This window comes from Psychromonas sp. SP041 (assembly GCF_000470315.2).
GTDB lineage: Bacteria > Pseudomonadota > Gammaproteobacteria > Enterobacterales > Psychromonadaceae > Psychromonas.
In genome coordinates this window covers 1-46,968 of sequence record NZ_CBRF02000039.1, presented here as the reverse complement: position 1 = coordinate 46,968, position 46,968 = coordinate 1, and the positions used below count along the sequence as shown (strand labels likewise).

The window sequence follows — 46,968 nt, the reverse complement described above, 5'->3', positions numbered from 1 at the left end:
GGTCTTATGCGGTTGATAATAGCCTGGTTCAATATATCGATGCAGGAGAGCGTGTAGTCGAAAATTTTGTCATCACCGTGAATGGTACTGAACAAGAAATCAGTGTATTTATTTTTGGAGCAGAAGATCCTACAGAAATTACAATAAATTCACTAGTTGGAGACAGTGCTGAAGGTAGCGTTAAAGAAGGAGATTCTGTTACAAATGGTAAAGTAACAGATTCCGGAAAAGTCACTTTTACTGATGTTGATTCTACTGATAGTGAAAATTTTGCACCAGAAGTTACGTTTGCAGGAGTGACTGCAACTGATACTGCTTTAGGTGAGTTAATCATTGATTCAGATGGTAATTGGTCATATGAAGTTGATAATAGTGCGATTGCTTATTTAGATACTGATGAAACACTTATTGAAACTTTTACTGTCAGTTTAAATGGAGAAACTCAGGATATCGCTGTTACCATTAATGGTACTGACACTCTTTTTGCTGTTGATGATGCAGATACTCCTATTACTGGACTATCAGGTCAATATTGGGGCTATGACGAATCTCTTGAAGGACAGAATACAAGTAGTTTATCTGTGGTTAAAGCATACATAGCTGAAAATCCAGCAGCCGATATCTCATTTGTGTCTACTCAACTTGATTATACTAGAAATGGCGATGCTGATTTAGCACGTGGTGTTGTTGGCGGGGTACCTGATCGCTTAATAGGTTTCTTAAATAACGATTCAGATTCAATTGAAACAATTAATGGAGGATCATCGAATACTGCTACTGATGCCATTATAAGTTTAGCTGGTAATTTATATGTCCCAGAAACTGGGCTCTATACCATAGATGTGAGTCATGATGATGGTTTTGAATTAATCATTGATGGCCAAGAAGTTATTACTTTCTCTACTATTACACCTAGCATTCAAACAAGTGTTTCAATAGAAATTACCGAAGGTCTACATTCAATTGAAATTGTTTATTGGGATCAAGGTGGTGATTACGGTCTTGAATTAGAAATGTCATTACCGCTAGGTGAAAATATTTGGATTTCTGAAAATTTATCTTTTGCTGAAGGTAGCTCTAATACTGAAATAGATACGGCCGTGGTCGTTGATTTGTTAAGTAATGACACCGGAGAAGATATTTCAGTTAATACCTTTAGTGATCCAGAAAATGGTACTGTTAATTTAATTGATGGGGTGGTTACTTATTTACCAGATACAGGTTATACAGGTATCGATTCATTTACTTACAATCTGATTGATGGAAATGGAAATATTTCTAATACTGCAACAGCATACGTAACCGTAGTACACAGTGGAGATGCAGTTGCTATTGTAAATACAGATGGCGGTGAGCCTTCAGTTGACCCTACAGCGGTTGATCCGACAACCATTACAGAAGATCAAACAATCGAAGGTTCTGGTAATGCAGATACCATTCAAGGTGGTGATGGTGATGATACAATAAATGGTTACTCTGGCGATGATATTATTTCTGGTAATGGTGGTGCGGATACGATTTCTGGTGGTGATAACAACGATACAATATACGGAGGTACTGGAAACGATCTTTTATATGGTGATGGCGGCTCTGATACTATCTTAGGCGAAGATGGAGATGATATTATCTCTGGTGGGGAAGGTTCAGATACCCTTCACGGAAACGCAGGTAACGATACATTAACTGGCGGTAATTATGCTTCTGATACATTGTTTGGTGGCGAAGGAAACGATTCTTTAACAGGCGGTATTGGCGGAGGAGATATTCTTACTGGTGGCGATGGAGCAGATACGTTTATTTGGTCTAGCCTTGATACTTATGGTTCTGATACCATTACCGATTTTGATGTGGCAGAGGGCGATAAGCTAGATTTAAGTGATCTTTTACAAGGAGAGGTTGAAGGTGATCTAGGTAAATACTTCGATATTAGTTTCAATGGTACGGATACCACACTAAGTATTAGTGGGGATGCTAGCCCCGATTATAAAGGAACTGTAATTGTTCTAGAAGATACAAAATTAGATGGGGTGGATCATGATGGACCATTAAATGCTTCAGAAGTAGATAATGTTATCAACACTTTATATGATGCAGGAGCGTTAATCATTACTGAGACAGTTACTCCAGAATTGCCAGCGGCAACATCAGCTTTAGATGATCCAATTGTTTAATTAAAGTATGATATAAAAATATTCGCACGAATGGTCATATAAACATGATGAAAAAGTCATGGTGAAACTACTAATATAGTAGTATTATCATGGCTCTTACTATAAAGGGGCTACTTTGAATCAAAAAAATCCTCAACAAGAAAAATGGGAAATTAATGCATCCACTCGCATCGGACACGATCCATTATTAGATTGTTTGGTGCTATTGAGTGAATATTTTGCCACTCCTTGTTCTGCAGAGGCATTAGCCGCTGGTTTACCATTAACTAATCAATACCTTTCTCCTGAGCTTTTACCTCAAGCAGCAAGTAGGGCTGGTTTAAGTGCAAAACTAGATCGAAGAAGTTTAAATACACTACCTGATATGTTATTGCCTTGTATTTTGATGCTTAAAAATAAACGAGCATGTATTTTACATGAGCTGGATTTAACAAAAAATCAAGTTCGAGTTTCATTCCCTGAAACTGGTGGGGAAGAAGTGCTTTCCGTTGAGGAACTTGAGACTGAATATGTTGGCTATTTATTTTTAATTAAACAAAAATATCATGGCGATCGTCATTTTGATGTCCATATTCAAGAAACGACTATTCATTGGTTGTGGAACAGCATTCGTGAGTCTGCACCGATATATCGCGATGTTATTATTGCTTCTATTTTAATTAATATATTTGCCTTGTTATCACCTTTATTTATTATGAATGTGTATGACAAAGTAGTGCCTAACCTTGCTTTTGAAACATTATGGGTTTTAGCAATAGGTGCGTCAGTTGCCTATATTTTCGATTTTATTTTAAAGCAGATTCGCGGTTACTTAATTGATGTTGCAGGTAAAAAAGTAGATGTAGAAATATCATCAAAGTTATTTGCAAAAGCAGTCGGCATACCGCTTGAAAAAAGGTCATCTAGTATTGGTGGTATGGCTCGTCAACTTGGCGAGTTTGATAGTATTCGTGAATTCTTATCTTCAGCAACTATTACCGCATTGGTTGATTTACCATTTTCAATCCTATTCATTTTCATCATATGGTTAGTCGCAGGTGATTTAGCCTACTTCTCTGTCATCGCAACAGTGCTTATTCTCGGTTATAGCTTAACGGTACAACCTCGATTAAAAGTAGCTATTGAAGAAAGTAATAAGTTTTCAGGCTTAAAACATGGTCATTTAATTGAAAGTCTATCCTCTTTAGAATCAATTAAAGCAAATGGGGCAGAAGGGCTTATTCAACATACTTGGCAACAGATGGTTGGTCACACCTCAAAGTGGCAACTTAAAGTTAAAATGATAACCAATTCAGTTTCTAATGTTTCTGGTTTTATCATACAAATGACGGTAATCGCAGTTATTGTGTTAGGTGTTTATCGTGTATCTGAAGGGTTAATTTCAATGGGGGCGATTATTGCAGCTGTTATGCTATCAAGTCGTGCTATTGCTCCAATGGGAAGAATAGCAGGGCTAATGACACGCTATAACCAAACAATGAGTTCATTACGTCAAATAGACGGCATTATGAAACAAGAAAGTGAATTTGAGAATAAAGGACATCTTGTTAGTCGTAATAAACTCGAAGGTAATATTGAATGTGAACAAGTTTCATTTAAATATCCTAATGTTGAAAAAACGGCGTTATATCCATTTTCTTTACAAATTAAACCTGGTGAAAAAATTGCTATTATCGGACGTAATGGTTCGGGTAAAACAACATTAGCAAAGTTGATTCTTGGGTTATATAAACCGTCGCTAGGTAGTATACGTTACGATGGTTTACATCAAGAGCAAATTCATCCAAGTGATTTACGTAGTAACATCGGGTATTTACCACAGGATATCACTTTATTTCACGGTTCCATTAAAGATAATATTCTGTTTGGTACTCGACAAGTCACTGAATACCAATTATTACGTGCGGCACAATTATCTGGCGTTTGTTTATTTACAGATTTAGCTTCAGAAGGGCTAGATTTACAAGTTGGTGAAGGTGGTGTCTCTCTTTCTAGGGGGCAACGTCAGGCCGTCGCATTAGCTCGTGCTATTTTAAATGATCCACAAGTTTTATTACTTGATGAGCCAACAGCAAGTTTAGATGCTCGTTCAGAAAAACAATTTATCTTATCAATGAAACAAACGGTTAAAAATCGTAGTTTATTACTTATCACTCATAAAATGCATTTATTACAATTAGTAGATAGAATCATCATCGTTGATCACGGTAAAATTGTTGCAAATGGGCCTAAAGATATTGTGTTAGAACAACTTTCAGCTGGGAAATTTACTGCAACTAAAGGAGCTGAATCATGAAAATATCTAAGAAAGATTTAGAAATGGCTGATGATGTTTATGGTGCAATGCTCACTGAAACTCCCACTGTACAGCGTTTAACAATATGGGCATTAACTGCTTTATTTATTTGTTTTTTTGTCTGGTCTTATTTTGCGGAATTAGACAGAGTTGTACGAGGTGAAGGTAAAGTTGTGCCTTCTTCTCAAGTACAAATCATTCAAAGCTTAGATGGCGGTATTTTACAAGAGTTGTACGTTAAAGAAGGGATGGTTGTTACTAAAGGCCAATCTTTGGCACGTATTGATGATACGCGTTTCCGTTCTGATATGGCACAGCAAACCCAAGAGGTTGATGCATTAAGAGCGGATATTATTCGTTTAAGAGCCGAGTTGAGTAGTATTTTAATTGCCAATGCAAAAGATTGGAAATTACAAATTAAAATAGAGCAAAAAAAATTAGAGTTTCCTGAAGACTTAAAAACGACAGCGGCTACTTTAGTTGAACGTCAACAAGATGAATATATTGGGCGTTTAAATAGTTTAGACAACCAAGTTGCGATTCAAGCTCAACAAATTCTCCAGCGCGAGCAAGAAATAAAGGAATTAGAATCAAAAATAAGAACCTTACGTAGTAGTTTGAGTTATGCCAATAGAGAACTTAAACTGACGCGTCCATTGGCGAAGAAAAATATCGTCCCTGAAGTTGAGCTATTAAAATTACAACGTACTGTGAATCAATTAAATGGTGAATTAAATGCACTACGAGCTCAGATACCAAGGAACGAATCTGCTTTAGAAGAGTCTGTCCTAAAACGACGAGAACTTGTATTTAACTTTCGTACCGATGCACGTGCACAATTAAATGAAAAACAAGCTGCATTATCAAGCATTACCGAAGCACAAGTAGGGGTTAAAGACAAAGTAAGTAAAGCTTTGATCACTTCCCCAGTAGTTGGAACTATAAAAACTTTGCATATCAATACATTGGGTGGTGTAGTTAAGCCTGGTCAGGTATTATTAGAAATTGTACCAACTGAAGATAAATTATTAGTTGAAGCAAAAGTTATTCCAAAAGATATTGCGTTCATTCATGTTGGTTTACCAGCTAGAGTGAAAATCACGGCTTATGACTTTACTCGTTATGGCGGCCTAGATGGTGTAGTTGAGTTAATTAGTGCAGATACTACACAAGATGAAGAAGGCAATAGCTTTTACATAGTAAGGATTCGTACAACTGAATCCAATATGAATAGAGATAATAAAATTGATATGCCTATTATTCCAGGAATGTTAACGAGTGTTGATGTAATGGTGAGTAAAAGGACTGTACTTGAATATATACTTAACCCGATATTAAGAGCCAAAGAAATGGCGTTACGTGAATATTAAATTTAGATATGGATATGGAGATAGAATGAAACCATTCAAACGTGGAATAGCTAAGAAAGTTGGCTTAGTTGCTTTTAGTTCCCTAGCATTGCTGCCTTTACAAGCAAATAGCCAATCACTAGAGCAAGCTGTGGCACATACTTTAGACAGTAACCCTGAAATTCACGAAGCATTTACACGTTTTAAAGTAAGTGAAAAAAAAGTAGAGCAAGCTGAAGCTGGCTATTACCCAACACTCGATTTAACGGGTGGAATTGGTCGTGAATACACAGATAGTGTAACAACAAGAGGTTATAGTGATTCTGGTAATAATACAGAAACCTTAACGAGAAGAGAATTAGGTTTAAGTTTTAAACAAAATCTATTCAGTGGTTTTGAAACAAGTAATGAAGTAAATCGTACAAGTTACGCAACAAGTGCAGAACAATGGCGATTGCATTCAGTTGCTGAAGATCTTAGCTTAGAAGTGGCTAGAGTTTATGTTGCGCTTATGGAAGCAAAGGAGTTAGTGGCTTTATCTGAAAGAAATTTAAAGTCTCATGTCGATATTTATGATCAAATTAAAGAGCGTACAGACTCAGGTTTTAGTAGCAAAGCGGACTTATCACAAATTAGTGGACGTTTAGCACAGGCAGAATCTAGTCTAATAGCAGCTAAAAATAACTATTTAGATGCTAAAACAATGTTCTATAGTGTTGTTGATCAAGATCCTGAAAACCTTGTTATCCCTTATCCTGATAGTAGTATGTTACCCGCTACACAAGCCGAAGGTCTTACAGTTGCACTTAAAAATCATCCTTCTGTTTGGGCTGCAAGTAACGATATTCAATCCGCTACTGCTCAATATAAGTCTGCTCAATCTAAGTATTATCCAGATGTGACTTTTGAAGTTGATGCTAATTTTAATGACAATTTAGATGGTGTCGATGGCTCTAATACTGGAAATGGCGTTGGTGGTGAAAGCAATGAAGTCGTTGCTATGCTTCGCTTTAGATATAATCTATTCGCGGGTGGGAAAGACACTGCTTACGCTAAAGAAACTGCTTATAAGATTAATCAGGCAAAAGCATTAAATATGACCGCTCACAGAGAAGTTAAAGAAGGCTTTATTTTATCTTGGGATGCTTTTGAACTGTTAAATATGCAAAAGAAATATATCAAAATACATGTTATTGCAGCAAAAAGTACTCAAGATGATTATAAAGAACAGTTTAAAATTGGACAGCGTAGCCTACTAGACTTACTTGACACTGAAAATGAGCTTTTTGAGTCACGCCGTGACTTCTTAGAAGCTGATTTTGCAGAAATAACTGCTCAATATCGTATATTACATGCTATGGGAATATTATTAGATTCCTTACGTGTAACTCGTCCTGAAGCATGGAAGGGTGAAGAGCAATTTGAAGGGGGAGTTTACAATGAAAAAGGTTAGTCTATTAGCAAGTGTTTTCTTATTAAGTGCTTGTTCGCATCAAGTTATTGATGTATCTGAAACACCAACAACACAGTTATATGATTTATCAGACTCTGAAGGGGACGGCATTATTAATGCTCGAGATAATTGCCTAGAGACTCTTGCTGGTGCAGCGGTAAACAATAATGGTTGTGGAACGGATCTTATTGAAAAGGTTCGCGTTAAATTATTAGTTAACTTTGAAAATAACTCATCTGTAGTTGATAATAAATATTATCCTGAAATTGAAAAACTAGCGGTTTTAATGAAAGAATATAAATCAGTTAGTGTCTCAATAGAGGGGCATACTAGTGTCGTCGGTTCTGCTCAGCATAATAAAGCGTTATCTTTAAGTCGAGCTGAGGCAGTTAAGTCAATCTTAGTAAGACAATATGGAATTGAAAATAGTCGAGTTAATGCAATCGGTTTTGGTTTTGACCAGTTATTATTTGAAGGTAATGATGATTATGTGAATGCACAAAATCGACGTATTGTTGCTGAAATCGTTGGTGGCCAAGAAATCGTTGATATGAAATGGAATATTTATAGTGTTGATCAGCGTGAACAGTAATTAATCATTTAATGCAATGGAAACGAGCTTCATTAATTAAAGCATTGATCATTGGTTTACTTGCATATACGAGTAGTTACTACCTATATGCAAGTGTTTCATTAAATTTCAATAGCAAAGCGCTTATTTCTACACTGCAAAAAAATTATGGTGACCGTGCTGCTAAACGGGGAGCAGCTTGGTTAAAAATGCTTAATAAACAATATAAAAATGAGCAAGAAAAGCTAGTGAGTACTAATCGTTTTTTTAATCAATTACGATTTACTACTGATAAGAAGCTTTGGGGACAGAGTAATTATTGGGCTACACCCGTTGAGTTCATTGGAGTAAATGCAGGTGATTGTGAAGATTTTGCTTTAGCGAAATACTTTAGTTTATTAGCCATCGGTATTGCAGATAATAAATTACGAATAGTGATGGTTAAATCGCTTACGTTAAATCAGTACCATATGGTTGTTGCTTATTATGCAACCCCTACATCAGAACCATTGATTTTAGATAATATCGATGGTCGAATAAAAAAAGCGAATGATCGCAAAGATTTAATCCCTGTGTATAGCTTTAACGGTAAACAGTTATGGTTAAACAATGAAAAAAGACAAGGCCGTGTCGCAGGAAAACCAAGTAGACTCAAACGATGGAATGATTTAAACCTTCGTATGGGCCTTAATCAATTAAAGCAACCTGTTACATCAATGGAGTAACTTATTTATGACACTGTTTAATCAGATCAATTCATTATTACTAGGATTATTTTTATTGGTAGTAGCGAGTTTGGCGTATTTTCAGTTTACCGAAACAAAAGGGTTTATGGAAAGCCAGATCTCGTCTGACTTAAATAACACCACCAATGCATTAACTCTGATGTTGAAGCCTCACCTTGAAACAGGCGATGTTGCTTCTGCTGAAACGGTAATTAACGTTATTTTTGAAGGTGGCTTCTACAAAACAGTGAGCCTTACGTGGCTAGATAATGATAAAACTCAAGTCTGGGATAATCCGATTAAAGTTGAAGGTGTACCTCAATGGTTTTTAAACTTGGAGCTATTTGGACCACAAAGCACTGAAAGTACTATTACTAATGGCTGGATACAATTAGCGACGTTAAAATTAGAAGCTAATCCTGCAATTGGTTATAGCCAGCTTTGGAAAGTCATGCGTGATACATTAATTACGTTAACGTTATTATTCATTTTATCTTTAATTATTTTACGTTTCCGTTTGAAAAAAATATTAGCACCATTACATCGAGTAGCTGGACAAGCTAAGTTAATCGCCAAACGTGAATTTCAACCTGATTTAGAAACGCCTGATACAATAGAACTTAAAGAAGTAGTATTGGCTATTAATAGTATGTCTAGTCAATTACAAACAATGTTCTCTCAACTCGATACAGAAGTTGTTTCTTTAAAAAATGAAAAACTAACAGATAAAGTGTCACAGCTTCCTAATCGTTTATATTTAAATGCACAACTTGGTAGTTGGATAAAAGATCCTGGTTACGGTGGTGTATTAATTGCACGACTAGATTGGTTAGAACAAATAGATGAGCAGTTTGGCTATCAAGTGCGAGATAACACTATTCGAATTTTAGCGAAGGAAATGCAACAATCATTACCTACTATTGCACCTTGTGTCATTGCACGTATTTCTAGCCGAGAGTTTGTTTTCTTAGTCACAAAAGCTTCGCCTTCACAGTTAAAAGTATACGTACAAAATGTTATTCGTTTGATTAATCAAGCAATGATCAGTGCAAACTATAAAGATCAAGAGCAGTTTTCTATTGGTGTTGCGGTGAGAACTCAAGGTGTTAGTGCTTCTAAATTATTAGGAAGTGCGGATGATGCACTACAATCAGCATTAAATAACAATGAAGTTTGTCACTGGTTTGAAAATAACGAAGAGCAAGACTTAGAATTAGCACAATGGAGAGATTTGTTACAAGAAGCCATTGTTCAACGTGACTTCTTATTACAATGGCACCCTGCAATGTCGTTTGAAAACGATAATGTACTTCAGCGTGAAATATACAGTGGTTTAAAAATTGAAGAGAATGTAATACGAGCAGCCCAATTCATGCCTTATATTGAACAGTTAGAGTTAGGCAGTGAATTTGACCAATCTTTACTTAAAAATATCGCTGAACATCCAACGTTGTTAGCTAACCAAGAAAAAGTAGCCATTAATATTACACAAGATAGTGTACTGGATATTAATTTTCATAATTGGCTGGGTATATTTATTAGTAGACAAAAAAATCCTGACCGTTTCCATTTCGAAATACAGGAAAGCACTGTTTTAACGTATCCAAAACAGAGTCAATTATTTACTAATGTTATAAAACAAAATGGCGGTTTAGTTGGTATTGACCATTACGGAAGAGAGATGGGTTCAGTTGCTTATTTACAAACTATTAAACCAGACTATGTGAAACTAGATCAATCACTATCATGTAACTCAAGTAATGATATGGAAGTTGATGAAATTACAGAGCGTCTTGCCTTAAGTCGAGCGGTTATAAATACGGCACGTGGTGTCGGTATTGAAGTTATTATTACGGCAGTAGAAGATACCGAGCAATTAGATAGATTAAGAGGTCTACATGCGAACGGCTATCAAGGTTTCATTACGCCACCGAGTTATATTTATTAAGCCTTAATAAATCATAAAAAAGCCGCTAAATAGTGTATCGCTATTTAGCGGCTTTTTTGTGTGCTTCAGTTTATTTTTTAAGATCAAAATAATTCCTATAGCATTAATATCTTAGGGTATAAAAATTAAAATAAGGTACTACTTTTTGTTTAATTACTCGTGATAAAATCCCATTTAAGACTAAAATTATGTTAAATTATCAGGTTATTACAACCCCTATATTTAGTTTGTAATTAGCTTAGAAAGTCATATATAACAAGCTAATACGCTATTCCGTCGTTTATTACACAGAGAAATACACTATGTTTTGTCCTTTTTGTAATGCACAAGATACAAAAGTTATCGATTCTCGCCTTGTTTCTGAAGGCTCTCAAGTTCGTCGTCGCCGTTTATGTAACGAATGCAATGAACGTTTTACGACTTTTGAATTGGCTGAATTAATTATGCCTCGTCTGATAAAGTCAGATGGTAGTCGTGAACCTTTTAACGAAGAAAAGTTATTAGTTGGTATTAATATCGCTTTAGAAAAGCGTCCCGTCAGTATTGAAGCAGTAGAGAATGCAGTTAACAAACTTAAATCGACCCTACGTGCAACAGGTGAGAGAGAAGTCCCTACAAAAATGGTCGGCGAATTGGTCATGGATTTATTAAAAGGTTTAGACAAAATTGCCTACATTCGTTTTGCTTCTGTTTACCGTGCATTTGAAGATGTGAAAGAGTTTGGTGAAGAAATTGCCAAACTTGATACAGCGAATAAATAGCCCTATAAAAATTCAAACTCGATTAACACTTTAAATTAAAAAGTAATCATCAGATGTCATTTACTGAACTAGATAAAGAATACATGTTTATAGCGATAGAACTTGCTAAGCATGGACGTTTTACAACATCACCTAACCCTAATGTTGGCTGTGTCATTGTCAACAATGGTATGATTGTTGGTAAAGGTTTTCATAAAAAAGCAGGTACTGGGCATGCCGAAGTTCATGCTCTAGCCGCTGCTAAAGAACAAGCCATAGGAGCAACCTGCTATGTGACTTTAGAACCTTGCTCTCATTATGGTAGAACACCACCTTGTGCCTTAGCCTTAGTTAAAGCGGGCGTAAAGCGAGTCGTTGTGGCAATGGTTGACCCTAACCCTAAAGTGGCTGGTCGTGGACTTTCTCTTTTAGAAGACGCTGGGATTATTGTTGAAGTAGGGTTGTTGACTGAACAAGCTGAGGCATTGAATCCTGGTTTTATTACGCGCATGACATTAAAGCGACCTCGTGTGACCGTTAAAATGGCATCAAGCTTAGATGGTAAAACGGCGTTGAAAAATGGAGTAAGCCAATGGATAACAGGCCCTCAAGCAAGAGCAGATGTTCAATATTATCGAGCACAACAAAGTGCCATTTTAACCGGTAATAAAACGGTTTTTGCTGATGATCCTAGTTTGAATGTACGTTATCAAGAATTAGTTAATAGTCCAGCGTTTGATAGTACCTTATTAGATGAAGCAGATCTTCGTCAACCGATTCGTATCATTTTAGATTCTCACAATAAGCTGACACTACAAGAAAAATTATTTGATTTACCGGGTAAAGTTTTATTAGTGTCCTTGAGCGCACGAGACACAGCTTCATTTTCAGGTTGTAAGGCCGAGGTAGAACAAATTATTTGTACTCAAAATGAAAATAATAAAATTGATCTTCATGCGTTAATGAGCCTACTTAATCAACATGAAATTAATGACTTATGGGTAGAAGCTGGTGCTACATTAGCGGGTGAATTTTTTAAAAATAATTTGGTTGATGAATTTATTCTCTACCAAGCAACAAAATTAATGGGCGATCAAGCTAGAAACTTAGTAAACTTACCCAACTTTTCAACGATGAACGATATTATCACCCTCAAATTACAATCTGTAGTTCAGATTGGTGATGATATTCGTCTTATTAACCATCGAGAATAATATGTTTACAGGTATTGTTGCAGCAGTGGGCAAAATCACTGCAATCAAAAATAACGAAAAAGATATGACCATCACAGTTGATGCTGGCGGTTTAGATATGCATGATGTCAAGCTTGGCGATAGTATTGCTAATAATGGCGTTTGCTTAACTGTAACGCGTCTAAGTGAACATGGTTTTGATGCAGACTTATCATACGAAACAATTAAACTAAGTGCTTTCTCAAGTATTCAAACAGGGTTTATGATTAACCTAGAAAAAGCAATGCAAATGAATGACCGCTTTGGTGGTCATATCGTGAGTGGCCATGTTGATGGTGTTGGAAAAATCACGTCTATTTCACCTTTAGGCAATGCCATTGAATATTGGATTAAAGCGCCTGATGATTTAGCAAAATATATCGCTAAAAAAGGCTCAATCACAGTTGATGGTATTAGTTTAACCACTAATGATGTTGATGGCGCTAGTTTTAAATTGACTATTATCCCACATACGATCAGCGAAACAACAATGCAGCAATATGTTGTAGGCAGTCAAGTGAATTTAGAAGTTGATGTTATTTCTCGTTATCTAGAGCGTTTAATGTTAGGTGAACATGCAGCTAAAACAACGACAAAACAACAATCTACAATGGATCTATTAGCAAAAAGTGGTTTCATGGGCTAGTACTCATGCTTCAGTCACAATAACTTAGTGCTAACTAATAGAACGGTACAAATTTTAGTACACTTTTCAGTACAAGAGATTTAAGGAATCAAAATGAAGTTAAATACAACAGCAGAAATCATCGAAGATATTCGCCTAGGTAAAATGGTTATTTTGATGGACGATGAAGATCGTGAGAATGAAGGTGACCTGATAATGGCTGCTGATTTAGTAACACCGGAAGCTGTTAACTTTATGGCTAAATATGGTCGTGGCTTAATCTGTTTAACACTGACGGCAGATCGTTGTGAACAACTAAAACTACCCTTAATGGTTGAAGATAATACCGCTGCCTTTTCAACTAACTTTACTGTTTCTATTGAAGCGGCTAAAGGTGTTACAACGGGGATTTCAGCTGCAGACCGTGCAGTAACCGTATTAGCAGCGATTGCAAAAGATGCTAAACCAACTGATATCGTGATGCCAGGGCATATTTTCCCACTTAAAGCACAAGAAGGTGGTGTATTAACTCGTGCAGGGCATACTGAAGCAGGGTGTGATTTAGCGCGTTTAGCAGGTCGCGAGCCGGCAGGGATGATTGTTGAAATCTTAAATGAAGATGGCAGCATGGCACGTCGTAGCGATTTAGAAGTATTTGCAAAACTACACGATATTAAATTAGGTACCGTTGCTGATTTAATTGAATACCGTAATAACAATGAAACGACTATTGAGCGTGTGAGCGAATGTAAATTGCCAACAGAATTTGGTGAGTTTGATTTAGTTGCTTACCAAGACACTATTGATAAACAAGTTCATTTTGCGTTAGTGAATGGTGAAGTAAAATCAGCTGAAACAACCAACGTTCGTGTTCATTTACAAAATACGTTCTCTGATAACTTCTTTTCTGATCGTTTAAGTCCGCGTACTTGGCCAATGAGTACAGCATTAGCACGTTTAGCGAAGGACGGTGGTGTGCTAGTGATGTTAGGTCACCAAGAAACAGCTGAATCACTAATAGAACAAATAAAATATATCAAACAAGAAGATGCTGGAGAACGTGTTGCTGCTAAAGCACAAGGTGCGAGTAGACGTGTCGGTGTTGGCTCTCAAATTTTACGCGATTTAGGCGTACAAAAAATGGCGTTATTTAGTTCACAGAAAAAGTACCATGCTTTATCTGGTTTCGGATTAGAAGTCGTTGAATACATCACTGAATAAACCCATATATTCACTGAATAAACAATGTCGTTATAGAAATAAACTGTGCTAGAATGCACAAAAATTTTGTAATAAGGGTAGAAAATGAAAATAATTGAAGGTGGCTTAGCCGCTCCACACGCTAAAATCGCAATCGTGATCTCTCGTTTTAACAGCTTTATTAACGAGCAGTTATTAGCGGGTGCAGTTGATACCCTTAAACGTACTGGTCAAATTTCAGATGATAATATCACTGTTGTTCGTGTACCTGGTGCCGTTGAATTACCGTTGATTACTAAACGTGTTGCAGCGTCTAATAAGTTTGATGCAATTGTTGCATTAGGCTGTGTTATTCGTGGTGGTACACCGCATTTTGAATTAGTTATCAATGAATGTAACAAAGGTTTAGCGCAAGTTTCGTTAGACTACAGTATTCCTGTTGCATTTGGTGTTTTATCTACTGACTCAATCGATCAAGCTATTGAACGTGCGGGTACTAAAATGGGTAACAAAGGTAGCGAAGCTGCTTTAAGTGCACTAGAAATGGTTAACGTGATGGCGGAATTAGGATAATGGCTATGAAACCTGCTGAACGTCGTCGTGCTCGTCAATTTGCTGTACAAGCTGTTTACCAATGGCAAATTACTCAAACGGGTGTAACGCAAATTATTGAACAATTCTCTGTTGACCAAGATATGTCTAAAACTGATGTACCTTACTTTAAAGAATTGTTAATTGGCGTTATACAAAACGTTGAATCATTAGACACAAAATTATCACCTTACCTTTCTCGTAAAATTGAAGATGTTGATATGGTTGACATTGCAGTACTACGTTTAGCGATGTTTGAATTAACATACCGTACTGATGTACCACATAAAGTGGTATTGAACGAAGCAATTGAATTAGCAAAAGACTTTGCAACAGATGAGTCATACAAATTTGTTAATGGTGTATTAGATAAAGCATTACGTAGCTTAAAGTTACGTGAAGACGTTTCAAAATAACTACGGGTTTTTATCTGTAGTAATTTTTGACTCATCAAAATCCAGTTATTTTATAACTGGATTTTTTTTCGATAAAAAATAGAAAATGCATTACTAATGTTTAATAAATGATCACAAAACAAGGAATAAACATGAATAAGAGTTTAGTTACCAACCTGATTGCAACATTAATATTAGGGGCTGGGCTTTTTTTAGGAGAAACTGAGCTAGCCGCAATATTAACCATGGTAGGGTTATTTGCGTTATCAGGCGCTTTAACTAATTGGCTTGCTATCTTCATGTTATTTGAAAAAATACCCTTCTTATATGGCTCAGGTGTTGTACCTGCTCATTTTGAAGAGTTTAAATCAGGTATCAGAAACTTAATGATGAAACAGTTTTTTACGGCACAAAACGTAGAACGATTTTTATCAGCAGGTAGCTTCTCTCCAGCTCAATTAAACTTACAACCTGTGATTGAAAAGGTAGATTTAAACCCAACTTATGATGGGTTGATTAAAGTGATTATGAAGTCATCATTTGGTGGAATGTTAGAAATGTTTGGTGGTGAAGAATCATTAAAGCCATTAAGAGAACCTTTTATAACACACATGAAAACATCTATTATCGATTTAACGAATGATGAAAAATTTATTGAGTTACTAAAAAGTGAAATTGAACACCCTGATATGATGCAAGATATTTTGGCAAAAATAGAAAGAATTATTGAGCAACGTTTAAATGAATTAACACCTCAATTAGTGAAAGAGATCATTCAAGCTATGATCAAAAAACACCTTGGCTGGTTAGTGGTTTGGGGTGGGGTATTCGGTGGTCTAATCGGTTTAGTGAGTGCGCTTATTGTTGCATAAGCATTAAAATTGATAGTTTTACTTCAATATAGACTTGAATCTGCCAGGTAATGAAAGTAATAATCGAGGAGATTATCTATATTGTGGTGAGTAACTTAGAATGAAGGTTATAGGTTATAGGTTATAGGTTATAGGTTATAGGTTATAGGTTATAGGTTATATTTTCTAGCGATGGTAATTAACACTAGCCCTCCATTACTCATGCTTCCTTTTTATACATCGATAATAAGTTAATTGATTTCAGATTTTTGTCCATTTGACTAATTGCTGCTATTTATTTTGTAGATAACAAAGCAAGTTGATTAGACTATGTCGTAAAAAACTGTTTTTATAGTAGATTCATCTTTTACTCCAATGAGCCCAATATGCAAAATTATACTAATAGCCCTTATAAAATTTTTTTATTAACCAGTTTTGCATTAATCGCTTTTGCAGCAAATTCTGTTTTTTGTCGTTTAGCATTAGGAGAGCAACAAGTTGATGCAGGTAGCTTTACTGTGATCAGATTGCTTTCCGGTAGCATTTTCTTAGCTATTTTCCTGTCTGTTAAACATTTTTACTTTAATGCTGACTCTCTGGATAAAAAAGGTTTATCAAATAAGGGAAGTAAGAGTAACAATATTAGCAGTCAAAATAGTAATACTAAAAGTGATAACAGTAAGAATAATAACAGTGAAAATAGTACGAGTAAGGGCAGTTGGCTTAACGCAATTTGGTTGTTTGTTTATGCTATGACCTTTTCTTATGCCTATATTCAACTTGATACGGCAACCGGGGCGTTAGTTTTATTCGCGACAGTACAAGTTACCATGCTATTGACGCGAGTCCTTAAAGGGCACTTATTAAGCCGAGCTGAATTATTAGGTTTGATATTAGCTATTGCAGGGTTTGTTTATCTACTTGCCCCTCAAGTCTCTAGCCCATCGATTGTTGCTTTTGCTTTAATGTGTATTTCAGGTATTAGCTGGGCATTTTATACGTTAGCGGGTAAAAAAAGTGTCGATCCTACCTCTGATACTATTTTTAACTTCTTCCGTACTTTACCCTTTGTTTTTATTTTTGTATTGATCAATATGGATAAAACGTTCTTAACATTGGAAGGCGTTATATACGCTATTTTATCTGGCGTGCTGGCATCAGCAGTCGGTTATTTACTTTGGTATAAAGCATTAAAAGACTTACGCCATAACGTGGCAGCAGTGGTACAGTTATTAGTACCCGTATTAGCCGCTATTGCTGGCTTTATATTCTTAGGTGAAAGTGTGTCAACGGTATTTGTTATTTCAAGTTTAATTATATTAAGTGGTATTTTATTAGTCATTAAAAACCCAACACTCAGTGTTACACGTTCTCAGTAAAATTCTAGATTCAACAGTTTACATTAGTTGGCTGTTGAATCTTTTACAAAAAAATTTATAGAATGGCTTATTAAATATTAACAACGTTATATTCATTATTCCTTTTGATGACTGCACGTTCATTTAATAAACACAGTTTATTCTAGTTAACTCATTCATAAGCTTCATTAACTTCCCCTGCTAATTTGTCCTTACTTAACCCTTTAACTTGTTTTGTCACAACCCATAAAATGATGATGTTTAATCTTACTTGTAAGCGTCAGTTATTTAAAAATTAGCCTAAAAAAGACTTAAGGCCCTTTGTGGATCTGGCTAAACCTTAGTTTATTTAACCTCAATTCTGGTTAATGAAAGCAGCATTGTATTTAAAATCAGAAGGTACTATTTTTTGCTAGTCAGTGCCGTTAGTTTTGCGTAGTTCAATACAAATTATTGAAGCAATAATGGATTATTGAGAGACAATTTAACGCAGAAATCCGTGGAAATAGTGGTGTTGTATCGCTTTGCTTATTCATAACGGAGGTTATTTACCCATCGCTACCACTTGTATTCTCAATTTATTGGTGGGTTTTAATCAGAAAATCATACACGACACGTTAGATCAAATATTTGTCAGTTCAATCAAGTAAAATATTTTTAATTGTATCAGTACCAAAGACATTGATCACAGCATCAATAGTTATCTATAGCTTGAACAAGAAAGTGTGATCTCTTTAATTGTATTAATATAATATATCATTACATTGTCAACTACCTATAATTAGACCAAGGAATGGACCGTGTATAAAAAATTATTATTACTTTCAGCAATGGCCGGATTAACAGCATGTGGAGGCTCAGGTAGCAGTTCAAGTGATGCCAGCAACGCGAATGATGATCAAGCGACAGGATCTACAGCGGCAATAATAAACGGAACCACTGCGGTTGAATTGTATTATAAAAATGGCGATGTTAATAATTCACTTACCATTGTCGACCCCGATGATGGTGAAGAAGCTTTCATTGTGCAAACGGATATAGCGACTACTTATGGCATATTCTCACTTAATGCAGATGGTGAATGGACCTATGAAGTACCAGAAAATGAAACGCTGGGTGACTTAAATGAAGATGAAAGTGCATCAGATAGTGTTACCGTCGCCTCTATTGATGGTACTGAAGCTACGATACGTTTTACTATCCTTTCCGCCGATGCACTTTCTGATGATGATAGTGGCAGTGATGATGACGATGAAGACGATAGTGACGACGAGGATGTAGACACTTATGCATGTTCAGACGCATTCGACGATGACGGATCTGATGATGCAAATCCTGTTGTGACTGGAGCAACGCATCATTCAACGATCGATGACTTAAACGAGTTATTAAACAGTGGCGATGTGCAAGGTGGAGATGAAATCATTGTTTCAGGTGATGGTGAAATCTCAATTAAAGACACTTGTTTCGATGCACAAGTCTTAATTCGTGCTGAAAGTGTTGGCAGTATCACTTTAGAAACGGCTGCTATTTCTAACTCTCAAAACATTACTTTACAGGGATTTGTATTGGGTCCAAATGATGCCAGTACATTATTTAAAATTGTAAACTCAAAAAACATTAAAGTGTTACGTAATACATTTGATCATAAAGATATTACTGATGGGCAAACGTCAGTGGTGTTAACTGAATCAAGTGAAGAAATCTCAATTGCATATAATGAGTTTTTGGATAAAAACATCGTTGTTGAAGATGAGGACGGTCAAATCAATTCAGGCAGTTACATCAAATTTCAATATGATGATGATACTGAAACAATGACAACTAATGCGCATATTCATCATAACTACTTTAAAAATATTGTCCCTTACGTAAAAGAGGGCAATACGACCCCTGAAGGTGACTCAGACCGTGAAGCAATCGTCTTTGGAGATTCGGGTTCTCAAGATGTAGAAACAAACCATTTAATTGAATATAACTTGTTTGAAGATACCGATGGTGAAAATGAAATTATGACGGTTAAAACGTCAAATAATACATTCTCAAACAATACTTTTTTAAACTCTATGGGCTCACTATCATTCCGTTTAGGACATGATAATAAAGCAGAAAATAATTATTTTTATGGTACTGGCAATAGCACCTTAGTGACGGATGCTAATTACGAAACAGGGGGTATTCGAGTTTACGGCGCAAACCATACTGTGAGTAATAACTATATGGAAAACTTATCGGGTACGAGTTGGAGAAGTCCTATATTAATTGATTCAGGTGATGTATCTGATAGTTCTAATGGCAATAGTCATGAAGCACCAACCAATGTGACTGTGACGGACAATACATTAGTAAACAATTTAGGCGGAGGTATTTTCATTGGTCGAGATAACTATACTATCGTGCCTAAGGATATTACTATTTCAGATAACTTAGTGACCGGAAGCGAAGGTAGTTTATTCAATAACTACGCTAATGATGATTCTAATACCTGGTCTGGTAACCAATCATACGCAACCGGTTCTGCTGTTGATAATGAAGATGGTACGTTAGGCGCTGGCGAGTTAGAAGTGCTTTCATCAGAGCCTACTATTATTGTATCTACACCATTATCGACTGATGATGTTGGTCCAACAGCTGACATCACAACTAATTAATACCAATCACAATAAATAGCTTATCTATTTTACTTGTTAAAACAGCTCACTTCCTCGTTGTAAATTTCGTAAAGGGAACAGCCATTTACGTCAATTTACGCCTTGAATTGAACTGTTTTTTCAGCGCAAAATTTAGATAACATATTTAATGTAATCGGTATAAGTTTAACCATTCAAAGCCAGTCATATTAAGTATGACTGGTTTAACAACTAATCCTAATGCTTGTCTCGTTATATTAAGTTTATGAAAACAATTTCAGTCATCATATTAACTGCTATGTTCAGATTCAATATCTGTATTAATTGTTCGTTAGTAAAGACACATAAAGAAATAATACCAATGGAATTAAATAAGTGATCAGAGATTGCGCAGGAAAAATTAACACTAATAAGGCGTGAGTTGTAGGAGATAGTTGTTCTCACTTCAAAACTCACAACGCAGTTAGGGGTGATTTTAACCAGCAAGAATGATCACCTTATTAATTCTTTTGGTATAAGTAATTAATAGAAAGAAATGAGGTATATAGGGAGACTTGGATTCAGAACATTTAACTGACTGTTTTGTTATTGTTTATCTTTCGCCTCGCCAGTATCACATTTAACACAGTTTAATTGATGTCCAATCATCTTTTTTCGACCGGTTTCAGTCGTTACCCATAAACGAACGCTCCAAGGTGGGTTATGCCTGACATGCTGAAAATGCCCACAATGTAATTGAGCAACCCAATGATGTTCGTCATCTTGGTGATAACCAATGATCTGCTGTTTCATTATTATTTCATTTTCTCTTATTTAGGATAAACATAATGATGAATAATCATGACTAATACCAATTACGTTAAGTATGTGATCTATTTATCGGAGTTGGTATAAAATAATTAGCAATAAAAAAGCCCTAAGTGGTTAAGCTTAAGGCTTTTTAGTATTTAATTAATCATAACGATTATTACATAATACGTTGACCAGGTTTAGCACCAGAGTCTGGATTTAAGATATGAATATCTTCCCCGCCAGGGCCTGCGGCCAATACCATGCCTTCAGATAAACCAAACTTCATTTGACGAGCTGCAAGGTTTGCCACCATCACTGTTAGTTTACCCTCTAAGTCTTCAGGGTTGTAAGCAGACTTAATACCAGCAAAGACAGTACGTGTTTCACCACCTATGTCTAAGGTTAGTTTTAATAGCTTATTCGCTTTAGGCACATGCTCAGCTTTTACAATTAAAGCAACGCGTAAATCAGTTTTTGCAAAGGTATCAAAATCAATTTCAGCTGCAATAGGCTCTTTGTCTAATTCACTTTGGCTTTCAGCTTGTGTTGCTTCAGCGACTTTCTCTTTTGCTGCTGCATCAGCGGCTGCACTTGCTTTTGACGATTCAACCATTGCTTCAACATGTTTCGGGTCAATACGTTGGAATAACGCTTTGAATTTGTTGATTTGGTGTCCAGCTAATGGCGCCTTAATACTATCCCACGTTAATGTTTCATTTAAAAATGCTTCACTACGTTCAGTTAGTTTTGGCATGATTGGTTTTAAGTAAGTCATTAGTACACGGAACAAGTTAATACCCATTGAGCAGATATCTTGTACTTCAATTTCTTTACCTTCAACTTTTGCTAATGCCCACGGTGCTTTATCATCAATGTATTTGTTAGCAATATCAGCTAATGCCATAATTTCACGAATAGCGCGTGAAAATTCACGTTTTTCAAATTGTTCTGCAATCGAATCACCTGCATCAACAAACTGTTGGTATAGCTCAGGTTCAGAAACTTCTGAAGATAATTTACCGTCGTATTTTTTAGCAATAAAACCAGCAGTACGTGATGCTAAGTTAACTAATTTATTTACTACATCTGAATTTACACGTTGTGTGAAATCATCAAGATTAAAATCCAAATCATCAACGCGTGATGTTAATTTAGCTGCATAGTAATAACGTAAGCATTCAGGATCTAAGTTTTCTAGGTAAGTACTCGCTTTGATGAACGTGCCTTTTGATTTAGACATCTTCTCACCATTAACACTGACATAACCATGTACGTTAACGCCAGTAGGCTTACGGAAACCCGCGCCTTCTAACATTGCAGGCCAGAACAAACCATGGAAATTGATGATATCTTTACCAATAAAATGGTAAAGTTCTGCAGTACTGTCTTTTGCCCAGTAATCATCAAAGTTAAGGTCGTCAGTACGATCACATAGATTTTTAAAGCTACCCATGTAACCAATCGGCGCATCTAGCCAAACATAAAAGAATTTACCCGGTGCATCTGGGATTTCAAAACCAAAGTAAGGCGCATCACGTGTGATATCCCATGCTTTCAAGCCGCTTTCAAACCATTCACTTAGTTTATTAGCCACTTCCGTTTGAAGCGCACCTGATTTAGTCCATTCAACTAACATATCTTGGAACTGTGGTGCATCGAAGAATAAGTTTTCAGTGTCTTTCATCACCGGTGTTGCATTTGAAACAACTGATTTAGGATTAATCATTTCAGCAGGGCTGTAAGTTGCACCACACACATCACAGTTATCGCCGTATTGGTCTTCAGCCTTACATTTAGGGCAGCCACCTTTTACAAAACGATCCGGTAAAAACATTTCTTTTTCTGGATCGTATAATTGCGAAACCACTTTTTTAGTGATGTAGCCGTTATCACGTAATGCTAAATAAACTTGTGATGATAATGCTTTGTTTTCTTCAGAATGCGTTGAGTGGTAGTTATCAAAACTGATATTAAAACCCTCAAAATCTTTTTCGTGATCTGCTTGAACTTGTGCAATTAATTGCTCAGGTGTGATACCCATTTCTTGAGCTTTAAGCATGATCGCAGTGCCATGAGCGTCATCGGCACATACAAAGTGAATGTTATTACCGCGTAAGCGTTGGAAACGAACCCAGATGTCCGCTTGTACATGCTCAAGCATGTGCCCTAAATGGATTGGACCATTTGCATAGGGAAGGGCGCAGGTAACAAGGATATTACGATCTTGATTAGCCATTTTATTTGATATTCCTTAAGTCTAAGCGGATTTTTTACAGCTTGTAATACTACCCAAAAAATAGGGTAAATCCCACTCTTATCTATATTAGCTAACGTTGAAAAGCATAAATAAAGCAATGTTTAGCAACGATAGCGTAGATATTTAATAGACTTCGTTTTAATAAGGATGAATTATCTAATCATTTTGATAAACTCATTCATCAATTTAGGTTTAAGGAATGACTATGCTGTTTAAAAAGAAAACTATCGAACAACAAGTTTTACAATGTTTTGAGAAAATAATTGAATCAGAATTACTCAAAAAATTTACAAAGCAGCGCTTATTAACCATCAAGGAAGAGTCAGCTGAAATATCAATTTGTTTGCCATTCTATGCACCTAATTGGTTAGCTGAATTACAAGCACAATCTACAGAGCAGTTAACATCTATTTTCAAGCAAGCACCCACGTGGAACGTGACTTATAAAGTGCCTACTTTTGAACATAAAAAAGGGACTAAAACGAACCCTAATATTAAAAACATTATTGCGGTTTCATCAGGCAAAGGTGGAGTCGGTAAGTCTACCGTAAGTGTTAATTTAGCGATTGCATTAGCTAAAAATGGTGCCAAGGTTGGTGTATTAGATGCCGATATCTACGGGCCTTCTTTACCGACTATGCTCGGTCATAAAAACACTAAATCAACGTCTGCTGACGGTAAGTTATTACAACCCATTGCCGCACACGGTATTGTTGGTAATAGTATTGGCTTTTTAATTGATGATAAAGATGCCATGGTGTGGCGTGGCCCAATGGCAAGTAAAGCACTGCAACAAGTACTCAATGAAACTGATTGGCCTGAATTAGATTACTTAATTGTTGATATGCCGCCAGGTACAGGTGATATCCAACTAACGATGTCGCAAAATGTCGCTGTGACCAGTGCTGTGATTGTTACAACCCCACAGGACGTTGCGTTAATTGATGCTCAAAAGGGCGTGATTATGTTTAATAAGGTCGATGTGCATGTCACTGGTTTAATTGAAAATATGAGTGTCTATTCATGTGTTAAGTGTGGGCATCAAGAAGCTATTTTTGGAACGGGTGGCGGTAGAAAATTAGCTGAACAGTTTAACTTACCGTTTTTAGGTGAATTACCATTACATATACAATATCGTCAAAATACTGATGAAGGTTGCCCTACGGTTGCTAAAAATGAACTTCCTGCATTAGTAGAACCGTACTTAGTATTAGCTGAACAGGTCGCGATTAATCTTTATAAAAACTTAGAGCCAACCATTGAACAAATCAAAATAACAGAGCTGAAATAACGGTATGAATGTTAGCTAAAGCACAACGCTTTCATTTAACAAGAAAAACCCGTCTAATAGCGATATTTATTGGATTGGTTTTTGAACGTATTCATATCGCATTTTTTTGTAAGGATTCACAATGCCTGAAATCAAGTTTTCAACATCTCAAAAGACCGCGATCGTTGACGAGATACAAAAGTATTTTGAAAAAGAGTTAGATCAAGAGCTTGGTCAATTTGATGCTGAGTTTCTACTCGATTTTTTTAGTGAAAAAGTCGGTAGTTATTATTATAACCAAGGTCTTAATGATGCGAGAGCAATATTAGATGATAAACTCGACACCATTACTGAATCCTTTTATGAGTTAGAAAAAATAACCGAGTTTGGTTAAGCACTGAGCTGACTTAATGATTAAGTTAAACATTTTATTCGCCACTGCTTATATTGATAATGTTATTCAGCAGTCGTTAATAGCGTCATTTAAAAACAGATTTTAAAATAGAAGAAGTTAAACCATGTCAAATAGACCATTAATCGAAGAGCTAACACAAGCATTGCAGTGTTTACCAAGTGTCGGGCCAAAGTCTGCACAACGAATGGTGTATCATTTGTTAGATAAAAACCGTAATGGCGCACTTAAGCTAAGTGACGTGTTAGCACGAGCGGTTACTGAAATAGGCCATTGCCAGCAGTGCCGTACGTTCACTGAAGAAGATTTATGCCCTATTTGTAATAATCAAAAGCGTAATGATAACGGGACTATTTGTATTGTTGAAATGCCCGTGGATGTGGTGGCCATAGAGCAAACAGCATTGTTTTCTGGTACTTACTTTGTGTTAATGGGGCACTTGTCACCTCTTGATGGTATTGGTCCTGAGCAGCTTGGTTTAAACCTATTAGAAAAGCAGATGCAAAAAGGCAATATCAACGAAGTTATCTTAGCCACAAACCCAACGGTTGAAGGTGAAGCAACCGCTTATTACATTGCTGAAATGGCCAGAAAATTCAAAATCCAAGTAAGCCGTATTGCCCATGGTGTACCAGTGGGTGGAGAGTTAGAGTTTGTTGATAGCACAACGTTGTCGCATTCGTTCTCTGGGCGCTCAATGTTATAATTTCTGATCAACTTATTTATATCATCAGCATGCTTTCTATTTTATTCGATTAGTTTAGATTATCGGGCAGGGGAAATAGCAGAACCGTTACATTTAGGCTAATCACTTAACCCTCAAATGAAAACGTAGAAAAATATTGTCATGTTTATTATTAATTAAAATGATGAACTGCAATGGTCAATTTAATCACCCTCGAGATGATCATTGACAATAGAAACCACATGGATTTGTATTTACTTAAAGGAATAAAATGTCTGCCAATAATAATGTCCCTTTTGAAGGAACAGACAAAGCACGTAAAGCGTTAAAATCGATATTAACAACTTCAACATTCAATACGCTATTAGCTAATCGAATCCCTGTCTCCATTGCTGATAAACTTTCTCGACAAGTAGTCGATAATGTTGATTTCTTAACACTGTTTAAAATTGTTGCTGAAGATATGCAAAACCAACATGTTCCTAAGCAGCGTATTTTAGATAGGACCATTGTGCACATGTTCGAAATTTTATTTCGTATCATTAATGTAGAGAAAGGTAATGAAGCAGAGGTCATGCAAAAAGAGTTTTTTACGCTTGTGCCACGTGGAGAGTGTTTAGATTTATTTTTACAATTAGTGAAAGAGTATTGCATGGGAGATGCAGAAATTCAGCGTTATACTCAAAAATTAGAACAATTGATTGAAGGTTACAGTAAGGAATACATTATTAACTGGGATCAGTTGTATAAAAGTGAAGCCTTTAAAAGTTATCTTTCTGCCTTACTATCATTAATATTAACTCACTTACGTGAAGATAGGGCACCGATTCCCGCATTAGAAAATAAAATACCAACGCATTTTCAGCCTTACCGTATTAATTCATTTTTAAATCAAATATGTAAATTAAAGCAAACAGGCGGACTTCAATTAGATGCTTAATATCAATCAATTTTGTAGATCTGCTATGTAAACTATTTACGTAAACCCATTATGTTGATGAGATGAACTAAGCGGCAGTAAGTTTGATCTCTAGGGAAATTGAATCTTCTGAAAAAGTGTTAACGCTGATTGCTTGCTGCTTGTTTGATTAGCCATTAGGTATAATGAAAAACCAGATAAATTTTTACTATAAAAAAGGCGTTAACTTGGTTAAAAGTTAACGCCTTTTTTGCATATAAATTGATGACTCTACTTTGTCATTTATTATAATTAATTATTTTTGAAACTGGTTTGTACTAAAACGAGTTAACCCTTGCTTACCATTTGTTGCTGGTTTAGAACCAAACTTAGCTTTAGGCGTACGTTTATTATTAACCACTTTACCTTGATTTTTTGGAGCAACTTTACCTTTTAAAGGTGCTTTTCCTTTTTTAGCATTTCTATTCATCACTTCCGCACGTGTTTCTTTAGGTACTAAACACGTTGCTTTACTACCAATCAAGGTTTTATCTAATCCCATTTTGGTTAATGCTTCACGAATAATTGGCCAATTATCTGGATCATGATAACGCAGTATCGCTTTATGTAATCGACGTTGAACGGTTCCTTTTGGAATGGACACTGTTTCACTGTTTCTTTTTACATTACGTAATGAGTTAATTTCTGTGTGATACAAAGTCGTCGCATTCGCTAAAGGTGAAGGATAAAAGTTTTGTACTTGATCTAACTTAAAATCATTTTCTTTTAGCCACATTGCTAGATTGATCATATCCATATCTGTTGTGCCAGGGTGAGCTGAAATAAAGTATGGGATCAGGTATTGTTTTTTACCCGCTAATTTAGAGTAATGATCAAATAGCTCTTTAAACTTATCGTAGCTACCCATACCCGGTTTCATCATTTTATTTAATGGACCTTCCTCGGTATGTTCTGGTGCTATTTTCAAATATCCACCCACGTGATGCGTCGCGAGTTCTTTGACATATTCAGGATCTTGGATTGCCAAGTCATAACGAACGCCTGATGCAATCAATACTTTTTTAATGCCTGGTACCCTACGTGCCGCGCGATATAGCTCAATCGTTGGCGTATGGTCAGTATCAAGGTGGCCACAAATAGTTGGCCATACACAAGAGGGTTTACGGCACGTTGCTTCGGCTTTTTCACTCTTACAACGTAACTTATACATATTAGCCGTTGGACCACCAAGGTCTGAAATTACGCCAGTAAATCCTGGAACTTTGAGTTTTATGTCTTCAATTTCATTGATGATTGATTCCTGCGAACGACTTTGTATTATACGACCTTCATGCTCTGTAATACTACAGAAAGTACAACCGCCAAAACAACCTCGCATAATATTAATAGATGTTTTTATCATATCGTAAGCGGGAATTTTAGCATCGCCATAACTTGGATGCGGAACACGTGCATAAGGTAAACCAAACACACCATCCATTTCACTTTCTTCTAAAGGTGTTGCAGGTGGATTTAACCATATAGCGCGACTACCATGCTTTTGCATTAATGCTTTTGCTGAGGTTGGGTTAACTTCTTGGTGAAAAATACGCGATGCATGTGCATACAGCATTTTATTTTCTTTCACTTGCTCAAACGTTGGTAAGTTAATATAAGTCGTTGACCACGCTTTAGATTTTTCTTCCCATCTTTTTTCACGCTCCTCTTGTGGCGTGCCTTTATGCGGTGTCATTTGGATAACTTGCGCTGTTTTAGTGATGTCTGATGCTTCATCAGCCGCATCGCTTTCATCTTTCGCAGTATCACATTTTTCACTTAAATCTTGATAAGGGCTATAGATAGGATCTATTTTGCCTGGCTTATCGACACTACGTGAATCGATACCTGTCCATCCAGGCAATGCTGAATTGGTTAAAAAAGCACTACCACGTACATCGGTAATGGTTTTAATATCATCACCTTGTGCAATACGGTGTGAAATTTCAATTAGCGGACGTTCTGCATTTCCGTAAATTAATAGATCCGCTTTTGCATCAAACAAAACAGATTGACGTACTTTGTCAGACCAATAGTCATAATGTGCTATGCGGCGTAAACTCGCTTCAATACCACCAATGATAACGGGAATACCTTTGTAGGCTTCTTTACAACGTTGCGTATAAGCTGCAACGGCGCGATCCGGGCGTTTACCGCCTTCATCGTTTGGCGTGTAAGCATCATCATGTCTTAGTCTTCTTTCCGCCGTATAACGGTTGATCATTGAATCCATGTTACCGGCAGTTACACCAAAGTATAAATTAGGTTTACCTAGTTCCATAAATGCATCTTTTGAGTGCCAATCAGGTTGAGCGATAATACCGACTCTGAAACCTTGTACTTCAAGCATTCGACCAATGACAGACATTCCGAAACTAGGGTGATCCACATAAGCATCACCTGTGACTATAATAATGTCGCAACTATCCCAGCCAAGCTGTTTCATCTCTTTACGTGACATAGGTAAAAAGGGAGCTGCTTTAACAGAGTCGCCTCTGTATTTTGGATATGAAAATAAATTGCGGTCTTTGTGGGGAGTTATTGGCTTCAAGAAAAAATCTCTAGTATTGGAATGTTAAATTGAGATTATTGTACCATAGAGTTTAACAAAGTCGCTTTTTGTCGTTCACAAAAAAAGGGGATAATCAGTCGATCTTAAAGATCAACTGATTAGAGGTGTTTTTTAAGAGGAGCAAAAGCTGTTTAACCCAATGGATCAGCAAGTTTAGCAATTAATTGACGAGACTCAGGTTTAACAGACGTTAGCATTACATCGATGACATCACCTAGTTGCAATTCGATTTGTTCGGCTACTTTAACCACGCCTTGCTCTCGAACACATTCTATTTTTTTAGCGTCAGAAGATTTACCTAACAAACTGCTTGGTACAAAGAAAGTCGCACCGTTTTCTTGAACACGAACGCGACAACCTGCTTTAACGATATCAAATATCTCAGCTTTATAACGCCAATCTGAATTTTCTTGGTCTTTTAAATAACCACAATAAAGCAGGTTATTGACATCGCGTTCAGCCATGCGTTGTGATTTACGCGCTTCATTCAAGTGAGCGCCAATCTCTGGGTCAACCGGTGTCGAAGCTTGTTGTGTTAATACAGACTTAATTAAACGATGGTTAATTAAATCGCCGTATTTACGAATAGGCGATGTCCATGTTGCGTAATGTTTCACACCCATTGTAAAGTGCGGTGCAGGTGTTGCTGAAGTATCTGCGTAAGACAGTAAACGACGTAGACGATGGTCTAAATAAGCATTATGTAGTTCAGCGACTTCTTGGCGCATTTTTACATAACCTTCAAGCGTGGCTAATGAAGCAGCATCAATAATAATGCCATATTCAGCGAGTAAAGAAGACGCTTTACCTAGACGATCCGTTGCGATACCTGAATGGACATTGAATACACCGGCTTGTTTATTTTTTGCTAGAAAGTCACCAGCACAAACATTAGCAGCAATCATCGATTCTTCAACTAAGCGGTTCGCAGTTCGGCGAGGCTCACATAGAATCTCATACACTTCGCCTTTATTATTCAGCTTCAAAGTGTAGTCAGGTTGGCTTTTCATCACAATCGTATTGTCACAACGCCATTGATGACGAGCTCCTGTGGCTTGATCTAACACGTTTAATAATTGACTTAATTGCTTATTTGGTTTCCATTGGCCATCTGCTAATTCATCATTTTCTAAGTAATTTGACACATCATTATAATTAAGACGGAAATGAGATTTTATACATGCGGCAAAAAATTCTGGTTCACCAATAATCTCTCCGCCTTTACCAATTTGTAACGTACAGCAGATAGTGGCGCGTTTTTCACATTCTTTTAATGAACATAAACTATCGCTCAAATCACGTGGCAACATAGGCACATTAAAGTTTGGTAAATAGAGAGTGAAAGAGCGTTTTTGTGCTTCTTTATCCATTTCACTTTGTTCTGGCACGTAAGCAGAAGGATCTGAGATCGCCACTGTTAATGACCAACCTTGATCGTTTTCTTCAACGTATAACGCATCATCCATATCTTGCGTGTTAACGCCATCAATAGTGAAGAAAGGGAGTTTAGTCAGGTCTCGGCGATCAAGTTCAGGATCAATCACTTGCCAAGGATGGTCAAAATCAGGGGCTTTATTTGGTAGCTTATGAGTGGCAACGGCAATTAAACGATATGCAAAAGGGTCGTTATATTCTGCAACTTTCTCAATCACTTCAACTAAGAAACCATTTCCATCTAAAGCATGAGTAAGTAATTTAACGGTAACCCAGTCACCATTGTTATAACCTTTATTAGCTAATTGCATTGCACCTTTAATTTTAAAGAAAGCATTTAATAAAGGGTTATTGGCTTTAATAGAAACACGTTTATCACTAATAGATAACAGTGCAACAAACTCAGTGGTATCGGTTTGTTTTAATTGTACTGGTTGAGCAGACGATTTATCACCATTTTCTGTGATAGCTGCATTAATACGATCACCGTGTAATACTTTTTTCATATCACTTGGCGCAATAAAGAAACGTTTACCTTTGTCGGTTTCTAAAAATCCAAATCCACGATCAGACGCTTTAACAATACCAGTACGTTTAGGTATCTTTTCCTGCATTGTTTGTTTAAGTTGATTTAATAATGGATTGTCTTGGAACATACTTGAAACCTTCAATGAATAGCAATAAGGCGCTTAAAGAAAACGTATTTGAAAAAATAATAAAAGCGTTAACATTTATAAACTTGTGATGAGATAGTAAAGGTGATTGCCTTTGAATTAAAGGTTGAATAGCTTAAATGTGAAAAATTAATCTTATTTAGCGATAATTGAAAATAAATTAAAAAAAGACTTGGCTTTTTTTTTAATTTGTTTATTATACGCCTCGTTCTGCGGAGGGGTGGCAGAGCGGCTGAATGCACTGGTCTTGAAAACCAGCGAGGGTTAATAGCTCTCCGAGAGTTCAAATCTCTCCTCCTCCGCCACATTAAGAAAAGGCTCATTATCGAAGATAATGAGCCTTTTTGATTTTTAAAGATAAAACATTTAAACAATTAAATATTTATCCTTCATCTCCTATTAAAAATAACCATTTGTTTGGCATTACATATTTAGTTATTAATATGAAAAATCACATAACTTTTTTTACATACAGAAATGGTTTGAATCTATAATCGTTGTAACAAGATTATTGTTCGGATATGTCTTGTTATACTTATTACAAATCAAGATGCATTATTCAGTTGTTAGCTTGGACGGAAAGGCAAGGTGTAACATGGTGATAATGGCGAGTCCTTCTCGAGTGTTACAATGCAGTTTGGTTTTCGGGTTAGCGAGCAGCAGGACAAGTCATCAGGCTCCACCTTCATTGTTTAACGTCTGGATTTAACCCGCTAGATCGTTACTTTTATACCTAGCGTCTATTTACCTCACTATTTTTTGTATTTTGAATGGTGATAGACATAGACTGTAAAATCAGATCTATTATTTACTCATCCCAATAGGGTGGTGAACCATAATACCCTTCCATGAAATCAATAAAACATCTGACTTTATTAGGTAATAATTTTCTGTTGGCATACATCGCATATAAACCAATTGGATCAAGTTCAAAGTCAGGTAATATCTGAACTAGTTCTCCTCTTTGTAGTGCTTTACTGGCAATAAAAGTTGGTTGTAATACGATACCTGCACCAGCAATAGCGGCTTCAACTAAGACATCGCCATTATTACTACGTAATGCACAGCTCGTGTTTTGTGTTCTTAACCATCGAAATACTTCGTCCTTACCATCTATTTCCATGTAGCTGTAGTGTAAGTAACGATGTGTTTTAAGATCTTCAGGTTTAATAGGCTTGCCGTATTGCTTAAGGTAATCTGGAGAAGCACACAAAATAACGCGAATTGGCGCGATATGTTTAGCGATTAATGATGAGCTTTTAAGTTGTCCAATACGAATGGCCACATCAAATCCTTCATCCACAATATCAACTTTTCGATCATTGAGCTGTAAATCCACATTGACTAAAGGATAGCGTAATTGGAACTCTGCCACTAACTTAGCCATGTGCTTTAATGCGAATGAAACGGGGGCGCTAATACGTAACGTTCCCTTGGGGTTTTGCTGCAAACCACCAAGTTGTGAGTCCATCTCATCAATACTTAATAATATTTGTTGAGCATGTTGATAATAATGTGTTCCCGCTTCAGTCAAGCTCACTTTACGTGTTGTACGGTGTAACAATCGTATATCAAGTTGCTCTTCTAATTTTGAAATATACTTACTCACTAGCTGAGGGGACAATTGAATGGCTGAAGCTGCATTGCTAAAACTACCTTCAGTGACGACGGCAACAAAGGCACGCATTGCATCAATTCTATCCATTATGACCTCTATTTTTTATTAACTGTTTTGGCTATTTGTTAATGTTTTCATTGAAAAATTTCATTGAAAACCTTTTTGAAAAATGATTATCAACATATTGTTGTTAATCATTCTATATTTTTCATATTACTCTTTTATATTGTTGATAGTAAAGTGTCTGCATCCCAATAATAAGGGGCAACACTATCAATTATTAATTTATAAAGGAACAACCTATGAACTCACCATTATTAAACAAACTACTGTCATCGAAAGCGGGTATCGTTGCATTAATACTTCGTGCACCGATTGGGTTGATTTTAGCTGCACATGGCTCACAAAAATTATTTTCTTGGTTTGGTGGTTACGGTTTAGAAGGTACTGGGCAGTGGATGGCTAGCATCGGGATGACTCCGGGATATTTAATGGCTTTACTAGCCGGCAGCGCAGAATTCTTTGGTGGTTTAGCATTATTATTAGGGTTATTAACACGCCCAGCGGCAGTAGTTGCAGCGTTTACTATGGTAGTGGCGATATTCTCGGTACATATAAGTAATGGTTTATTTATGGATAACAACGGTTACGAATACGCATTAACCTTGTTAGTCGCATTGATTGCGTTAGCAGTACAAGGTGGTGGCAGTTTTAGTTTAGATAACGCATTAAGCAAAAAATTGAGTAAATAGTTTAGTTCATCTTATCGTTCTATTTTGATCATTATCGCTAGGATCTAGCGATAATGATCTTTTTAAACTGTTTAGTAGTTTAGTCATCTTTTTCATTTCATATAAATGATTCGATATTAGAAACTGAATTTGGAGTGAATATGAATAATCTTAATATTGCATTTATTTCACATGGTGGGGGACCAATGCCCTTATTTAATGACGCTGAACATCGAGATATGAATCGTTATTTAAAATCATTAGCGTCTATTTTACCTAAACCCAGTGCGATTCTTGTGATAAGTGCTCATTGGGAAGAGAAAGAAGTACGTATTACAGCTAGTGTAAAACCAAAGATGATTTACGATTATTATGGTTTTCCTGAGTCAGCTTATCAAGTTGAATATCCGAGTGCTGGTGAGCCTATGCTTGCTGAAAAGGTTCAACAGGCCTTAAAAGAAGCTGCTATCCCAGTAATAATGGATTATCAGCGAGGCTATGATCATGGTTTGTATGTGCCTTTAACATTAATGTATCCAGATGCAGATATTCCAATCATCCAACTTTCATTAGTGAATAGTCTTGATGCTAAACAACATTTAGCGATCGGTAAAGCTTTGCAATTGCTTGATTATGACAATTTACTAGTGATTGGTTCAGGTTTCTCTTTCCACAATATGAAAGCTTTTAAAGGTGAACAAAACGCTAAAGATAGTCAACTTAAAAATCAACAATTTGATGATTGGCTAAAAGTGAGTTTAAGTGATAAAAGTTTATTAGAAAGTCAACGTTATCAACGACTAACTGAGTGGGAAAAAGCGCCACATGCACGCTATTGTCACCCACGAGAAGAGCATTTGTTACCATTGCATGTTTGTTATGGCCTAGCTGGGCGTGCTTGTGACGAACATAAAAATGTCACTATTATGGGTAAGCAATCAAGTTCATTTGTATGGAGAAGCAATTACTGAGGATATGCAGTGTTAAATTTAAACAGGGTTGTTTTTAATAGGAAATAAGTAGAAATAAAAAAGAGAGCCATTCAAATGAACTACCTCTCTTTTCCCATAAACAGAATTTTCTTATCTATTTTTCTTGTATCTTTTTCTTCTTGCTGCTTTTACTTCAATCTTTTTCGCTAATTTATTTTTCATGATCTCAGCTACTTCAAGTTTTTCAACCGCAACCATTTCAGGTATTTCAATACTCAATGGTCCTAATGCGCCTGAACGTAACTCATTAAGCAGAATAGTCGATACTTTATAAATATCAAAGTGACCACCGGCACGTAATGCACCACGACGTTTAGCAATCAATTCCATTAATTCATGGTCTGATTGTGGCGTTTCTTCAAAATCATAACGCTCTTGTAAACGGGGTAAATAATGTTTAATTAAATATTCAGCGGCGTAATAAGCGATATCTTCATATTCAATCGCTGTATCTTTAATCGCACCTGTTACTGCTAAGCGGTAACCCGAGTTAGCATTTTCAATTTTAGGCCATAAAAATCCAGGCGTATCAGACAACATAATGCCACTTGGAAGGCGAATACGTTGTTGGTTTTTGGTCACTGCGGGTTCATTACCCGTTTTAGCAATAATGCGATCTGCTAAAATATTAATGATGGTTGATTTTCCGACATTTGGAATACCCATGATCATTGCACGAATCTGTTTGTCTTGGCCTAAACGGTGTGGCAACAACTGCTCACAAAGTTTAGTGATTTGATGTACTTGTTCCGGCTTGCTGGTGGTGATAGCAATTGCTTTTATATCTTGATCTTGCTCTAAATATTCAATCCATCTAGCGGTGATTTCTGGGTCAGCAAGGTCAGCTTTGTTTAATACTTTAATACAAGGCGTTTTTTGACGAATAGCTGCAATCAGTGGATTTTCACTGCTGTAAGGGATACGAGCATCAACAACTTCAATAATAATATCAACTTGTGGGAGTACTTCTTGAATTTGTTTGTGTGCTTTGTGCATGTGCCCAGGAAACCACTGGATGTTAGCTTTACTCATTTGATTTTACTGCCTTTGGTATTTTATATCATGACTGATATGTACTATTAACATACTCCAAACTATTGATTAAACATTAACTAGTTGATCATGGAGTAGCTTTTACATTCTATTTTAATAATTAGTTATTTTAACTGATGATGAGATAGATAGACATTTAATTAAGTACTAATAGGAAAGTAAAAGAGAGGAGACTTAACATTATTTATGTCATTGCTCTTGATAGGAGATTATTAGTGATATTGATGATCGTGAGTCATATTGGCTTTTATAGTGTTTTTCACTGATATTGGTATTAGTCGAACTAGTTATTATGATCTCTACAAAGTGTTTATAACTTGATAAATGAGTTTTCTATCTATCAGGTTATGTATCAATTTCGGTCTGCTTTTTGATACTGAATAAAGGTTAGTAAGTGAATTTATAGGTGATACCTATTTTATTGATATGAAAATAAGTGATTGAAAATAAATCGATTGATAGTTTTCTCCTAGTGATAGCAGAGAATAAACATATAAAAAATTTCAGAAATGCAATATTTTCTAGTGTGTATTTTAAGTTTATTGATATAAGAGATGTTTAAGGAGAAAGAGTAATATATTAATTTAACATCAGGTATGTATTCATATTGCTTAGTAACGCTAATACAACATTAAAGCGAATGTCTTATCTACTTAGTTTAAATAGCGGTGCTGCATATTTATGTGGGATTACTATTTAAAATAATTAATAAGGCAATTTTTTGTAGAAAAAATAACCGAGTAGTGACTCGGTTATATCCATGCTGTCATTTGTAGTAAAACAAAAGTAGCACCTGTAGCAAACATCATAAGTAATCCTGCTACTTCACGACTAGTTTGAATGACTTTCTGTTTCATAAGAACCTCTATTTAATGTGACTTGGATCTACATTGTATTGTATATCAAACAGTAAAACAATTAAAAGTGTGATTTATGTCACTATTTTTATTGAGGTGGTTCGTTTTTCAGAAACGAATCAGAAGGGAAGCAGAATGTTAATGAAAGTATAAATCTATAGTTAAAAAATCTGATGGTTTCTTCTAAATAAACACTGATTTAATTTTTATTTATGTCTCACCTAATTGATAATATGAATTTTCAACTTCTTCTCTTTCTGTTTTTTTCTCCGTTTTTACCTCGTAATGTAATTTTTTGATAACTGTGCAATGTAACTTACACCCAAAATGAGACATGACACTAAGCTTTAAGGGTTGCTTTATTGTTATGTTATTGTAATACAAGAGGGGCGTAATGTTTTAATTAGATGATTTGTTTAGGTTAAGTTGAGTGATTGGTGTTTGTAAATATTGTTTTTTATAAGTATTTATCTTAATTTTTTAGTTATTTCAATTACATTTTAGTGATGAATAAAACCACTTGTTAGCTTCATTAATATATTACTTTTAAGTGTTTAATGCTTGGCAGATTATTTATACATGGAAGTATATTTGAAGTGTTGTTGTTTCGTTTAAGTTTCATTTATCGAGCAATTTCAAAAAAGCTTAATCCATAAATCTAGCTCTTTAGTGCTTAGCTTTTTAAGTACTTTAAATAGATTGATCGATAGCGAAGATAGGATCTCCATCAGCAATATTTATGGAGGAATCACTGCAAAAACAACATTTATTCAATTGAAATAAATGTTAATAGTGGATGTTTATATTTTTATGAACATTCAAAACAAGGCAAAAAAACTTATCATATATTAGGAGTTAATTATGCGTTCGAGTTTTAAAAAAGGATTAGTGTCGGCAATTTGTATCGCTTGGGCATCTTCAGCATTTTCTGCTGTTGAGTTTAAGCTTGGCCACTTTGGTTCTGAAAATCATCCCTCTCACATTGCTGCTATGCAGTTTGCTAAACAGGTTGAAGCACGTACCAAAGGGGAGGTGACGGTTGAACTCTATCCTAACAATGCGTTAGGTAGCCCACCGGAAGTTCTTGAACAAGTGATTATGGGGGTAGTTGATATGAGCCTTTCAGGCCAAGATCAACTTGCGAAGCACGTTTCTTTATTTGATACCGTGAGTATTCCTTTTTCATTAAGTAACGCAGAGCACGCTGACCGTGTTTTAGATGGTCCGTTTAAAGAGTGGGCTGCACCTGAACTTGATAAAGTAGGGCTAGTTTACTTATCTAGCTGGGATTGGGGATTTCGTCAATTAACGAATTCTGTTCGCCCAATTTTAACGCCTGCAGATATCAAGGGTTTAAAAATTCGTACGCCACCAGCAATGACATACCAAGCTGCGATGCAAGCGATAGGCGCCAACGTACAGACTATCTCATTTAGTGAGTTGGTAATGGCAATGCGTCAAGGTGTGGTTGACGGTCAAGAAAACCCAATTGGTGTCATTTATAACTTAAAACTGTATGAATCTCAAAAATACATTTCAATCATTAACTATTTATACAGTTCGATGGTGCATGTCGTTTCTAAAGATGCTTGGGCTCGTTTAACACCTGAACAACAAGTTATTGTTCGTGAAGAATCTGATTCAGCTCGTCTATTAATGCGTAAGCTAACACGCGCTGAAGAGTTGAAACAAATTGCTGATATGCGTGCAAAAGGTATCGTGATTGATGAGCCAGAACTTGCTCCATTCCAAGCAATGATGGGTCCAGCTTACGATCAAATAAAGAAAAAAGTAGGTGCTGCTAACTTTGATAAATGGATGGAAATGACTAAGTCAGTTAAATAAGTCAGTTAATTAAATTGTTTAATATTTAGATATTAATTTTCTTTATGGCCTTTGGTTTCGCCTCATTAGGGCGAAACTTCTCGTTACTATGTTCATTCAATTAATGATGTGATCAAACGTTACCCAGTAAAATCATTACTAACAATACGTGAGTTGTAGTCTGTTGAGAAGTTGCCTGTATGACTTCTCTACTGGCAACATAAGCTAAAGAATAAAGACATTATTTCGACTCATTATTCTTACCTCATAACACAGTCAGAGATAATTTTATGCAGTAACAATGATCACCTTTTTGGTTGTTTGGCATTACTAATAGGTGACCCCTAGTATGTTGACCTTAGCTATATTTGGCGCTCTTATTTTCCTACTATTGATTAATGTTCCAGTGGTTGTTGCAATTGGTCTTACATCAGTCGTTTTTTTTATTGGCCTCGGCGATGCTCGCCTATTAGCCATGCTTCCTCATCGTATGTACTACGGCACAACTGGGTTTACGCTGTTGGCGATTCCATTTTTTATTTTGGCCGGAAACTTAATGAATACCGGTGGGATAACCGACCGTATTTTCCGTTTTGCACAATCGATGGTTGGGCATATAGCGGGTGGTATTGGTCAAGTTAATATTGTTGCTAGTGTTATTTTTTCTGGCATGTCTGGCTCTGCCGTTGCAGATGCTGCTGGATTAGGTCAGATAGAGCACAAAGCAATGGTTGACCAAGGTTATGACCCCGCAGATTCTGCCACATTAGTTGCGGCTTCTTCCGTTATTGGGCCTGTTATTCCTCCTAGTATTCCTTTTGTACTTTACGGTTCCATTACCAGTGTTTCTGTTGCTCGTTTATTTTTAGCGGGTTTCATTCCGGGTGTGATGATGGCGCTTGGGATGATGATTGCGTTGGGTATTTTAGCGAAACGTAAAAACTATCCTCGTGCGGAGCATAAAGAATCCTTTAAAGCTAGATTATCTGCTTTTAATGGCGCATTTTGGCCTTTGATGGCTCCCGTCATTATTGTTGGTGGCATTATGAGCGGCTTTTTCACGCCTACTGAAGCATCTGTGGTGGTGTGTGTGTATGCGGCAATGCTAGGGTTTTTCTATAAAGATTTAAAATTAAAAGAGATTCCTGGGATTGTTTACAAATCAATTACACAATCGGTCAGCCTCTTATTTATCATTTCTTCGGCAAACTTTTTCGGGTGGTTAATCATCCATCAAAAACTGCCAGATAGCATTATTGAGACGTTAGTCGGTTATGGTGCAACGCAATCTATTGTGATGTGGATTGTTATTGGCATCGTCTTAACCATGGGGTTATTTTTAGAAGGCAATGCAATCTTCTTAATTACGCTGCCTTTGTTTATGCCTATTGCGACGATGTTTGATATCGACTTAGTGAATTTTGGCGTGGTAATGGTGTTATTAATTATGATTGGTAACTTAACACCGCCCGTTGGCATGTGTTTATTTGCCGTTGATAGTTATGCAAAAGTGGGAATGCCTGCGTTAGCTAAAAGGGTATGGCCATATTTATTAATGATCTTTTTAATCACCGTATTAATTGCCTTTGTTCCTAGTATTTCACTCTTTTTACCTAACCTTATCATGGGAGAAATGTAATGATTCCACTATTAAAAACCATTGATATCTGGGTTCAAAGGATCCTTCAATATATCGCAATGACTATGTTCGCTGTACTGGCTCTTTTACTGATTGCGAATATATCGTTGCGTTTAATTAATGATTTCATTCAATTCTTATTGGAGAGTGGTTTAGAAGATGTCGCTAATTTAATTCAAAGTGTGGTTACTATTAACTCTTTTTATTGGTTCGATGAGATCATAGAGCTGAGTTTCGCAGCACTTGTTTTTTACGGCGCAGCGGCCTTATGGTGTGCAAAGTTACACTTTTCAGTAGGGGATTGGATAAGTCCTCGTATTAAAAATGTACGCTTGAAACACTTTTATAGATTATTAATTTTAATTATTTCTGCGACCTTTATGGCGGTTTTATTTTGGTATTCGTTAAAATTGACCTTAAGAACGAATCAGGTGACCACTGCATTCCAAATTAAACAGTGGATACTGTATTCGTGTATTCCAGTTTCATCGATGATTATGCTTATTTATTCTGTCGTTGATGTAATTATTGAAGCGAAACATTTTGTGTTAGGAACACCTGACGAAGTCTAGAGTATAAGACCTTCATTGCTACTTCAGAGGGTAATATTTAATTTATGATGTTACTTAATATAGTCTCAATAAAGTTAACGAAGAATAAGTAGAGCTTGTAATAAAAGGGTGGTTACCTTTTTCTAATCATTATTCAATTAGATAAACGTATATCCACTCTTTTGTGTTTATGTTGTTGTATTAGTGATGCTTAATTTACTTGTGTCGTTAAATGTATTAGTTAAATACGCTAGCTAAATATATTAGTTAAACAAAGTAGTTAAACAGAACGCTTGAATACAGAAGTTAACTAAATGAGAGCGCGACGGTCAACATAATAGGTAAGGTGATGATGGATAAAAAATTACTAAACAATACCATTGAAGCAACTTTCTCTGGCGCTAAGTCGAAACGTTCTGCGAACATGTAATTCATTACTGCGGGTGGAAACATAGCAAACAGCAACATCATTTGTAGGTGTAGAGTCGATAAAGGTATCAATAGGTAAATTAATAAAAAAGCAATCCCTCCCGTCAGTATTGATAATCCAGTGCACCATAAACCCGTTTTTAAACCACTCATTTTAATATTACACATCTGAGCGCCTAATGAGACAAGCATAATAGGGATCGCAGCTTGTCCAAGTAAAGACGTTGCATTATATAAAGGTTCCCAAACGCCAATACCCACCAAGTTTAAAGTTAATGCTAGCGCTGCGGATAAAAATATCGGCATACGTGCGACTTGTAATAAAGGGTTACCCTTACTGATAAGTGCTAAACCAACACTAAAATGAAGGCAAGAGGACATGACAAATAACAATACGGCGGGGGCAATTGCTGTTTCACCAAAGGCATAAGTAAATAAAGGAATTGCCAGGTTGCCACTGTTTCTAAACATTTGTGGTGGCGTCCATACTTTATAATTAAGTTTGAAAAAATAACAGATAGGTAGCATTAATAAAGCAGGAATAAGCACTGCAAATAATGAGGCCGTTAATAGGGGGATTTGCTCAATATCCAGTGGCATCACGACTAAAGATGAAAAAACCAAAGCAGGTACAAAAGCGTCAATATTTAGGCGGTTAATAGGACGGAAATCAGGTTTTATAAAATGCCCAATACATAGCCCAACAAAAGCTAACCCTAATATAGGGAACAGTATACTAACAACCTGATTAAGCATGGTCTTCCTTAATGATGACTGACTTATTAATTGATCAATTATCCAACTCCTAGGGGGAATTGATAGTCTAAAAACACCTAAGAGTTATGATTATTTTAAAGATGCGATGTTTGTTGTCTATTATAGACATATACATCTATTTACGTGATGAAAGTGTTAGCTTGATTTTTAACATATTGATTAATTACTATAACTTTTTAATTTAACATCAAATTTAAGTAATTTTTAATGGTTGTCAGTTCATAGGAAGGATGTAAGTTTTACTGGAGAGACTTTCTGAATTTATATTTATATAAATGCTAGTTAGTTTGATATCGAAATCGCGTAAGGATGATCTATTCACATTACCTATTCAGCTTTTGGTTTAACGACTGTGATTGATAACTCATCCACTTCGTTTTGGACCATTAAAATATTAGGTGGTGGATACCTTATTTATCTTGGTATTAAGGGCTTAAAAGCAAAACCTATTAATACAACGGAGACAAACCTAACTGTTTTAAATCAATATTCGGCAAAGAAAAGTATTGGTGTCGGCTTTTTATTTAACCTCAATTTTGGTTAATGAAAGCGGAATTATATTTAAAATAATAAGGTTATCTTTTTTACTAGTCAGCGCCGTTAGTCTTGCGTAGTTCAAGGCAAATTATTGATAGATAATTTAATGTAGAAATCCGCGGCAATAGTGGTGTTGTATCGCTTTTCTTATCCAGAACTGAGGTTACTTAAACTATCTATATTAATCTCTTCTCTTAAGGTTTTATATAAATAATCTATTACATTCTTGTTCTCTTTTTGATTCATATAACAAAGATTATTGAAAATAATAAATAGTCTTTGTTATATGAGGCTTATTATAAACCGCGTAAAAAATACAACTTTTAATTAACTGGATTAGTTTAAAACATAAGCTCTATGTTTTTAGAAAGTTTAAAAAAACAATGTAATAAAATACCTAACAAGTATGGGTTTATCATGCTTTTTATTGTGATTCTGTATATTATGGTAAAGCTATTTTAACCAGGAAGGTTAATTTTATTCAAAAAAGGAATGAATATGTACTCTCATCGTCAAACTAATCCCTCTTTTTTTGTCTATCTTTCAGTTTTTTTATTATCGGCTTGTTCTTCTAATCCCGAGTTAATGCCTACTCCTAATGTCTTTATCAATACCCCTTATTTAGAAAATGAAATTCCTGAGGCGCTACGTGAAACGAGCATGGAACTTATATATGTGACAGATAGAGGCACTTCTCCTAAAAAAGATGTTAAATACAATGCTAGCCGCTCACCATCCATTGCATACGGCATTGCTAAAGTAAATTTTGAGAATAAGTCACTGAAATGGGACGAGTTATTAAAACAAAGTAATCAAAAAAAACGTTCAATTGATTTAACTTATGAGTTAGAGCAAGTTGATGAATTGGGGCGTTTCCCTTTATCTCCTTATCGTTTTAAACGTATAGGGGATAAGCTTCAAATTGACGAAACCATTCTAGAACAGAAGTCGTACCATGAAAGTCAACTAAGCAATATAATTAATAAACGTTTAGAAAGTAGTGAAAGCAAAGATGTTATTTTATTTGTTCATGGCTTTAATAATACCTTTGACGAATCTGTGTTTACGCTTGCTAGCGTTTGGCATTTTCTAAAACGACAAGGAGTACCTATTGTATACTCTTGGCCAGCAGCAGCAGAGGGAGTCACCGCCTATTTTGCAGATAAAGAGTCAGGACAGTTTACTATCTTTCATTTAAAAGAAACCTTACGATTGCTTTTTAAAAATCCTGAAATAGAAAATATCCATATCATTGCTCATAGTCGTGGTACTGATGTAGCAACAACAACCCTTAGAGAACTTATTATTGAAAATAGGGCTGGTGGTGGTAATCCAATTAAAGACTTACGCATTGAAAATTTAATTCTCGCGGCACCTGATCTTGACTTTGGCATTATTAAGCAAAGGTTAATGGCTGAACAATTTGGACCCGCATTTGGAAGAATTACTATTTATACCTCTCAAGAAGATAGTGCATTAGGTATATCTCAATGGTTAACAAATAGTTTGAGTTTTGGTCGATTAAATATAAAAGATGTTGATAAAAATGAGCAAAATATATTTAATTCAGTAGGAAATGTGAGTCTAATTAAAGTGCCTGCATCGGTTAACTTTATCGGACATGATTACTTTCATAGTAACCCCGCAGTAAGTTCAGATCTTATTAATTTGATTTTGCATAATGCAGCACCTGGTTCGAAAGAGCGCCCATTGAAAAAACTAGAAAATAATTTTTGGTCTCTCGATTCTGATTATTTGATTGAGCATTAAATTGTTATATCAATTACATTAAATAAGTGCGATTGATATTAATACAATAGATGATAAATCGACTAAGTTAAAAATATAGTTGTTATGTTAATAATATTTATTATTAGAAACGGTAATTTTGCATATTCTAAAAATGATTAATTCTGCCTTTAACATCGATATTTGAGCTTACATATCGATTACCATTCAAGGTGCAAAAATCAGCGAACGGTAACAGGTATAACATGATGCGTGCTTTACTTTTCAAAATATAAAAAGATTTAAACCAAGGTCATATCTCTCTCTTTTAAACAGTTTTATTTCGCTTATTCTTGCAATTTTATTTTAATAAACCGCTTGCTTGTTAAGTAAGCTATCTGCTTTAGAAATCCCTTTATAACATTAGGTTTACTTACCGTGATTGAAATCTATAATTTAACTACCCATTAATGAGTAATTGATTTGGATGTGAGGTTATTTTTTCTGAGTTTTAAATAAGGTTACAAATTGTTTTTCATAAATTTACATAAAAAGGTAATTACACTATGAAACCTTTATCTTTTAGACAGCTCCAGCTACGAGTGCTTACCCTCTTGTTTTTATTATTTTCGAGTACGATTATCGGTTATCGTTATTTTCTTGAACTGCCTAAGTTAGAAAAAAATATTGCATTATTGGCTGAAAAAGAATTAAAGCTTTTACATTATGGGGTGCAAACGGCTTTAACTTCTTTATCGCGATTAACCTATGACTACTCTGTTTGGACTTCTACTTATGAATTTATGCATGATATAAATGCAGAGTATATAGATGAAAATATGGTACCTGACACCTTTAATAGCCTAAAAATAGACGGCATCTTTTATTTAAATGAAAATTTTGAGCCTATATTAACTAAAGGATTGCATCATCTTAGCAATGAAAAGCTAACTTTTTCATTTTATGATTTTAAGAAATACCCTCTTAATTCAAAAATGTTGCCTACCCCAATAAATAGAGAAGGCGCACCTCATAAAGAAGGCTTTATTAATACCCAATATGGACCTGCATTATTTAGCGCTTTTCAAATAAGAGACTCTAATAAGTTTGGTGATAATCGAGGTTTTTTAATCTTTCTTCAATTGATAGAGGAACCACTTCTTGATTTACTCAATCAGTCGACACTAACAAAAATCAGTATAGACAATGATATTTTAGGTAAAAACTTGAATGGTTTACCGTTGTGGAATGAAAAAATCAAAATAGAGGATGTTAAGCCTTACAGGCATATTTTATTTCAAGATATGAATGGGTTACCGGTTACTGTTTTAAAAATTAAGCACAGCAAAGGAAAACTTCCTCCTTTGCTTAATGAACATAGCCTTATTTTTATTTCTATATTGAGTTTATTTATTTACTTATTTTATCACTTGATTGCCCACACTATTATTAAGCCAGTAAAAAAATTGGCTTTAAGTATTAAGTTGGTTGATGAAGAGCTAGGCTTTAAATTATTAGAGGAGAAGTTTTCCGTCACAGAACTAATGGTTGTGTCGAATAACGTGAATCAACTCATTAATACCGTTCAGCAACAGAACGATTTATTAAGAAAACAAGCCACCACCGATCAACTAACTAACTTGATGAATAGACATGGGCTTTTGGCTGTACTGGAAATACATAAGGACCTTTGTATTCGTCAAGGTATAACGTTCGCTGTGGTGATGTGCGATATTGATCATTTTAAACAATATAACGATTATTTTGGTCACTTAGAAGGCGATCAGGCGCTAGTTGATGTAGCACAAGTTCTAAAATTACAATGTAAGCGTACGAATGATTATTGTGCGCGATATGGCGGAGAGGAGTTTACTTTATTGTTTAGCGATATGAGTGAAAAGGATTTACAGGAAAAATTACTTAGTATCAGTGACGCAATGAAAACGCTAAACATAGCACACCCTAAATCTAAAACAGCTCCTCACATGACTTTTAGCTGCGGCGCTACCATTATTAAAACAACTGATGTAGTTAATCATAGTTTGCCTATAAGTGATATTTTCAAATGTGCAGACCAAGCTCTTTATGAAGCAAAATCAACGGGCAGAAATAACTTTGTAATAAAAGAGTTTGTAACACTAGTGCCAGATGAGAAGAGATAATATCAATTACATTAAATAAGTGTGATTGGTATAAGTACTAGAATATTAAAACAAACTAAATTAGTTATTATTTTGTGCTTACTGCCTTCGACCTTTATTAAAGTCGTTTGTTTAATAAGCTAAAGATCTTTTATTAAACAAAGCTTGTTTAGAAAGTGAGCGTGCAAACATTTTTTAACAAAAAGTGCTTGGCTTTTTTATTAGTTTCTATAATATACGCCTCGTTCTGCGGAGGGGTGGCAGAGCGGCTGAATGCACTGGTCTTGAAAACCAGCGAGGGTTAATAGCTCTCCGAGAGTTCAAATCTCTCCTCCTCCGCCACATTAGAAAAGGCATTGACAGTTTACTGTCAGTGCCTTTTCGCTATCTAAAGCATTAAAAATTTCAAATCTCTCCTGCATCATCTACCACATTAAAAGAAGATACTTATTGGATTACTGTCAGTGCCTTTTCGCTTTCTGAAGCATTAAAAATTTCAAATCTCTTCTGCGTTATCTTCTTTATTAAAAAAGGAAATCACTGTTTATTGTTAGTATCTTTTTGGTTTCTACTGTATTAAAAAATCTATTTAGCCTCCAGCTCAGACACTACCCTGAATTAGGCCCCGCACTGTGCGATTCATCTTATGATGAATAGTGAATGTTAATCCGCATTGCTGATCGCTATATTGATCCCTTTGGTTTTAGAATTACGATAAGGCATTTTGCTTGTTCTTTTTATAAACCCATTGGCACAAGAAATGGCTAAATTGTCACTGATACCAAAAGAATTAATAAGGTGATCATTCTTGCTGGTTAAAATCACCCCTAACTGCGTTGTGAGTTTTGAAGTGAGAACAACTATCTCCTACAACTCACGCCTTATTAGTGTTAATTTTTCCTGCG

At 35.7% G+C, this 46,968-nt stretch carries 35 protein-coding genes and 2 tRNA genes; 30 read left to right on the top strand and 7 right to left on the bottom strand.

Translation table 11 applies throughout. From position 1 onward, the window contains the following. The 16 genes from SP041_RS17465 to SP041_RS17390 form a co-directional block, all read left to right on the top strand. Nucleotides 1–2,171 (top strand): VCBS domain-containing protein (locus SP041_RS17465; protein WP_137297968.1); only part of this gene is annotated, 2,171 nt, incomplete at its 5' end. A gap of 115 nt (nt 2,172–2,286) precedes the next feature. Then, nucleotides 2,287–4,467, top strand: a complete 2,181-nt coding sequence (locus SP041_RS17460) for a type I secretion system permease/ATPase (protein WP_025562796.1) — start codon at nt 2,287–2,289, stop codon at nt 4,465–4,467. Further along, nucleotides 4,464–5,837: an HlyD family type I secretion periplasmic adaptor subunit gene (locus SP041_RS17455; RefSeq protein WP_037047886.1), complete on the top strand. Its 1,374-nt coding sequence runs from the start codon at nt 4,464–4,466 to the stop codon at nt 5,835–5,837. Before SP041_RS17460 ends, SP041_RS17455 begins: the two co-directional genes overlap by 4 nt. 25 nt (nt 5,838–5,862) lie before the next feature. Next, nucleotides 5,863–7,269 carry a TolC family outer membrane protein gene (locus SP041_RS17450; protein ID WP_025562794.1) on the top strand — a complete coding sequence of 469 codons (1,407 nt, stop codon included), beginning with the start codon at nt 5,863–5,865 and terminating at the stop codon, nt 7,267–7,269. Then, on the top strand, nt 7,256–7,861 hold the full coding sequence (locus SP041_RS17445; protein ID WP_025562792.1) for an OmpA family protein: 606 nt from the start codon (nt 7,256–7,258) through the stop codon (nt 7,859–7,861). Before SP041_RS17450 ends, SP041_RS17445 begins: the two co-directional genes overlap by 14 nt. A gap of 11 nt (nt 7,862–7,872) precedes the next feature. After that, a complete protein-coding gene (locus SP041_RS17440; RefSeq protein WP_025562791.1) occupies nt 7,873–8,565 on the top strand; it encodes a transglutaminase-like cysteine peptidase in 693 nt (230 codons plus the stop codon). Nucleotides 8,566–8,572: 7 nt separating this feature from the next. Next, nucleotides 8,573–10,513 (top strand): EAL domain-containing protein, encoded by a 1,941-nt coding sequence (locus SP041_RS17435; RefSeq protein WP_025562790.1) that lies wholly within the window; start codon nt 8,573–8,575, stop codon nt 10,511–10,513. Nucleotides 10,514–10,815: 302 nt separating this feature from the next. Beyond that, the gene (gene nrdR / locus SP041_RS17430; RefSeq protein ID WP_025562789.1) at nt 10,816–11,274 is read left to right on the top strand and encodes a transcriptional regulator NrdR; all 459 of its coding nucleotides are present in this window, start codon (nt 10,816–10,818) and stop codon (nt 11,272–11,274) included. Between the two features lie 53 nt (nt 11,275–11,327). Then, complete coding sequence (gene ribD, locus SP041_RS17425) at nt 11,328–12,467, top strand: bifunctional diaminohydroxyphosphoribosylaminopyrimidine deaminase/5-amino-6-(5-phosphoribosylamino)uracil reductase RibD (RefSeq protein ID WP_025562787.1); 1,140 nt, start codon at nt 11,328–11,330, stop codon at nt 12,465–12,467. Between the two features lies 1 nt (nt 12,468). After that, complete coding sequence (locus SP041_RS17420) at nt 12,469–13,131, top strand: riboflavin synthase (RefSeq protein ID WP_025562786.1); 663 nt, start codon at nt 12,469–12,471, stop codon at nt 13,129–13,131. Nucleotides 13,132–13,224: 93 nt separating this feature from the next. Beyond that, nucleotides 13,225–14,331 (top strand): bifunctional 3,4-dihydroxy-2-butanone-4-phosphate synthase/GTP cyclohydrolase II, encoded by a 1,107-nt coding sequence (gene ribBA / locus SP041_RS17415; RefSeq protein ID WP_025562785.1) that lies wholly within the window; start codon nt 13,225–13,227, stop codon nt 14,329–14,331. Between the two features lie 84 nt (nt 14,332–14,415). Then, nucleotides 14,416–14,883, top strand: a complete 468-nt coding sequence (gene ribE, locus SP041_RS17410; RefSeq protein WP_025562783.1) for a 6,7-dimethyl-8-ribityllumazine synthase — start codon at nt 14,416–14,418, stop codon at nt 14,881–14,883. Between the two features lie 5 nt (nt 14,884–14,888). Then, nucleotides 14,889–15,317: a transcription antitermination factor NusB gene (nusB, locus tag SP041_RS17405; protein WP_025562782.1), complete on the top strand. Its 429-nt coding sequence runs from the start codon at nt 14,889–14,891 to the stop codon at nt 15,315–15,317. Nucleotides 15,318–15,448: 131 nt separating this feature from the next. Beyond that, complete coding sequence (locus SP041_RS17400; protein WP_025562781.1) at nt 15,449–16,168, top strand: DUF445 family protein; 720 nt, start codon at nt 15,449–15,451, stop codon at nt 16,166–16,168. Between the two features lie 365 nt (nt 16,169–16,533). Then, complete coding sequence (locus SP041_RS17395; protein ID WP_025562780.1) at nt 16,534–17,526, top strand: DMT family transporter; 993 nt, start codon at nt 16,534–16,536, stop codon at nt 17,524–17,526. Between the two features lie 779 nt (nt 17,527–18,305). Next, nucleotides 18,306–20,156 carry a chondroitinase-B domain-containing protein gene (locus SP041_RS17390; RefSeq protein WP_025562779.1) on the top strand — a complete coding sequence of 617 codons (1,851 nt, stop codon included), beginning with the start codon at nt 18,306–18,308 and terminating at the stop codon, nt 20,154–20,156. A gap of 564 nt (nt 20,157–20,720) precedes the next feature. On the opposite strand, the gene SP041_RS17385 is transcribed toward SP041_RS17390, so the two are convergent. Next, nucleotides 20,721–20,927 carry a DUF3565 domain-containing protein gene (locus SP041_RS17385; protein WP_025565273.1) on the bottom strand — a complete coding sequence of 69 codons (207 nt, stop codon included), beginning with the start codon at nt 20,925–20,927 and terminating at the stop codon, nt 20,721–20,723. A gap of 175 nt (nt 20,928–21,102) precedes the next feature. After that, complete coding sequence (gene metG, locus SP041_RS17380; protein WP_025565272.1) at nt 21,103–23,163, bottom strand: methionine--tRNA ligase; 2,061 nt, start codon at nt 23,161–23,163, stop codon at nt 21,103–21,105. Nucleotides 23,164–23,389: 226 nt separating this feature from the next. Here metG and apbC point away from each other — a divergent pair, with 226 nt between their 5' ends. From apbC to SP041_RS17360, 4 genes are all read left to right on the top strand, one after another. Then, the gene (apbC, locus tag SP041_RS17375) at nt 23,390–24,475 is read left to right on the top strand and encodes an iron-sulfur cluster carrier protein ApbC (protein ID WP_025565271.1); all 1,086 of its coding nucleotides are present in this window, start codon (nt 23,390–23,392) and stop codon (nt 24,473–24,475) included. 121 nt (nt 24,476–24,596) lie between these two features. Beyond that, the gene (locus SP041_RS17370) at nt 24,597–24,848 is read left to right on the top strand and encodes a DUF2164 domain-containing protein (protein ID WP_025565270.1); all 252 of its coding nucleotides are present in this window, start codon (nt 24,597–24,599) and stop codon (nt 24,846–24,848) included. Between the two features lie 124 nt (nt 24,849–24,972). Then, nucleotides 24,973–25,572 carry a recombination mediator RecR gene (recR, locus tag SP041_RS17365; RefSeq protein WP_025565268.1) on the top strand — a complete coding sequence of 200 codons (600 nt, stop codon included), beginning with the start codon at nt 24,973–24,975 and terminating at the stop codon, nt 25,570–25,572. Nucleotides 25,573–25,822: 250 nt separating this feature from the next. Beyond that, entirely contained in the window at nt 25,823–26,491 is a 669-nt protein-coding gene (locus SP041_RS17360; protein ID WP_025565267.1) for a hypothetical protein, read from the top strand. A gap of 274 nt (nt 26,492–26,765) precedes the next feature. Here SP041_RS17360 and SP041_RS17355 read toward each other — a convergent pair whose 3' ends face one another. Together SP041_RS17355 and SP041_RS17350 are read right to left on the bottom strand one after the other, a co-directional pair. Next, nucleotides 26,766–28,967 carry a YgiQ family radical SAM protein gene (locus SP041_RS17355; protein WP_240791498.1) on the bottom strand — a complete coding sequence of 734 codons (2,202 nt, stop codon included), beginning with the start codon at nt 28,965–28,967 and terminating at the stop codon, nt 26,766–26,768. A gap of 242 nt (nt 28,968–29,209) precedes the next feature. Then, entirely contained in the window at nt 29,210–31,168 is a 1,959-nt protein-coding gene (locus SP041_RS17350) for an exoribonuclease II (protein ID WP_025565265.1), read from the bottom strand. A gap of 232 nt (nt 31,169–31,400) precedes the next feature. Here SP041_RS17350 and SP041_RS17345 point away from each other — a divergent pair. Beyond that, nucleotides 31,401–31,491, top strand: a tRNA-Ser gene (locus SP041_RS17345). A gap of 503 nt (nt 31,492–31,994) precedes the next feature. Here SP041_RS17345 and SP041_RS17340 read toward each other — a convergent pair. Further along, nucleotides 31,995–32,891 (bottom strand): LysR family transcriptional regulator, encoded by an 897-nt coding sequence (locus SP041_RS17340; RefSeq protein ID WP_025564138.1) that lies wholly within the window; start codon nt 32,889–32,891, stop codon nt 31,995–31,997. Between the two features lie 215 nt (nt 32,892–33,106). On the opposite strand from SP041_RS17340, the gene SP041_RS17335 reads away from it, so the two are divergent. Both SP041_RS17335 and SP041_RS17330 read left to right on the top strand, forming a co-directional pair. Beyond that, complete coding sequence (locus SP041_RS17335; protein ID WP_025564140.1) at nt 33,107–33,556, top strand: DoxX family protein; 450 nt, start codon at nt 33,107–33,109, stop codon at nt 33,554–33,556. A 140-nt stretch (nt 33,557–33,696) separates the two neighbouring features. Continuing rightward, nucleotides 33,697–34,506 (top strand): class III extradiol ring-cleavage dioxygenase, encoded by an 810-nt coding sequence (locus SP041_RS17330; protein ID WP_025564142.1) that lies wholly within the window; start codon nt 33,697–33,699, stop codon nt 34,504–34,506. Between the two features lie 111 nt (nt 34,507–34,617). On the opposite strand, the gene ylqF is transcribed toward SP041_RS17330, so the two are convergent. Next, nucleotides 34,618–35,559, bottom strand: a complete 942-nt coding sequence (gene ylqF / locus SP041_RS17325) for a ribosome biogenesis GTPase YlqF (RefSeq protein WP_025564144.1) — start codon at nt 35,557–35,559, stop codon at nt 34,618–34,620. Between the two features lie 1,739 nt (nt 35,560–37,298). On the opposite strand from ylqF, the gene SP041_RS17320 reads away from it, so the two are divergent. From SP041_RS17320 to SP041_RS17310, 3 genes are all read left to right on the top strand, one after another. Then, on the top strand, nt 37,299–38,282 hold the full coding sequence (locus SP041_RS17320) for a TRAP transporter substrate-binding protein (protein ID WP_025564146.1): 984 nt from the start codon (nt 37,299–37,301) through the stop codon (nt 38,280–38,282). A 328-nt stretch (nt 38,283–38,610) separates the two neighbouring features. After that, nucleotides 38,611–39,900 (top strand): TRAP transporter large permease, encoded by a 1,290-nt coding sequence (locus tag SP041_RS17315; RefSeq protein ID WP_025564149.1) that lies wholly within the window; start codon nt 38,611–38,613, stop codon nt 39,898–39,900. After that, nucleotides 39,900–40,472, top strand: coding sequence for a TRAP transporter small permease subunit (locus SP041_RS17310; RefSeq protein ID WP_025564151.1), 573 nt, complete (start codon nt 39,900–39,902; stop codon nt 40,470–40,472). The genes SP041_RS17315 and SP041_RS17310 overlap by 1 nt, the downstream gene beginning before the upstream one ends. Nucleotides 40,473–40,757: 285 nt before the next feature. On the opposite strand, the gene SP041_RS17305 is transcribed toward SP041_RS17310, so the two are convergent. Next, a complete protein-coding gene (locus tag SP041_RS17305) occupies nt 40,758–41,636 on the bottom strand; it encodes an AEC family transporter (RefSeq protein ID WP_025564153.1) in 879 nt (292 codons plus the stop codon). A gap of 337 nt (nt 41,637–41,973) precedes the next feature. Here SP041_RS17305 and SP041_RS17300 point away from each other — a divergent pair, with 337 nt between their 5' ends. The 4 genes from SP041_RS17300 (at nt 41,974) to SP041_RS17285 (ending at nt 46,405) form a co-directional block, all read left to right on the top strand. Beyond that, a complete protein-coding gene (locus tag SP041_RS17300) occupies nt 41,974–42,201 on the top strand; it encodes a LysE family transporter (RefSeq protein WP_137297966.1) in 228 nt (75 codons plus the stop codon). A 491-nt stretch (nt 42,202–42,692) separates the two neighbouring features. Further along, the gene (locus SP041_RS17295; protein WP_025564157.1) at nt 42,693–43,964 is read left to right on the top strand and encodes an alpha/beta hydrolase; all 1,272 of its coding nucleotides are present in this window, start codon (nt 42,693–42,695) and stop codon (nt 43,962–43,964) included. Nucleotides 43,965–44,488: 524 nt separating this feature from the next. Further along, nucleotides 44,489–46,084 (top strand): diguanylate cyclase, encoded by a 1,596-nt coding sequence (locus SP041_RS17290; RefSeq protein ID WP_025564158.1) that lies wholly within the window; start codon nt 44,489–44,491, stop codon nt 46,082–46,084. A 230-nt stretch (nt 46,085–46,314) separates the two neighbouring features. Next, nucleotides 46,315–46,405, top strand: a tRNA-Ser gene (locus tag SP041_RS17285). The last annotated feature ends 563 nt before the right edge of the window (nt 46,406–46,968 follow it).

Bases quoted from the DNA above. Each gene is read 5' to 3' on its own strand.
- metG (WP_025565272.1), bottom strand. From the start codon at position 23,163: ATGGCTAATCAAGATCGTAATATCCTTGTTACCTGCGCCCTTCCCTAT.
- SP041_RS17330 (WP_025564142.1), top strand. From the start codon at position 33,697: ATGAATAATCTTAATATTGCATTTATTTCACATGGTGGGGGACCAATG.
- SP041_RS17315 (WP_025564149.1), top strand. From the start codon at position 38,611: ATGTTGACCTTAGCTATATTTGGCGCTCTTATTTTCCTACTATTGATT.
- nrdR (WP_025562789.1), top strand. From the start codon at position 10,816: ATGTTTTGTCCTTTTTGTAATGCACAAGATACAAAAGTTATCGATTCT.
- apbC (WP_025565271.1), top strand. From the start codon at position 23,390: ATGCTGTTTAAAAAGAAAACTATCGAACAACAAGTTTTACAATGTTTT.
- SP041_RS17420 (WP_025562786.1), top strand. From the start codon at position 12,469: ATGTTTACAGGTATTGTTGCAGCAGTGGGCAAAATCACTGCAATCAAA.
- SP041_RS17445 (WP_025562792.1), top strand. From the start codon at position 7,256: ATGAAAAAGGTTAGTCTATTAGCAAGTGTTTTCTTATTAAGTGCTTGT.
- SP041_RS17305 (WP_025564153.1), bottom strand. From the start codon at position 41,636: ATGCTTAATCAGGTTGTTAGTATACTGTTCCCTATATTAGGGTTAGCT.
- nusB (WP_025562782.1), top strand. From the start codon at position 14,889: ATGAAACCTGCTGAACGTCGTCGTGCTCGTCAATTTGCTGTACAAGCT.
- SP041_RS17370 (WP_025565270.1), top strand. From the start codon at position 24,597: ATGCCTGAAATCAAGTTTTCAACATCTCAAAAGACCGCGATCGTTGAC.
- SP041_RS17335 (WP_025564140.1), top strand. From the start codon at position 33,107: ATGAACTCACCATTATTAAACAAACTACTGTCATCGAAAGCGGGTATC.
- SP041_RS17340 (WP_025564138.1), bottom strand. From the start codon at position 32,891: ATGGATAGAATTGATGCAATGCGTGCCTTTGTTGCCGTCGTCACTGAA.
- SP041_RS17435 (WP_025562790.1), top strand. From the start codon at position 8,573: ATGACACTGTTTAATCAGATCAATTCATTATTACTAGGATTATTTTTA.
- SP041_RS17295 (WP_025564157.1), top strand. From the start codon at position 42,693: ATGTACTCTCATCGTCAAACTAATCCCTCTTTTTTTGTCTATCTTTCA.
- SP041_RS17400 (WP_025562781.1), top strand. From the start codon at position 15,449: ATGAATAAGAGTTTAGTTACCAACCTGATTGCAACATTAATATTAGGG.
- SP041_RS17290 (WP_025564158.1), top strand. From the start codon at position 44,489: ATGAAACCTTTATCTTTTAGACAGCTCCAGCTACGAGTGCTTACCCTC.
- SP041_RS17440 (WP_025562791.1), top strand. From the start codon at position 7,873: ATGCAATGGAAACGAGCTTCATTAATTAAAGCATTGATCATTGGTTTA.
- recR (WP_025565268.1), top strand. From the start codon at position 24,973: ATGTCAAATAGACCATTAATCGAAGAGCTAACACAAGCATTGCAGTGT.
- ylqF (WP_025564144.1), bottom strand. From the start codon at position 35,559: ATGAGTAAAGCTAACATCCAGTGGTTTCCTGGGCACATGCACAAAGCA.
- SP041_RS17450 (WP_025562794.1), top strand. From the start codon at position 5,863: ATGAAACCATTCAAACGTGGAATAGCTAAGAAAGTTGGCTTAGTTGCT.
- SP041_RS17350 (WP_025565265.1), bottom strand. From the start codon at position 31,168: ATGTTCCAAGACAATCCATTATTAAATCAACTTAAACAAACAATGCAG.
- SP041_RS17395 (WP_025562780.1), top strand. From the start codon at position 16,534: ATGCAAAATTATACTAATAGCCCTTATAAAATTTTTTTATTAACCAGT.
- SP041_RS17385 (WP_025565273.1), bottom strand. From the start codon at position 20,927: ATGAAACAGCAGATCATTGGTTATCACCAAGATGACGAACATCATTGG.
- SP041_RS17360 (WP_025565267.1), top strand. From the start codon at position 25,823: ATGTCTGCCAATAATAATGTCCCTTTTGAAGGAACAGACAAAGCACGT.
- SP041_RS17355 (WP_240791498.1), bottom strand. From the start codon at position 28,967: ATGTCACGTAAAGAGATGAAACAGCTTGGCTGGGATAGTTGCGACATT.
- ribBA (WP_025562785.1), top strand. From the start codon at position 13,225: ATGAAGTTAAATACAACAGCAGAAATCATCGAAGATATTCGCCTAGGT.
- SP041_RS17320 (WP_025564146.1), top strand. From the start codon at position 37,299: ATGCGTTCGAGTTTTAAAAAAGGATTAGTGTCGGCAATTTGTATCGCT.
- SP041_RS17455 (WP_037047886.1), top strand. From the start codon at position 4,464: ATGAAAATATCTAAGAAAGATTTAGAAATGGCTGATGATGTTTATGGT.
- SP041_RS17310 (WP_025564151.1), top strand. From the start codon at position 39,900: ATGATTCCACTATTAAAAACCATTGATATCTGGGTTCAAAGGATCCTT.
- ribE (WP_025562783.1), top strand. From the start codon at position 14,416: ATGAAAATAATTGAAGGTGGCTTAGCCGCTCCACACGCTAAAATCGCA.
- ribD (WP_025562787.1), top strand. From the start codon at position 11,328: ATGTCATTTACTGAACTAGATAAAGAATACATGTTTATAGCGATAGAA.